Here is a 56,845-nt window from a genome sequence, read left to right as displayed (position 1 = left end):
GAGGGCCGGCAGGGCAGCCGCCCAACTGGGGGCGGCTGCGACGGGGGTGGCGGTGCTACACATGAGAAAAGCGGGCTACCCGGCGGGCACGGGCACGGCAGGCGAAACCGGGACGGGCCAGAGCGCGCACCCCGCACAGGGCGGCGGCGGCGCGAGCAAGGGCAGCCCGAGCGTGGCGGCGGCAGACCGGAACGCCGGCGGCGGCGGCCTGGGCTACGGCGGTGGCAATGGCGGCGAACGGGCAAGGGCTGAGCTGCAGGTAGCATGCCCCACCGAGGTGATAGGAGATGCTAAACCGGGCAACCGCGTGGCCGCACGGCGTGACGTTGTAACTGATGGCGGCGACGTGGCCGGCAGCGGGGCCAGACCAGGCGGCGGCGGCGAGCTGCGAGAATTGCAAAGCAGTGAACATGGCTGTAGAGGTTAGCCGTAGGGTGCGCGGCCGGGGGCCCGCCGGGGTGCGCGTGGCGTCCGGGCCTTTCCCGAACTACTACCTAAATATACGAAATTACATTGAAATATATACTATGAAATAGGAAAATAATGAACAAATAAACACACCAAAACAGGAAAATATTGCGTATATTGTTATATGATTAAAACACAATACACAGTAGGCGTAACCGGCAGCCGCAGCCTGCAGGCCTGCGCCCCACTGCTGGCCCGGCTGGAGCAGTTGCAGGCAGCCGGCCAGCTGGGCCGGGTGGTATGCGGCGGCGCGGCCGGGGTGGACAGCCTGGCAGCCGACTGGTGCCGGGCCCACGGGGTGCCGCTGCTGGAGTTGCGCCCCGACTACGCCAACCACGGCCCGGCCGCGCCCCACGTGCGCAACGCCGAAATAGTGCGCGGGGCCGACCTGGTGCTGGTGTGCTGGGACGGGCAGAGCCGGGGTACGCTGAGCGCGGCCCGTGCCGCCACGCGCCTGGGCCGCCGCTGCGAGTGGCTGGCTCACCCTGCCCCCGGCGCGGTACCGGTGGCCGGCGGCCTAGGCCTGTAGCCCGCGGGGCCTTGCCGGCCACTGCTACCCGACCGAGAACAAACCCTTGAATGCTCTTGGCCAGGGGGTTGGGGGCCGGCCTTGAGGCCCCCGATAATACCCGCCCGAAGGGCACCTTATGAGGCGCAGCCGAGGTGATGTAGAGCGAAGCGGAGCATGCTGCGGGGGGTGTGGGGGGACTCCCCCACTTAAACACGCGCCGCAGGCACCTATTCGGTGCGGGGGCTAGGCGGGCCGACCAGCGGGAGGGCGGCCGGGGCGGTGGGTTGGTGGTAGCGGAGGCTGGCCGCCCGGCGCGGAGCAGAGGGTGGTGGGCCGGAGCGTGGAACGAGCGGTAAGCGGGGCGGGCGGCGGCGCTTTTTGGGGCGCGGCCGGCTGGCTCGCGTGGGGGTTGGCAGCCGACTGCCGGGGCCCGATTTTCAGGGCCTGGGCGGGCGGCGTGGCCCGATAGGCAACAGTAGCCACTACATCGTGGCGGGAGGATGCGCAAGATACTGTGATGAAAAGCAACCCTATGGGTCACTTTTTTTAGATTAGCGCTTCCAAAGGAGCGCCTGTGGGTGCATCCTGCGTAGCCTCGGCACCTACGGGCGTCGGGGCTACTTTTTGGGCCGGGTGATACGCCGGGTCATACGCTTGGTCGTTTTTCCAGAGCGAATAGGTCAGCAGCAGTAATTTGCGCATCACGGCAATCACGCCCACCTTGCCATTGGGAGAACGAGCCCGCAGGCGGGCGTAAAACGCTTTCTGCTGCTCGTTATAGCGCAAGCTGCTCACGGCGGGCAAGTAGAGGGCCGTGCGCAGGCGGGCGTTGCCGCGCTTGGAAATGGCCGTGGGGCGGGCCAGGTTGCCGCTTTGCCGCTGCACCACGTCCAGGCCCGCATACGAAGCCAACTGCCGCTCATTTTCCACCAGCGCGAAGCCGCTGGTTTCGGCCACAATCGTGACGGCTGTTAGCAACCCTACCCCCGGTATACTGGTCAACTGAGCCAGCTTGCGAGCTAATTCTGGGGTAGCTTCCACGAGGGCCGCCGTTTGCACATCAATAGCGTGCATCTGTTCCTCAAATAAGGCCTGCCGCTGCTGCAAGCGAAGTAGCGCCAGTGGGTCGGGCTCGTAGCTATGGGCGTAGGCATGGGCGCGGTTCTTGGTCTGCGCAGCCTGGGTACGCAAGGCAGCCCGTTCACGGCTGAGCGAGCGAAGCTGGCGCATGGCGGGGGTAAGTGGCTGCCAGGCCGGTAGCTGACGCTCCAGCCCCAGACGGCAGAGCAGGCGGGCATCCAGCGCATCGGTTTTGCTTTTCTGCTCCGTACTGCGGGCAAAGTGCTTGACCTTGTTGGGCAAAAGCACACTCAGCGCCTGCTGGCGGGCACTCAGGGAATAGGCGAGCTCCTCGTAATACACGCCCGTGGCTTCGACCACATACCAGAGCGGACAGGCTGGCTCCTTCTGCCCGGCCGCGACCCAGCGCTGCAGGGCCTCGAAGCCGGCGGCATCGTTGGCAAACACGGCCACTTTGCCCAGGCGCAGGTGCTGGGTGGTATCGATGCTGCCCAGACAGGCAGCAAACGTGGCCTTGGCAATGTCGATACCGACGACGTATTTCAACAATACGGGTGGGGAGGAAGTGGGCATACGCATGCAAAAAAGGTGGAACAAGAGCTACCTGCCGGGTTTTCACCGCAGCTTTCCTCGTAACATGCGGGATGCCGCCACACCGGGGCTCCCTCTATACTGTACAGTCTTCAGGCGAAAACAGAAGGCGGGGCACGGTTTCTAACGCTCAGCATCACAGCTGGCCAGCCGCGTGCTTAAGGATGGGTGGTGCCCCCGCCTTCCTTGCCGGTAGCGCCGATAAAATACGACGACACAATCATACGAGGGATGGGAAGGGGGGCGACGCAGGAGCCCGTGCGCAGCACCGCAGCGAAGCGGAGCCCTGGACAGCCCGACCCGCAGGGATGCGCCCAAATAATACAATTTACGGATTACTCCGTGGGGGCGCTTCTACCGAAACAATATTCTATTTTATTGTATATTTTTACCTCATGATAGACAAACTTATTGTGCCATGATGATTCGGGTGGAAAATGTTGCGAGGCTGCGGGTGGTTGGGTTGACTGTGGCCCAACTGCAGCGGCAGGCGGTAAGGCTGGAGCAGGCGGCACCGGTGCTGGCAGCGGCTTATTCGCAGGCACTGGGGCGGTGGCTGGGTGACCCGGTATTGCGGGCGGTGGGCCGGCCTATCATTACGGAATGTTACCGCAGTGCCGAGCGGCAGAATGAACTGTACGCGCAGGGCCGCAGCAAGCCGGGGCCTATTGTGACCTACAAGCGGGGTGGCGAATCCAACCATAACTACGGGCCGCCGACACCGGCGCTGGACGTGGCGTTTCAGTTGGCGGACGGGTCGGTGTCGTGGTCGGGGCTGCTGCTGAGCAAGTTTGCCCGGCTGATGAAGTACGCCGATGCCCGGGTGGTGTGGGGCGGCGACTGGCCCAAGTGGAAAGACCGGCCGCACTTCGAGCTGCTGAGCGCGCAGAAAGGAGGGCCGGGTCGTGAATAGCGTGTTCGAGCACTGGGGCGTGATTACGTCGGTGGTGGTGGGGGCCGTGTCGGTGCTGCTCTACTTCGTCAAGAACTGGCGGGCGGTGGAGGAGCTGAAGGCTACTTGCGTGGCCAATCAGCAGAAGGCCGAGGCGCTGGCCGTGCGGGTGGACGACTACCACGTGTCGGCGGTGGCGCGGGAGGAGAAGCTGCGGCTGGAAATGGGCAAGCAGGCGGAGGCCATCCGCACCGAGGCGCTGCAGCAGCGCACGGAACTGCGCCGCGAGATGGTGGAGCTGGTGATGAAGCTGGGCGAAAAGCTGGCCAACATCGACAAGACGATGGCTTTGGTGGAGGAGCGCACGAAGGTGCTCACCGACTTCACCAAAGACCAGCAGAAGCGCAACGAGTGGGCCGACCGGATTCTGGCCCGCCTGGATAAGGATTGAGCTGTCAGGGGGTGGTTGTCAGTTGTCAGTGGCCACTTCCTGCATGCACCAACAACTGACAACTACTCACTAACACCTACTACCATGTCACAGAAACTCAGTATTACCGACCGGCTGACGTTGCCCACGCCCCGGTTCTTTCGTAAGGTGCGGTCTATCTCGGTGGCCGTGGGGGCGGTAGGCGCTATTCTGGTGGCGGCCCCTACCCTGCTGCCGGCGGCGCTGGTTACGCTGGGGGGCTACCTGGTGCTAGCGGGCTCTATCGGGGCGGCCGTATCGAGTACGGCAGTGAAGCCGGGCGAGCAGCTGGACGAGGCGCAGAGCCGTCAGGAACGGATGGGCGGGTCGTCGGCCGAGACGTTGTAGGGCCGCTCACATTCAGATTGCAAAACAGCCCTGGCCGGTAAGGTCAGGGCTGTTTTTATTTGTGTGTAAGGGCGCACCGGGCGGAAATGGGTGGTATTTTAGCGTTCAAGTGCTATTGTAACCTATCATTGCGGATGCCTGAATTACCTGTTGCCCCTGAGTTGCCTATCCCCTCTGCTACGGGGCTCGTGGCCGCGCAATCGACTTTTGGCCTGAGCAAGCGCACGGAAGGCACTATTTCGCTGCTGCGGACGGTGGTGCAGGAGAGTTCGGCTACGTTCTGGTATGAGAAGGGCAAAGCTCACTCCGAGCAGCAGGAGTGGCAGGAGGCGGTACATGCTTTCCGGCAGTGTACGGACCGAGACGCAAGGCATTGGCGAGGGGCGATTCAACTAGCCCTGGCATTGGCTCAGCAGCAATGGGCTGGAGCAGAAATAGCGTTGCGACAGGCTTATGAAATGCCTCACACATGCTGGCAAGACTTCGTGATGCAACTCACTATGAAGCAGTGGTATGTACTGCAGTATGCATTAGAGGCGCGAAAGGAAACAGTATTAGATGGGTTTGACCTTTTTTTTGCTTTGGCACTGGTTTATAGAGCAATAAACGACAAGAAGCGGGCCCGTCAGACACTGGAAGTAATGGAGTTTCTGTATGGATTGCGGGTGGAGAAGTCAGCCTTGTGGTTTCGGTTGTCAGGCGCACTGTGGAGCGACCAAATCGAGCCCCAAAAAGCATTGGCTCACTATAACAGGGCAATCGAACAAGATCCAAGGCAGGCAGCAATCTACTTCGACCGTGGCTACACAAAATACAACCTACAGGATTACAACGGGGCGCAGGTGGATTACATTCTCTGCTTAGAAATAGACCCCATACAGGATCAGACCTACCTTTATCGAAACCGTATTCAAGGACAGTTGGCCTATTTTCAGCAAGATTTAATTCTCTGTGACCAAGCCATTTTGTGTGACTCCACCGATCTTGAGTCGGTCAACAGGCGCTCCATTATCAGAAAGGATCTAAAAGATATAATGGGAGAACTGACGGATTTAATGCGTTGCGTTGAACTAGATCCTAAGGACAATGTATCCTATTACCATCTTGGCGTAATAAAGTTGTGCTTGAGAGATTATGTAGGAGGCATGGCTGATATAGATAAATCCTGTACACTAGATAAAATTGGATTGGCTTACTTGCCTTACCTCTTTTCCATAGAAAAAAACACATGTCTTTCTCATGAATTGCCCACGGAAATGGACAGGCATCTGGCGTTAAATCCGATTGATCAGAGGATGTATCGTTACCGTGGCCTTGTCAGATACGCATTTAAGGACTTCACGGGAGCCATTGCTGATTTGCAGCAATACATTGAATTCAATCCAACTGATACAACTACCCACCATTACTGCGGTTGGATCAAGCATGAAATGGGAGACTACACTGGAGCAATTGCCAGCTTCGATCAATTTGTAGAGTTAGCTCCAACTGATCCAATAGCATACCTCAAGCGGGGGTATAATAAACACTATGCGAAGGATTATGAGGGTGCGCTAGTCGATTTGAACTATTGCCTTAAACTGGATTCCACAATCGGATTGGGATATGCAACAAGAGCACGGGTTAAGGAACAATTAGATGACTTTATCGGACAGGAGTCCGATCGTAAAATGGCAATGCAACTTGGGCAGCGCCTGTAAAAGTGAATAGTAAAAGGCGGTATTTTTTCGGCTATTCTTCATCATAATTTGATGCAAACTGAAGCTTTCTTTACCGGCATTCAGCAAGTACTTGTACGGGAAATTGGCTTGGCCCGGCAGTCGGTACACGTGGCGGTGGCCTGGTTTACCGACCGGCGGCTGTTCGCGGCGCTGCTGGAGCGGCAGCGGGCGGGGGTGCCGGTGATGCTGTGCCTAACGCGGGACGAGAAGAACATCAACTTCCAGCCGGGGGGCATCAACTTCGATGAGCTGGAAGCGGCGGGCGGGCGCGTGTGGGTGATAGAAGACCGGCTGATGCACCATAAGTTCTGCGTGCTGGACGGGCGCGACGTGCTGACCGGCTCCTACAACTGGACGAACAAGGCCGCGCAGAGCAACCAGGAGAATATCGTGCTGACGACCGGCGACCCGGAGCTGGCGCACCATTTCCTGCGGGAGTTCCGGCGGCTGACGGGGCAGCCCGAGGCGGCGGCCGGCGACCCCAAGGTGGAACGGGCCCTCAAGCGGCTGGGCGTTATTAAGACCCTGCTGGCCCTGCACGAAACCGAGGACTTGCCCAAGCACGTGGAGCGGCTGGAGGCCGAGGGCGTAGTGGACAGTCGGCTGGCGGCGCTGGTGGCGGCACTGCGGAGCGGGCGCTACGCGGAGGCGACCGAGCTGTTGGAGGCCTTTGTGGCGGCTTACTCACAGGTGCGGGTGTGGGAAGACCCGGTGTTGCCGGCGTTGCAGCTGGAGGTGCGGCTGCTGGAAGCGGAACTGCTGGCCCTGGAGCTGGAACAGACGGAGGCCTACCGGCTGCTGCTGAATTTCGAGCTGTGGCACCAGAAAGAGTTGGGGGAGCTGCTGCAGCAAGTGCTGGAGCTGCGCCGCGACGTGGCCCGCTACCACCGCACGGAATCGGCGTACTCGGAAAAGGAGTACCAGCAGGCCAAGGAACGCTACCAGCAGCAGACCCAAGACCGGGAAGCGGCTGCGCAAACGGCGGCGCAGACGTTCGACCTGGATGAGGCGGGCCAGGGGGCATTGAAAAAACTGTATCGGGAAGCCGCGCAGCTCTGCCACCCCGACCGGGTCAGTGCCGAGTACCAAAGCGCCGCCACCACGGTATTTCAGCAGGTGCAGCAGGCCTATCAGCGGCAGGATGTGGCCGGGCTGCAGGGGCACCTGCTTAACCTGCGGCGGGGCCTGTTTACGGCCGCAACGAACGCGCTGACCTCGGTGCAGGTGCTGCGGGTGCGGCGGGATGCGTTGGCCAGCCGGCACGCGCAACTGCTGCGGGAGCTTGCGGATATGCGGGAGGCGGAGGCTTTTGCGCTGGCGCAGGCGGACGAAATCGTTCGGGAGGACTACCTGACCACCAACCGGGCCGCCCTGGAGGCCGAGCGGGAGCAGCTAGCCGTTCGGCTGGAGGCATTGCAGGGACAGACAGCGGAGTAGGCTTCTCCCCTACTGTAAAGACAGAAAGCCCGCGGCATCAGAAGCGCTGCACGTAGCGGGCGGCGGCCACGTCGTCGATGAAGTGGGTGGCGTGGTGGGCCAGCTGGGCGGGAAAGGATGGGCCGGGTTGCAGACCGGTGAAGCGCAGGGCCACATCCTCGTGCATGACCTTATGGAGCGCGGCGGACTGCTGGTAGGTGGCGTAGGCCTGGGCCAGCAGGGGCTCGGCGGCGGTGAGGCGCTGGGCCGTGGGCACCCGGTCGCGCTTGGTGTGCTGGTTGAACTGGCGGTCGACGGGCAGCAGGTTCCAGAGCTCGTTGACGGGGTAAATGCTGAGCGGCAGCAGGTGGTCGAGGTCGTAGTGCTGGGGCTGGGTGAGCGGCTTCTGCGTCCAGGGACAGGTGAAGCGCACGTTTTCGTGGAGCAGGATATCGACCTGGTTGCGCTCCCACGTGAGCGGGCGGCGGTTGTCGGGCCGGGCCGTGAGCAGGGTGTAGACCTGACCACGGGTGACGGGCTGGCCGGCGGGCTGGGTGACGGTTTCGGTGAACAGGCTCCACTCGTGCAGGCAGAGGGCCTCGACGTAAAGCGACAGGCGGTGGAAGGCTTCCCACAAGGTGGCGGGCACGAGCAGGCAGGTATCCTGGGGACGGGTGCCGGGAAGCGTCTGGGCTTGCGCCGGGAGTTGGTCGAGTCGGGCGGGTTTGTCGAAGACCGTCCACTCGCCGGGGCCGGCGTAGCGAATGGGCATAAGCAGGGCCTTGGCGGCGGCGGCCACGGCCTGGGCGTGGGCCTGCTGCAGCGCGGGCGCGTAGGTGGCGTGGCGGCGTGGGATACGCATCTCAGTGAGCAGGAAGAAGCCGTCGGCGGGCTGGGCGGCCAGCTGGCCGCTGGCCTGCCACTGCCGGCGCAACTCGGTCAGGGCCGGGCGGAAGGCCATGTCGTTGCGCAGCTGGCCGGCCACCAGGGCGCGGGCGCCCTGGTAAATGGGCTGGTCGGGGGCGGTGAAGGGCCAGTAGTAGGCCGTCCAGAGCTCGGCTAGGCGGGTGAGCGGCACGGCGACGGGCTGGCCGGCGGTGGCAAGGCCGGGATAGAGCAGGGCCACGTCGTTGAGGGCCCGCAGCAGCGCTATCTTGTAGCTGGTGGTTTTGTTGTCGTGCTTTAGGATGGTGGCAATGGTGTGGTCGCCGGATATGGGGGACATTAGTTGCGGTAGTCAGCTTTGAATGCCTGCGTGGCCCGCAGGAAGTAAGCCACCTCGGAAAGCAGCACTTCTTTCTCGATGTAGGGGAGCTCATCGAACTGAGTGGCTGACATCCTGGACCTGCGGACAGCCTCCACTTGGTCATAGTATCCTTTGGCACCCCTCCTAATCATGTAATCGTAGGCGCCCATCTTGTAATGAGACGCCGACTTCCGGGCAAAGCGGTCAGCCTCGCTAACCGATACAACTCCACGCAATATCAACTGGCTGGTGGCACCTTGGGCATTATCCAGCAGCACCGAGAAGGTGTTGCCCACCGCCCGAATGGTCATGAAGTCACCGTCACCTTCGATAGTGCACCTACGGTCGACCTGGGCTGATAAGTAGTCAGCCAGGACCTGACCGAAAGGCTGCCGTTGAAATCTGATTTCTTCCTCGGATAGCGGCCGGTCCGGTGCCTTTGCTTTGGGTGCTATTGCCTTCGACTCGACAGCGGCCGGCTTGACCGGCGTGACAGGCCTTCCGATTTCATGGGGCGTGATGAAGTTTTCGATGAACAAGCGTAACTCCTCAATCTCGGCCGGCGTTTCGAGCTGCCCCCCAATTTCGATGGAATTGCCAATGGAGCTGCTCAGCAGGTTGAGGGAGGCAATGATGCCGGTGGACTCGTTGAAGTAGAACTTGGCGTGCAGGTTGGGAATCAGGCGGGGGGTGATGCCCATATCATGCACTTGCTGCTTGCTGACCTTGCTGTCGGTGTTGGAATCCTCCCGGATGTAGAAGTCGATTTTAACTCCCTTTTGCCGGGCCGCTACAATAGCGGCGGATACCTGCTTGGTGTAGGCCAGGTTCACGTAGGGGGAAACCAGAACCAGCTCCTTCTTAGCCGTTAGAATGACGTTCATCAACTTGCTTTGAACGTCGTGCGACTGAATGATTTTCATATAGAGCAGCGGTTAGGATGGGCAAACTTAATAGCACTTTCGGCAGGCCCGCTTGCCCTGCTGCTGCGCGGCACTGGTTGACATGCGGCGCACCTCGTGGGTGCAGCGGGAAAGCCCCGCGCACCGGCTGGAAGCGTGGTAGGCTACGGATGCTTTACTGATGCAGACGTAGACGGCGGCGGCAGCTGGGGCGTGGCGGGTGGCCGGCGCGGTAGCGGACAGGGATGCGGTGAAGCTGCCAATGAGCAGCGAACTGGCGACGAGTAGAGTTTTTAGCATAGCAGAAAGGTCGGCAGTGGCAACGTCGGGGCGCTATTGCGTGGGCCCCTTATCCACGCTGGCTTCCAGAACCTGCTGCACGGCAACGGGTACGGCTGAGAGCAGGTCGAGGCCGGTAGCGGCTTCGATGGCATCGACGCTGACGCGGTACTGGCTCCAATCGGTATTGATGGTGTTGTCGTTGGGCGTGTCGATGGCGATGACGCGGGTGCTGGTGGTGAGGCGGGTGGCGTCGTTGTCGCCGGTGGGCAGGACGACAACCACCTTCCAGAGGCGGGCGGGTACGGTAACGCGGCCCTGGTCGAGGGTGGTTTGGAAGCCGTTAGAGCCGGTGCCGCCCTTGCCGTAGGCGCCGCAGATTATGTAGACCTCGTTGCCGGTGCTGAGGAAGGTGCGGGTGTAGTTTTCGAGGTTAGCCCAGGTCTGCTGGTTGTTGCGCGGGGCCTGCGGAATCATGTTGCTCATCAGGAAGGTGGCCGAGTTATCGGCTACGGTGTTGGTGCGGTCGGCCGAGGGGCATTGGTGGCCGCGGTCGAAACCGGAGCCGGTGTAGCTGCTGGACTGAACCTGGTACCAGCCAGCCGGTAATGTGTTGTCGGCGCGGAAGTCGTCCTGGCGGGGGGCGCTGCCGCGCCAGCTGGCGTCGAGGTGCCAGCTGACCCAGGTGGGGATGCCCCGGTCGCGGTGGTAGCTGAGCGCGTACTGGGGCTTGCTGAGCAGGTAGTTGGTAGGCTGGCTGACGTCGGTAGTGGCGCCGCTGGGGTTGCCGAGGGTTAGGTGCTCGGTAAGTGGCGTTACCGGGGCGGGGTCGTTGGTGGTGGAACAGGCGGCGGTCAGCAGCAGCAGGGACAGTATAGCTGGCAGTTGAGATTTATTCATTGCTAAGAAGTAGACCGGTAAGCTTGGTAAAAGCGGGTTCAGGGTGGGGCTAATTAACTGCAAAGAAACGCCACTTATCGGCATAAGTGGCGTTTCTTTGCGCTGCAGGGGGACGCTATTTAGCTTTGTGGGCGGCTTGCCTGAGGAGCAGGATTTACTCAGACGTTGGCCCCGGGTTGGGGCGCCCTCGGGCAATTATTCAAGCAGATGCTATACTTCCTGTTATTCGGCACGCTCCTGGTCGTGTTTGTTGTCTTTTTTCAGCAAGCCAAGCAGGCCAAGCGTCAGCGCAATACGACGCAACTGCGCCTTCTGCTGGTCGAAATCGAGCAGGCTGAAAGAGCCTTTAGCAGCTATATCTCGCCCGAGGCCGGCTACTTCGCCAACCATACACGCCAGGTGTGGCAGGCACAATATGAGGCGCTGGGCCAGAGCGTAGCGGCTTACCAGTACCAGAATAGTGAGCTGTCGGGGCTGGAGAAAAGCAGGGTCGGGAGCTTTCTGGACTACCACCAGCGAGGGGAAGCTATCCGGACAGACTTCAACCAGGCTTTCATTCCGCAGGAGTTGGCGCGCTATGATGCCCTGTTTAGCCAGGTGGAAGGTAGGAGCCTGGACGTGCAGCAGCGGACGGCTATCGTCAGTGATGAGGACAACAACCTGGTCGTGGCCGGGGCGGGTTCGGGGAAGACGACGACCATTGTGGGGAAGGTACAGTACGTGCTGGATCGGTACCGAATTGCGCCCGAGAGTATTCTGCTTATTTCGTTTACCAACCAGTCGGCGACGACGCTGGCCGAGCGCATTGGCATTGCGGGCATTCAACCCCGCACCTTCCACAAGTTCGGTAAGGACATTATCGGAACGGTGGAACGGCAGCAGCCGTCGCTCTATGATGAAAGCCAGCTCGACGGGTTTCTAACGGGGGCCCTGCAGGAGCTGATGCAGCAGCCGGCCTATACAGAGCTGCTGGTTGATTTCTTCCTGTACGAGCTAAAGCCGCGCAAGCCCGACGAGGAGTTCCGCCACCAGGGGGAATACATCCAGCACCTGCAGGACTTTAATTTCCGGTCGTACAAAACAGTGAGCCGGCAAAGCAACGGCAAAACCACCTACAAACGGGAGATAGTGAAGAGCGTGCAGGAATGTCAGATTGCTAATTTCCTGCTGCTACACAATGTCGAGTATCAGTACGAGGCACCTTACGAGTACCGCACGGCGACGGCTCAGCATGCGCAATGGAAGCCCGATTTTACGATTGTGCAGGATGGCCGGCGCATCTACCTGGAACATTTTGGGGTAGACCGGGCGGGGAATGTGCCGGCCTTCTTTGCCAAGGAAGGCCAGAGCGTGGCCGAGGCGCGCGCCCGCTACCAGGAGAAAATGGAATGGGCCCGGCAGACCAGTCGGGCCCACGGTACACTACTGCTGGAAACTTACAGTTATCAAGCACACGAAGATCCATTGCTCGGGTTTCTGCGCGAGCTGCTCGTGCAACACGGCATTCGGCTGCAGCCCAAAACCGCGGCCGAAACCTGGGCTATCATTTCGGCGGTGGCGGCGGACGAGGTCATTAGTTTCCAGACGCTGCTGCGCACGTTTATCAGCCACCTGAAATCGAGCAATTACTCTGTTGAACGGGTGCGGCAGATTAATGAGCGGGGCACCGATATCGTCCAGATGAAGCGCAACCGGCAGTTTTTGCAGGTGGTGGAGCCCCTATTTGAATGTTATGCCAGGGAGCTGGCGCGCCGGCAGGAAATAGATTTCAATGACCTTATCAACCGGGCCGCGGGCTACGTGCGAAGCGGGGAATACGACCGGCAATTCGACTATATCATTATCGATGAGTTTCAGGATATATCGCAAGGGCGCTACCAGCTTATTCGGGCGCTGACAGAGCGGCATCCGGCCACCAAGCTGTTCTGCGTGGGGGATGACTGGCAATCGATTTACCGTTTTGCGGGCAGTGACCTGTCGCTTTTCAAGAACTTCTCTGAGAAGTTCGGTTATAGCTTGCTGTCGAAGATTGAAACGACATACCGTTTTCACGAGCCCCTGATAAGCGACTCCAGCACCTTCATCACCCGAAACCCGAACCAGACGCCCAAGCAGCTGCGGAGTGGTAGTCCGGGCAAGAAGACGGCGTATCGAGTGGTGTACACTGCAGCGGGCCAGCAAGATGATACGAACGCGCTGCGCGAACTGCTGGATGAGTTGATTGCTACGGTTCCGGACCTGCACCAAAAGGAGCTCAAGCTGCTGGGGCGCTACTCGTTCGACCTGAAACGGCTGAAGAACACGACGCGCTCGTTTGCTATTGATGCCAACCACCGCACCGTGCAGTATCCATATATAGATGGCGCTGGTGAGCCCCAAACGTTGCATCTGCCCTTTCTGACAGTGCATAAATCGAAGGGCCTGGAGGCGAATATCATTATCGTACTGAACTGCAATTCCGGCCGACTGGGCTTTCCGTCGGAAATGGCGGACGATCCGGCGCTGAACTTGGTGCTGAGCGCGGCCGACCAGTTTGCGAACGGGGAAGAACGGCGGTTGTTTTACGTTGCGCTGACGCGGGCCAAAGAGCAGGTTTTTCTGGTGGCAGACCCTGCCTTTAGGTCGAAGTTTGTCCGGGAGCTGGAGGCAAAAAACGGCGGTGCACCGGGACAGCAACTGGGTCGGCAATGCCCGGAATGTCGAGCGGCTGAATTGGTAAAAAGGGAAGGAATAAGCGCTAAGGGTACTCCCTGGGCATTTTACGGTTGTCCGAATTTCGCTTACGGGTGCGATTATAAGGAATGGGTGAAGGCATCGGCGGTGAATACGCAACCGAAATAGGCAACATAAACTCAGGCCAGCAGCTATCAACTGGAGTAGCTGCGTAAGCACAACGCAGCTGCCTTTTGAGCTCAGCTCACCACCAGCAGGTCTTCGAGGCGGGTGGTGTAGGCGGGGCTGCGGTGTTCGGCGCGGCCTAGCCAGGGGGCGGCGGACTGGCCTGCGGCAGACGGTGGGGCTACGCTGGCGGCGGGGCGCACGGTGTTGCGGCCAAACTGGCGGTTTAAAGAATCGAGGCTGTGCATGAGCTGCCGGGCGCGGGCGTCGGATTCGGGGGTGGCGGCGGGCCGGCCGGTTGTCGGAGCGGCCGGGGCGAACAGGCTGAGCTGCTGGCCCTGACCGGGCGGTTCGAGGCCGTCGAGCACGACGCCGGCTTTGACGTAGCGGCGGCCGGGCTCGTAGAGTTTCTCCAGCATCCGGCGGGCGTAGGCCAGCAGGCAGAGCGTGTCGGCGGTGGGGCCGGCGGGCAGCGTGAGCGTGGCCGAACGGGTGTAGGGGGGCGGCACGCGGGTATCGTAGCGGTCCTGGCTGAGGAAGACGGTGAGAATGTGGGCCTGGTCGTGCTGGGCGCGGAGCTTCTCGGCGGCCCGGCTCAGGTAGGTGCTCACGGCCCCCCATAAGTCATCGAAGCAAGTCAGGCGCTGGCCAAAGGAGCGGGAGCAGCTGATGCTTTGGCGGGCCAGCGTGCCGTCTTCGGACGGATGCAGACCCTGGCAGGGCTGGCCGCGCAGCTCCTGGATGAGACGCCAGCCGACGACGCCACCGAGGTGCTGGCGGGCCCACCCCTCTCCTACCTGACTGAGTTGCCACGCCGTGCTGATGCCTTGGGCCTGGAGCTTGGCGGCATACTGGCGGCCTACGCCCCACACGTCGGCGGCGGGCAGGGCCCGCAGCGCCCGCTCACGGCGGGCTTCGGTATCGAGGCGCAGGATGCCCTGCAGCTCGGGGAATTTCTTGGCCAGGCGGTTGGCAACCTTGGCCAGCGTTTTGGTGGGTGCCAGCCCCACGCAGGTGGGAATGCCGGTGCAATCGAGCACGTCGCGGCGGATGGCGCGGGCGCGGGCGTTGAGCGGGCCGCACCAAGTGGTGAGGCCGTTGAGGTCGAGGAAGGCCTCGTCGATGCTGTAGACTTCGACGGCGGGCGCGTGCTCGGCCAGGCGGGCCATTACCCGGCGGGACATGTCGCCGTAGAGCGGGTAGTTGGAGCTCAGGGCCTGGCCCTGGTGGCGGGCCAGTAGCTCGCGCACCTGGAAGAAGGGCGCACCCATCACGATGCCGAGTTGCTTGGCCTCGGGGGAGCGGCTGACCACGTTGCCATCGTTGTTGCTGAGCACGACTACGGGCCGGCCGTCGAGGCGAGGCTGGAAAACCCGCTCGCAGGAGACGTAGAAGTTGTTGCCGTCGACGAGGCCGTACATTCTGTTTTGGGCTTTTAGCTGTTAGCTGATGGCTGTTAGCTCTCGTTCTGGATACTCTGCCGAGGAGCTAATGGGTATCCGCTTCCATTCTGGGCCGCTGGCCGGTAAGCTATCAGCTAACAGCTAATGGCTAACAGCTCCAAAGAGCCTAGTCGCGGCTGCGGATGAGGGCAGTGAGGCGGCCGGGAATGAGCTCGTGGACGACGTGGGTGACGACGCCCCAAATGCGCAGGTTATCGGGCTCGGTGATGGGGTAATCGGGGTAGGCCGGGTTTTCGGCCTGCAGCCACCAAGCGGTACCGCGGCGCACGAGGCGCTTGACGGTGCACTCGCCCTCGACTACAGCCACCACGATGTGGTTGTGGTCGGCTTCGAGGTGCTTGTCGACGGCCAGTAGGTCGCCGCTGTGGATTTCGGCCCCCTGCATGCTCTCGCCCGACACGCGCACTAAGTAGGTGGCCTCGGGGTGGCGGAAGAGCAGGCGGTTGAGGTCAAAAAGCTCTTCGAGCTCATCCGTGGCCGGCGAGGGAAAGCCGCAGGGCACGAGGCTGGCGAACAGCGGCAGCCAGAGCGTGGTGGTGGGCGTGCCCACATCGATGAGTTCAACAGTAGTCATGGCAGGAAACTGGCTAAGCCAGCTTTGCAATACTACTAATTTATTTAGTATAATTGGGCGTCTTTAATGCCCTGACCAAAATCCAGCTTGTGATATTTACCGCTACGTGGTGATGAGCGGGCATTTTACGAAGGGCAACTCCCCTATCCTACCGGGCGAAAGGTGGGCTAAAATAAATAGCAAAAACACTATGCCTTACTATTTGCCGGACGCGGAATCGTTAGAGGAAATCTTTGGGGAGTATATGAACCGGGGGCTGCGGTTTGACTTGACACCAGTGAAGCAATTTGGCTGCTACGGGCTGCGGGTGCGCTTGGGCCTGCCAAGCAATGTGGCCCCATTATTTGGGTTGTGGCCAGACAAGATGGAAACGCCGGAACAGGCACAGCAGTGGCTGGAAGAGGTGCGCGATACGCAGCTGCCGGAGTTTTATCGGCTGCGGTGAGGGCTATTGTTGCCCGGTACCCTGAGTCTTGATTTCCCGCATTCTGGAACAGCGTAGATGGCTTCTAGTATGGGTCGGCGAAGTTGTCGGCGGCTTCCTTGGTGATTTGCTGATTCAGGTGACTTATTCGGTTGAGGGCATGGCGTTGGTAGTCCATTAGCTCGAAGGTTTGCGTGGGCTGGCGCTTGATGGTTTCGAGGACTTGCTCCCACACTGCCTTATCGGCTTCAAAGACGGGAATCCAGCTGCTGCCGGCGGTGCGAGATGAAGGAATAAGACTGAGATGCTGGAACAGCTGGTCGGGATTTTCGGGGTAGGCTTGAAAAATCAGTTCTAGCGTGGGCATGAGTTGGTCGGACAGGCTTTCGCGGACAGCCTTGACCAGCAGCTTTGTTACCTCTACGTCGGGCTTGGATTCGATGGTCCGTTTGATGAAATCAATCATTCGGAGTTTTTCTTCCTGGCCCGCTCCTTCTGGGAATATGGTTTTCACTAGTCTGCTTCGGGACAGTAGGCGAGTTTGTTGAGCTGAAGCCGATAAGAGCTCGCTAATTTGTTCTTCATAGCTGTCATCCTGCCAAAGAAAAGTGAGAGGACGCCGCTCGTAATAACGGTAGCTATTTGCGGGGTCGTTTTCAAAATTGAATACCTCAAGTAAAAAGCCAGGCTCACGGCGGACAAGTACAGCTAGTTCTTCGCACCCCCAATCATACTGACTTTCCTTGCTGTTCCACCACTGATAATAGCGCTTAAGAAGAGGAAGCTGCTGGTCGGTGAAATGATGCCCGAACCGCTCGATAACTGCGTAGCAGATATGTACTTTTGGGTTACGCACGGCCGTCTCTAAGCTGATGGCTAGTAGGTCAGGGTATAGTGTTGGAGCAATGGATTCGAAATGGGTTAGGTCGTAGAAGTTGAAATGTTCGATTCCGCTTTGGTGAACGTGCATCAGTTCTTCGAGCCAGTGAGGGGCAACTTGGTTGGGGGGAAGATGCTTGAGAAATAATAACTGCCAAGTCTCTTTCGCCCGGTACTCTGCTTGCGTAATAAGCGAATAGCTGGCTTTGGGATTGGGCTGCTGAGCTAAGGCCCGAATCGTTTTCCAAGGAGTTAAACCAGTCGAATTTCCCTGTTCGTGCAGGTAGCTGACTACTCTGCTGGCAATGATGGGGGCACGCTCAATTAGCTCGTGCAGGAGTTCGGCAATTGAGTTGTTGATTTGGCTAATTTCTGGGGGATGGTGAGCCGGTAAGGCCGCCAGTTGCTCGTGCAACTGGAAGTATTGGTCGAACAGGCGCGTATAAGGTGGGTAAGTTTTGTACTGTAGTGCCTGGGTAAGCGTGCGGATGTGAGCGGAGAGCTTTTCTCCATTGTAGATGATATCAATTTTGCGCTCGGAATGCCTTCTGTAGGGTTGGTCGTAGGTCAGGGCTTTGTAGAGGCGGAATAGCTCGGAGTTGAATTGCTGACGGAGTAGGGTAAGGCCGGGGTGGGAAATGCGGCCTTCGAGCCAATTGCTGTAGTGGTTGACGAGGCGACAGTGGGCGAAGCTAGTGGAGTCGAAGTTGGTGGAGAGGAAAGGGATGAGGCGGTCGGCATCCCACTTGCGCCACTTGTTGGTGCTGGCTTCGTTGTGCCGCTGCTTGAGGTAGGTGCTGATGCCTTCGACTACTAAATTAGGGTGCTCGGGGCAAAGGCTGAATAGCAGCTGCCAGAGAGAATCTCGCCACACTTCGAGGGCTTTGCCCTTTTTGGGCAGTTCGTCGTTAGATATGATGATGGCGTTGGGCTTGTGACTCGGCCGCGTACCGTGTACTACCGTAGCCAGGGACGGGGGCACTATATGGCTGATTAGCCACTGGTAGAAGGCAGCGCATAGGGCAGAACGGGCCCCGATAGATAGTACCTTGACTACTGCCTCCTGCACATAGAGGCCCTGATGCCGGTACTGGTGGGCGTCAAAACTCGCAATGGAGCGGAGAAATTCCAGGCCTTTGAGAAAGTGGTCGGGGTGCTTGGCTAGGAACTCGATGAAGAGGCGAAGCGCATCGGACAGCTCGGGGGTTGCGTTCTCGCAAATGCGTTTGAGAACCGTGTAGAGTGGGTTTTCCCGTAGGTAGGCGTGGTTTTGACGCTCGGGGACGGGGTAGTTGCCCGCCTCGAAAACGGGCCAGGGCTGGGCACTCAACTGAGCGGCGGCTTCGGGTAGCACCTGACTGGTGAGAAAGGGCCAGAATACCTGGTAGAAGTTCCAACGGTTTTCGGCGGATAGGTCGGGTTGGGCCAGCCACTGCTTTACCGGCTGCTGAATCCGGGGGCGGATGGTATCGATGCCGAAGTCGTTAATGCAACCGTAGAGTGTATCGCGGATACGGTTGTGCTGCTGAGGAAAGAAGTGGGTCAGCAGTTTTGCGTAGGATAGCGTGGCCGGCTCGGATAGGAAGATGCGGTAGAAGACGAAACTGCCGAGAATCTGGTCGGCGGCTTTAACGATGCGGCCCTCGTGTAAATCGACTAGCTCGGCTTCGTGCAGGGTGTACACGGCCTGCCAGAACTGCTCATGGGAGATGCCAAAGGCGGCTTCTACTGACTGGGCCAGCTCGGCGTAGTCGTCGTGTACTACGCGGAAGAAATGGACCAGGGCCAGTACCGGGCCGAGCAGACGATTTTGGTGGGTCGCCAGCTCGTCGAGGATGGGTCCGAAGTAGCCGGCGTAGATATCGTGGATGTTGTGCAGGCGGTAGATACTTTGAGTTTCGCGGGCAGCCGTGGCCGCCATGATGGCCAGGCGGGGGTGACCGTTGCTTAGCTGCAGGATGCGTTGCACATAATCGCCGTTGCGGATGGTGTAGGGCTCGGCGGCTATCAGGGCCTGGATGGCTTCGTCGGCTAGGGGCTGGACTTCGAGCGTGTGGTAGGGCGTTTTGTTCGCGGCCTTGGCGACACTGTTGCGGGCGTAGTCGCGGACGGTAGCGATGATTTTGAGGGTACCGGCGGGACGCGCTAGCTGTTCGGCTAGTAGTGTGTCGAAGTAAGGGCCGACGCGGTTAGCATCGTCGGCCACTACCACTAGCTGCTGGCCGGGGCGAAGGGCGAGTTGCAGCTCTTGGATGAAGTCGGGAGACTTTTTATCGAAAACGAAATAGAGCTGGCGCTGTTCGGGCAACTGGGCGCAATAGGCCTGCGCGACGGTGAGTACGAGCTGGGTTTTGCCGACGCCAGCGGGGCCCGTAACCAGCACTAAATCGGAGCTGGTGAGCTTGGTGAGTAAATCGGCCTGCTCAGTGTCGCGGCCGAACAGGGTTTGGGTGAAGTGAGTGGTACCAACCTGGCGCTCGTGGATGCTGATAAAGTCGGGGGCATGGATTAGCTGGCCGCTGCCGAGGTCGAGGTTAATTAGCTCGGCTGCTAACGATGGGTAGTCCAGGATGTAATGGGCCAACTCGTCGACGCCAATAAGCTCCAGCTGGTAGCCGGCTAGGCGGGCCAGCTCGTGAAGCGTGGCATCGGTTTTGGGGGAGCAGCGGCGGTTGAAGACCAGGCAAATGCGCTCGACTTGTGCAGCGGTGATGGTGGCTTTGGTGCGGTTGATACAGTCCTCCAGGTCCTTGCGGAGTTTGGCGGGCAGGTCTTTGTCGGCGGTGGTGTAGGCTAAGAAGATGTAACGGTCGTCGGGAAGCCGGCACCAGGAATCGGGGACGCCGGTGCGGTCTTTATCAGCCCCAACCATGGTGCCCCACGACTGGATGCGCCAGCTGCGGAAGCTGGCTAAGTAGGCGTCGCCGAGCTTTTGAAAGTTGGCAGGGCTGAGAGTGGACAGTTCGGCTTCGATGCGGGCCAGTTTGGACATAGTGTGAGGCTGCTGACGCACTCCGCCCCTGCTCTGGCGGTTTAGTTGGAACTGAGGCGAGGGTTATGGGAGATGATGAATTGACAAATGTGTCAGAAAGATTAGGCCTATAATAATCCATTCATTTGCAACTGGATCTGAGTTGACTCCTTCTTGTTATCATACTTTATTAAGAGTTCATCCTCAAATCCAAATACTTTGAGTACAATTTTGATTCTATCGAATTTTCCCACATTATCTATATTTGATTCTATGAAATAGGAATCGTTAATCTTGACAGGTTGTCGCAAATTGTCTGCGTTAGGATCTTTACTTAATTTTATTTTAGCTGAAATTTCAGGCGCAAAAAAAGTTCCTGGCTGTAATTCGAACAACCGTTTAATCACCTCGATGTAAAGCTTAGAGACTTGAGTAACATTTAATTTTTCATCAAAGAAAATGGCATATTCAAGTTTTTTATTCTTAGGCTCTTCAGCATCAAAAATGTTTATTTCACCGTTATCATCATCTGAATCTATCTTAACCTGAGGTAATGCCCATACTTTCAAAAATCTATTGCTGATTGTGTCACAACGTTCATGTATTTCTTTCTTTCCCCAGGCCTTATAATCCTTCAAATCACGATTTAACCACAACCTACTGAATTTGTAACCTTGCTCTTTACCTTCAAAGTTCATTTCCCTCTTTTCTATAAATGTCTTATTTCCTAATTTCCCATTATTACCTGACAAAGTAAGATTACCGATTGTATTCAAAAGACTTTCTTTTATAAAAGAATATTCAATTGAACCTAAAATTGATTTCCATTTTGATTCTGGATTTTGGGGAAATATATGCTCAACAGTCAACGATGAATCTTCAACTGAAATATATTCCTTATTATTATAATTTTCTAGCTTTTCAAATAAGTATGTTCTATTTTTTGTCTTAATATTGTATAAATCTTTTTCCTTTAAAGCATTAACAACTTCTATATCTTTTGGAAATCTTTGATTCCCCGATCTTTGAAGTAATGATTTTTGGAATGATATTAAATAATTTTCCTTATCAATCTTATCATATAAAGTCATAAATATCTTATTCAAAGCATTAGTCGTAAGGCCTAATAAAAAACGCCTAAACACGAAAGACTGAATTGTTAACAATAATGATACAAAAGAATCTTTATCAATTACGCCCTGTGAATAGTCTTCATATACTTTCATTAAAAAGGGATAGGCTACATTTATTTCTAATCTATTTATGTATTCGAGCTGTATTCTTATATCATTGTCAGCTTCATGTTTAGGGTTATTTAATTTATTATAATACTTAACAAGGGACCTTAATTCTATTAGGGTCTCTTCCAAGTATTCAATAGTACCTGTAGGAAATTTATTTTTGAATTTTAAATAAACATCCCCTTTATTAGGTATCTCTTTATTCTTAAGAGTCAAATAATCTCTGATAAATTCCGAAACCTTACTACTATTTGTTTTTTCATCCTTGGCATTATATTCTATAACATCCCAATATTTCTTATACACCTTATCTTGATCTACTCTATTTAGCCCCATTAATATATAATTTCTAATTAAATCAGCTTGCGAAAGTTCTAACCCAGTAGAATTGAGGCTTTCAAAAATTCGCTGAGGGTTATCTTTTTGTCTATCTAACGAAATATCTATAAATATAAGCTTAGATAGCCCCTTTTGAATTATTTCAAAATTCAAATTATCAATTGTTGACTTAAAGTATATGAAGTTATCAACTAGTCTAGAATAACCTTTAAACTCGACATCATCACTGTACCCTAAAATATATTTTAAGGCCGCCTGATTATTATCGGTAGGCTTTAGTTTTAGCTTCTCTTCATCTGGAGCATATTCATTTATCAAATATGTTTTGTATATCCTATTCGCCAATTTATCATTTCCTATACTTTTAGCATATGAATACATTGCTACATAAATCAATGTAATTGTTGTAAGTCTTTGTTGTCCATCTATTATCGTTAATTCTGTAAGACCTGATGCAACATAAACATCGTCGTGAACATATACAATGCTACCGATAAAATGCGCGCTAATTTTATCACTGCCACCCGCTTCTAAAATATCGAGTAGTAATTGCTTACATTGTACTAGAGACCAATCATAATTTCTTTGATAAACAGGTATCGTAAATGTAGTTTCATTGGTCGCTAGAAACTTGTCAATTTTGGTTTCGTTGGCTTTCATAATCCTTCTGAATGGTGAAACAAATAAAAAACTAAATTCTAGCTGCCACTATTTGTACGCTGGTCAGTATAAAGTTTAGCAGCAGTAAGATTGAACTGCACGTCGATGGCGGTGTCGGAGAGGCGGATTTCGTAGCGACGCTCGGTGGGGCCGTAGACGTTGACGATTTGGTGGCCAGCGCTGAAGGAATGGTCGGTGAGGTAGTCGGCACGGCCAAAGAGGGCGCGTTCGACGTCGTCGGCGTGGTAGTTGAGCAGTTGGCCGCCCTGAGCCGGGACGTGGGTTTCGGCCAGGCTCAATAGCATGTTTAGCTCGGTTAGGGCGTCGTGGTTGCGGGTTTTTTCGTCGGGGACGAGGACAACCAGACGGTCCTTAGCGCGGCTGATGGCGACGTTGAGGATGTATTGGCGTTCGAGCATGGGGATGCCCCGGCGGCGGGCGACGGTGGCGATGTACTCGGGGGGGCTGAAAAGGGCAAAGACTAGGTCGCACTCGTCGCCCTGGAATCCGTGGATGGTACCGACGTTTTCGTTGGGGTCGATGACTTCGGCGGGCAGCTGCATCTGCTTGAGGATTTCGCGCACCAGTGCGGCCTGTGCGGTGTAAGGCGAAATGACGCCGATGCGGAAGGGGCGCTCGGGGGTGGGCAGCGGGTTGAGGTGGTGGGCGACGTGGCGGACGATTTCGGCGGCGAGAATACCGCTGTAAGGATGGTACTGGCTGCCCTGCTGCAGGCGGCGGGCTTGCAGGATGCTTTCGCCGGGCTGGACGGGGAAACGGATGATGGTGACGTCGGCGAGGGTGAGCTTGCCGAAAGTGGCATCTTGGCGGCCCTGAAAAAGCATGCCAGGCTGATTGGACACTGGAATAGTGCCGGTTAGGGGCCGGGCATGCTGGAGCAGGCCCTTATATGTATAGTGGCTGAAGAGGGCCCCGAGTGGGGGCGTGGCGCGGTACTGGGTTTCGAGGGGCACTACCTCGTACTGGTGGGGCTCGGTGCGGCGGGTCTGGAAGTCGTTGAGCTGAACGAGGGAGTAGATGTTTTCTTCGGCCAGCTGCGGGGCCAGCACGACGGGGGGAATCTGGAGCGGGTCGCCGCCGATGATGAACTCGCGGCAGCGGCTGGCGCACTGGTAGATGACGTTGAGGGTCGCCACGAGAGGAATCATGGATGCCTCGTCGAGAATGATGTAGTCCCAATGCGCGGCGGCCAGCTTTTGGGGGGGCAGGGTACCGTAGGTAGCATAGGGAAAGCGGGCCACGGTGGTGATGACCGTGCACCGGTCGAGGGCATCGAGGTCGGCTACCTGCGGTCCTTGAACGAGATTGGGAATCAGGTCGAGGTCGGGGTCGGCGGTGGTGCCGTAGCGCACGAGCCAGTCGGGGGCGACTTTAACGCGGGGGTTCTGGCGGCTGGGTTCGAGCAGGCGCCGGGTGAGCACGTCGGCGGCTTTATTAGTGGGCGTGAGCACCAGGATGCGGGCGTCGCTGTCGCGGGCGTACATGAGGCGGCGGATTTCCTTGTCGGCTAGGTGCTGGGTTTTACCGGTGCCGGGGGGGCCAAAGATGAACCGGATTTGGGGGGGCGCGGGCAGGTCGGCTTTGAGGTCTTTATCGGGGGCAAAGTCGTGGCGGGTGCCGAGCTCGTTGAAGTGGCGGCGGAGTTCCTCAGCAAGGAAGGCGGGTGACTGCACGCGGATGGTGAAGCGACGCACCTGGTCCAGGTCGATGCCAGCATCAGTGAGGGCCGTGGTTTTGGCCAGCTTGACACGGAGCGTGAAGTCTTTGACGCTGGCCACGTCGATGAGGATGCTTTTGGTGGTGCCGTTGAGCAGGGTGAGCTCCAACTCCAGGTTGGGCCGGTCTTCGATGTTGCGGGGAATGTAGGTGGCCGGCTCGCGGAGAATCAGGGTGCGGTGCTGGCGGTCGACGGGGTCGAGCTGGCCCTTACCGAAGGTGATTTTTAGCTCGGTGGTGGCTTGGTGCTGCTCGCCGCTGAGCAGGGATTCCAGCTCCAGGGCTTTCTGACACCACTCGTAGCAGTAGCGGGGCAGCGTATCGAGGGCCTGCTCCAACTCGGTGCGGCGGAGAATAGCTTCGGTGCGCTCTTCGGCCAGCTGCTGCTCGCGGGCGTGGACCTTGGCGTCGCGGATAGCGGCGGCGGCAGTTGGGTCGTCGTCGGGTTGCTCCTCTCCTGCTGACTCGGACGTGGGCTGCTGATTTTTTTGCAGGGCTTCGAGGCGGGCGGTTTCCTGACGGGCGCGGATTTCGCGGGCGGCATCGAAGGACTTGCGGCGCTGCTCGAGGTAGCTATCGGGCGTGGGCGCGACGGGCGTGGGGGGCGGCGGAACGTCGTCGATACCGGTGATGGATGGGTTTAAGTGCAGCCCGGGGCTGGTGCCTGGCGTTGGAGTAGGTGGCTGGACAGCGGGGCGTAGGGCTTGTAGGACGTCGTCGATGGAGCCGCCACGAGCCAGGTGCTGGGTTAGCAGGTCGAAGGCCTGCTGCTGGCGGGGGTCGGTGAAGGTTTGGCCGGTGCGAAGACCGATGGCAGCAAGCAATTCACTGGCAGCGGTGCTGCTGTCGTTGTAGCTGGGATGCAGGTGAAGGTTTTGGGTGCGTAGCTGCTCGACCGTGTAGCACTGGCCGTCGGCAGCAAACAGCCAAGGGTAATCGATAAGGTTATCAACCAGTGTAGAGGTTACGGGCTTGACGTGCCGGGTATAACGGTTCCAGAAGTAGCTGTGCGTACTGGAAAGAATATCAGCCTTACGATTGACAGATTCTACTAGAAAATCGAATAGGTTGACTGACCAGGCCAGGGATTGGGGGGTGCATATTAGGTCTGGCAGTTTTTCGAGCTGATAGTCGATGACTTCTTCATCGGAGACGCTCCGGTGACCGGTTTCTTCATACCGATACTCCTGGGTAGCCCACGGGACGTCGGAGCCAGTGGTAACAACCTGCTTGATGCGGGGAGAATCAGAAATGCCAATAGACAGCCAGAGCTGGTACACCTGGTCGCCGTACTCCGCCTCAAGCGGGGCATATAGCGAGCGGTCGAGAAACGGCACTTTGGCGGTGGTGCCCAAAAATACGGTTAGCGTGTCGCTGGGTAGGTAGCAGCGGCCAGGGCGGTGCCAGCGGGCGAGGCCCGTGTAGTGTTCGGCAAGTAGGCAAGGCACTTTGGCCAGGGCTTTACAGAGCCGTTCGCGCCGGCTCTTGTCGGGAGCGGTCTGAATGAAGCACTCCACGATGGTACGGCAGTGGGCCAAATGTTCCTGGTCGGATACGCTGGCGAGGTTGTCGGACTTGTAGCGGGGCAGAATCTGGCCCTCGATAACGGCCAGCAAATCGGGAGCACCGAGGCCGATAAGGGAGATAAAGCTAGCCAGGGATGCATCGTTGGCCAGGGTTGGGTGCAGCACCTTTACGCCGGGAACTGGGGTGACGGCGGGCAGGAAAACCTGGAATGTGTTGTCGTCGTGCCAAGCCGATGCATGACTGGGGGCGCTATCGGAGCTGGTTGGTTCGAGTCGGAGAAACGGCTTGTTGCGCAAGGGCCGCTCGCCGGTAATAAGCAGGGAGCGACCGGGGCCGGTATCGAGAAAACGGTAGAAGGCGGCAAACCACTCGGTGGACTGCGCGGCGGCAAACCCGTGGTTGAACAAACGAACGAGCTTGGGGGCGGTAAACTGCTGGCGGGCCTGGCCACCGGGTAGCAGCGTCAGGACATAATCGACCAGCTCGGAGCGGCTTTTGTTGAGGCTGGCGAATACCCACGCGGCGGCGGGGTTATCGGTGAGCTGGGCCAGTTGCGGCTGGGCGAAAGTGAGCAGCAACTCTTCGGACTCGGACAGATAGGCATTGGCGGCCGTGACGTGGCCACCGGTGCTGGTGGGCAGCAGGCGTTGGGTGCGTAAGGCCTTGGTTACGGCTATAAACAGAGGCAGAAACGATACGCCGCTACGCTTAGAGGCGGATTCGAGCGGGGCCCGGTCGAGGGGCAACAGCCGAAGCAAGCTGTCGGTAAGCAGGGAGCTTGGGCGGGGAGTATCTTCCAGAGAATTCTGCTGCGCGGGGAACGGGGGCAGGTCGCGGAAGACGGGTAAGGCAGCCGCCAGCAAGTCGGCAACCTGATCGATTAGGACTTTATTCCAGGGGTCGGAGCCCCGGAGCAGTTCGCGGCTGTCGCCGAGCGACCAAGGGGCCTGCACGATGAAGCGCAAGTCGTGGGCTTCCTTGGTGCTGAAGTAGCAGAACACTTCGAACAGCTGGTCGGCGTCGAGGGTGCCGTTGGGGCGGATGGCAAAAGCTAGCTCCGTTTTGAGGTCGGGCCGGCCCTTAGGAGCCTGGCTAACGAGTAGGAAGCGGAACGTAGTAGACTTAATGCCTGATTCGGTAGCAAGTGAGCCAGTAACTTCCTGTAGCAGGCTGGTGAGCTGCACGGTGGCACCAGGCAACTCAACGGGAACCTGGGTCAGGGGCTCGTCTTCGCGTAGGTAGGTACCGCGGGAAGTAGGTTTCTGGTCGGGGACGTGGCTGGGCTGATCGTACACCTGCCAGGCGATGCCCCGAAGGTTAGGCAGAAACAGTAGCGGGTAACGTAGGCCAGCCAGAGCGGCGGCAATATCGTGGTAGGCTTTCGTGGTCCAGTTTTGGTCGCCTTTGTTGAAAGGAATCCAGAACATAGTCGGATGCAGGGTGGCATCCCACGGGAAATGCGGCTTGGCTTGCTCGTTGCGGAGCAGGTTGGGGACGATCAGGTCGCTGATGGAAAATGCGAACTGCTGGTCGTAAATGTGGGGCGTGTTGGTGAAGATGAAAACCGACTTGAAGCCGGTGCCGAACTTGCCGATGGTGTTGCCCTGCTGGGGCTGCTGGTCGGGGTTTTCGGACTTTGAGCCGTGACCAATACTGGTAATGGCGTTGACGTGGCCGGGCCGGGCAGCACGGTTGGTGGTAGCCAGGTCGGGGTCGGTAATGGTGAAGGGGGCGCCTTGGTTACGGATGGCGTCGTGATAGAAGGCCAGGCCGTCGGGGTAGAGGGCGAAGCAGGCTTCGAGGGCCTGGGCGTCGTTCGCGTTCTGGAGCAGCTCGTAGAGAAAGTGGGTATCGTTCTGGTGGCGGTGCGACACCATGCGCTTGACGCCGGCAAAATCAGGGTGGTTGAGGAAGGCGGCTTGCTCGCGGCGTTGCTGCGTCAGCTTCTCGAATAGAGCGACGTGGGGCATAGTTGCAAAAAAAATTAGGATACGAACAGGTTAGCAGATAAGGCACTAGCAAAGGCGTATATCCGGCACTACAAGGAGCAATTTGCACGGCCAAATTGATTATTGCAACTTAGGGCGGGGCTTATTAGGCCCGGACTTGAAACTACTTGCTTTATGGAATCGACTACTGCCCCTACCCTACTTGAGAATGAGGCGACGCGCCTAGATGGCCAGAGCCTGGACGTGGCTGCGGAGAAGCTGGCCCAATTGAAACAGCTAATGCCCGAGGTGTTTGCTGAGGGCAAGCTTGACGTGGATAAGCTGCGGCTCGTACTGGGTGAGGATGTGTATGTAGGTGAGGAGCGGTACGGGCTGAACTGGCCGGGTAAGGCGGAAGCCTACAAAGAGATTCAGAAGCGGACCACAGCGACGCTGGTGCCCGACCGAGAGGGCAGCGTGGACTTTGACACAGCTGAAAATGTGTTTATCGAGGGGGAGAATCTGGAAGTGCTCCGAGTGCTGCAGAAGTCGTATTTCGGGAAGGTGAAGATGATTTACATAGACCCACCCTATAATACTGGTAATGACTCATTTGTATATCCTGATGACTACACTGAGCGGCGGGAAGAATTTGAGAAGCGAGCGGGCTTAGTGGACCAGGAGGGGTATATCAATAAGCAGGACTTATGGCGTAGTAATAGCAAGGAAAATGGCCAATACCATTCTGTTTGGCTGAGTATGATGCTTCCCCGCTTGTTTCTTTCCCGGAATTTACTTTGTGAGGATGGCGTAATTTTCGTATCAATTGATGACAACGAAGTGTTCAATTTAAAGCTGTTAATGGATGAAATTTTCGGTCAAGAAAATTTTTACTGTTGCTTTGTTTGGCAACGACGTAGCGGAGCAATGGATAGCGTAGATAACGTTAGCACTGACCACGAGTATGTACTGTGTTATGGCAAAAGCAAAACTAAGTTAAAAGGGCTTGAGCGCACATTCGACCGATATACAAATCCAGATGATGATTCTCGGGGCCCTTGGATTGCAGATAACTTAAGTGCTGGCAAAGCAGGTGGTGATACTCTCTACCCTATCAAAGACCCTCTAACCGGCATCGAGTACATGCCGCCAAAGGGCCGTTACTGGCCCTACAATCGGCGAACGATGCAGCAGAAAATTGATGAGGGTAGGGTAATTTTCCCTAAGAAAGGGAAGGATGGTTCTCCTCTTCTTAAGCGCTTTCAGAATGAGGCCAAGTTTTCGACCGTTCCAGTATCCACTTGGATGCGCAATGAATCAGCAAAAGGGGTAGGCAACTCACTTCGTGCTGGCTTTAACACGGAGGGCACGAAACAGCTTCAAGAGCTATTTGGAGATAAAGTATTTTCTCATCCTAAGCCAACTGTACTAATAAAGTCCTTTGCTTCACAATGCTTGGGTACAGATGACATTGTTATGGATTTCTTTGCTGGCTCCGCTAGTACGGCTCAGGCTATCATTGAACTTAACCAAGAGTCTGGTGGAAACAGAAAGTTTATTTGTATCCAGATGCCTGAAAGCATTGAAACAGATGCACCAGCCTACTCAAAGGGGTACCGCAAGATCTCCGAAATTTCACGGGATAGAATTCGTAAGGTCTTGAATAAGCACACTCAGAATAACCAAATCAACTTCGCAGCACCAGGAATAAAAGGGTTTAAGTCATTCATACTTGAGTCATCAAACTTCAAAATATGGCGTGAAGATGCTTCGGCAAAGTCAATGAGTGACCAATTAAATCTATTTCAAAACCAATTTTCTAACACTGAAATAGATAAAGAGAGTGTTGTTTATGAATTAATGCTTAAACATGGTCTTTTGCTCTCAGCTGCTATTGAATATAGGGATGGTGTTTATTATGTTGATAATAATCGAATATGCATTATCCTAGAAAAAATCAGCAGCGAAAAACTAGCTAAAGTGGCAGAAAAACAACCCAAACGAGTTGTGATTCAAGAAAGCATTTTTGGCATTTCTGACCATGCCCTTACAAATGTTGCATTGGAACTTGAAGAGGCTAACATAAGCTTCGAACTTATTTAACCTATACTTGCAATGGATGATAACTTTTGGAAAGATGCCTATAGCGCATCTTGGAAGCAAGCGAGTGAGAAGGAGAATTGGATAAAGGCCACAATTGAAAAAGAAACTGGCTTAGCAGTTGAAGTTATTGGGCTCGGTGCAGGTTCAACTGACTATATATCGGGAAGTGCGGCTTTAAATGATAAAGAAAAAGGAGGTGCAGACCTCTACTTGCCGGAGCGAGACATATATGTGGAAGTAACAGGCCCAAACATCAATGTATCGGCCGATGATGATTTATGGATTAGACCTGATAAGGCAGAAAACGCATTCAACAAGATTGCATCGGAGATTGGAAAAATGCATGTAGTTGTGCATTTAGCCACGATAAAGCCAACTGGCGATAAGCTTGCCCGGGTTATATTAATGACCGCTAAGCTTCAAGAAGACATAAGAAATAGCAAAATACCTCTCATTACGCCACGGATAAGGGGGAATCAAGAGCGCTATTATTCTATCCCTGCTAATTATGTGCTTGTTAGGCCATATGAAAAATTTATTAATTTTTTGAAGTCTATTCCGTCTGTATAATGAAATTACAATTTGACAGTTCACAGAACTATCAGCTTGAGGCAGTGCAAGCAGTAATTGATGCGTTTGAAGGGCAGCCACTGGGTGAGGGAGGCTTTGGCACGTCGTTCAGACAAGAAGGGAGCTCATTGGAATTTACTGAGCGCGGGATTGGCAACAAGCTTGTCCTTAACGCGGAGCAATTATTAGAAAACATTCAGAAAGTGCAGGTACGGTACGGTCTGGGTCGGTCAACAGAGTTAGCGCATACCACGGTTGCTAGGGATAGTAAATCAGCATCGGTGGATCTAAATCTGACTGTAGAAATGGAGACAGGCACTGGCAAGACTTATACCTATTTGCGCACGATATATGAGTTGCACCGACAGTATGGTTTTCGCAAGTTTGTAATTGTCGTACCAAGCATAGCCATTCGCGAGGGCGCACTGAAAAATCTGGAAGTGACCCACGAGCATTTCCAGACGCTGTATGGACACGTGCCCATTAACTTTAGCGTTTATGACAGTGCCCGATTAGGCGCGTTACGCAACTATGCAACCAGCGATGCGCTACAAGTACTGGTAATGAATATTGACGCTTTCACGAAGGACGCCAACGTAATCAACACAAAACGCGAGAGTGGGGTCAAGCCGATTGAGTACATTCAAGGAGTGCGTCCGATAGTGATAGTGGATGAGCCGCAGAATATGGAGACAGATGTACGGCGGGCGGCACTAGCCAACTTACACCCACTTTGTCTTTTGCGTTACTCAGCAACGCACCGTCATTTGTATAACTTGGTTTATAGCCTAAACCCCGTGCAGGCCTATGACCAGGGCTTAGTGAAGCAAATTGTTGTTGATGGCATAACAGGCGGGGCAAATTACAATGCAGCATTTGCAGAGTTGCGCTCGGTAGTGCATGGCAAGCGAGCATTGGGAGCCAAGATTTCGTTCTTCCAAAATGGGAAAACAGGAGTTTCCAAAGTGGAGAAGACAGTGAAGCTAGGCGATGACCTATTTGACTTGTCGGGGGGGCGCGATGCCTACAAAAATGGATTTATTCTGGAGAGCATCAATGCTGCGGATGGGCTTGTAGAATTCAGCGGGGGCTTGATACTGCGCGAGGGAGAATCGAAAGGGGGCCAGACTGAGGACGTGATGAAGTTTCAGGTGGAGCAGACGGTTCTGCACCACTTCCGGCGGGTGAAGCAGCTGCAGCCCCGAGGCATTAAGGTGCTGTCGTTGTTTTTTATTGATCGGGTAGCCAACTACCGCGGTAAGGACACCGAGGGAAACCCAATGCTGGGCAAGCTGGGCATATGGTTTGAGGATGCTTTCCGGGCCCTCGCTGCCAAGTCCGAGTATGAGGATCTGATACCTTATGAGGCCGGCCAGGTGCACGCCGGTTATTTCTCGCAGGATAAGAAAGGTCTGAAGGATACCAACGGCTCGACAAAGGTTGACGATGACACCTACAATCTGATCATGAAGGATAAGGAGCGGCTGCTGGGCCGCTCGGAACCGGTGCAGTTTATCTTCTCCCACTCGGCCCTGCGCGAAGGGTGGGATAACCCGAATGTGTTTCAGATTTGCACATTAAATGAGGCCAAGACCACACTGCGCAAGCGCCAGGAAATTGGACGCGGGCTACGATTGCCAGTAAATGCCATGGGGCAGCGGGTATTAGATAAAGGTTTGAATGTACTGACGGTAATAGCTAACGAGAGCTATGAAAGCTTTGCGAAGGCGCTGCAGCAGGAGATTGAGGATGAAACGAGCGTATCGTTTGAAGGACGGATCAAGAACGCGCGTGACGTGGCTATGGTACAACGCACGAAACAGCTGACAGAAGAGAACTGTCCGCTGTTTTTTGAAATATGGGATAGAATCAAACACAAGACGCGTTACCGGGTAAATTACTCCTCGGCAGACCTGATCAGATTAGCAGTAGAGGAACTGGCAGATGTTAGGCGGGTGCCAGTGACTGTGCGTCCTAAGTTGCTGAGTGAAGTGGCCCGGTTGGGCATAAGCCAGCAAGATGGTGTAACGGCTACTCTAACTAATTCATCATCGGCCAAAACTGAAGCCGTGCGCTACCCAGTACCGGATGTATATGCCTACATTCAGCAGCGGGTAAACATCACCCGACGAACAATATTCGAGATTTTGAGTCAGTCGGGCCGAAATGGGGAGTTGGAAGTAAACCCGCAGCTATTTTTGGACAACGTGGTGGGTGTGGTTCAGCGGACGCTGAATAAGCTCCTAGTCGACGGGGTGATTTATGAACGCCTAGCCGGAGAGCAGTATGAGATGAAGCTGTTCGACAACGAGGAAATCCAGACGTTTCTGAGTAACCTATTTGCTGTGACGGAACATCCGGAGAAGACTTTGTACAATTACGTACCGGTGGATTCTGATACGGAGCGAAGCTTTGCTCGAGACCTGGAAGCAGATGAAGCGGTGAAGTTCTTCTTTAAGCTGCCTCGTGGCTTTAAGGTGCCGACGCCGATTGGCAACTACGTGCCCGACTGGGCGGTGGTGCTGGAAGCTGACAAGCGGGTGTACTTCGTAGCTGAAACCAAGTCTACGCTGGATGAGCAACTCCGTCGAGACGTGGAGAACCTGAAAATTAAGTGTGGACAGAAGCACTTCGCGTTGCTAACCAGCGAAGGAGTGAAATATAGTGTGGTAACGAATGTACGGGGGATGATAGGAATAGCGGAAGACATGATGACGGTAGCAGTTGGTCAATTACCTCCCATTCGAGGGAGTGTTGAGGCAGCTTAAGATATAGTAGGTTTCAATTTAATCGCCCCACAGCAAAAAACATGAACAACTTTTTTGAAATAGCAGGTTACCTCGCCAATCCGGCCCGTCAGGTTCTTATCGAAGTAGAGGTTCCTGCAGGTCAAATTTCATCATTTGAAGGGCAATATAAGGTCGATACCAAAGGGCACTCGCTACCTACTCCAGGACAAGGTCCATACTATCTACAGGAAAATAAATGGGGTGTTGAAAGAAGATTATACTACGTCGATAATGGAAATGCACCTGTCGATTTGGTTGCCGAAGTATATAATAACACACGCCCCGGATATATCACGATATTCAACCGCCGATGCGACCAAGGCAGGGAATTAATCAATCCGCTTTTTCAACATGGCTTTGTTTTAGGCTCGCCTCAGGATGAAGCAAGAAGAAGGGCCACTATTCCAGCGAGTGAAATTGCAGATTTCAACAGAGGATATTCTCGTTAGCAGATTTAATAGGGTGGGATGGTCCAGTGAAAATTGATAGCAAGCCAAGGTTGGTTGGTTGTCAGGTTCTGTTCGGATTTATGAGGCAAGCGGCAGCCGAGGGCGGCGGTCAAGATTGTGAGCACCCTGTGCTAATTAACAGTCTAGATTAGCTGCGGATAGGATAACTACCAACTGCACAATAGCAGGCGCGGAATTATTCAGGCGGCGGAGTTGGGACGGTAGCGGTCGGCGAGGCGGCGGTCTTCGGCGCGGTGGCGGCGGTCGATTTCCTTTTGGGCTTCGGGGCTGGGCTGCCAGTCGGGGCGGGGGTTGCGCTGGGTGAGTAGTTGCAGTTGGTGGCGTTGGTGCTCGGCTTCGGCAGGCGGGAGCAGGCCGCGTTTTTGGCGCTGGTTGATGAGGGTGAGCCGCTGGCGCAGGTGCTCGGCGTTGGGGTGGTCGGATGGGATACGGCGGCCGATGGCGGCTACCAACTGGGGGGCGGTTTGTTGGAGCTGGGTGAGGGTGGCGGTGGCCTCGCCGGCGGCCTGGGCTTTGCGGTCGAGGTGCTGGGTTTCGAGGTAGGTGGCTTTGCGCTGGAAGTACTCGGCCAGCAGGGCGTAGATGCGGGAAACGTCGAGCGAGGCGAAGAACTTGCTACCGCGGGTGCGGGCTTCTTTCAGGGCCAGGATGATATCCTTGACGCTCTCGTGGGTGTAGGTGTGGGTGAGCGTGTCGGCCAGCTCCAGGACATCGGCCGCGTCGGGCTTGTCGGGTACGCGCAGCGAGTCGAGGAAGGCGCGCAGGATAATGATGAGCAGCTTGACGAGCACGATTTCGCCGAGCTGGCGGCGTAGCTGAAACAGCTTGGGCGCGGCGGCGGCCTGGGCCATCGTGAGGCCCACCGACAGCTCGGCCAGCAGGGCGCGGGCCTCGGGGTTGGGCGTGGCGGCCAGTTCACGCATCGTACTTGGAGCGGAAGCCAGTGCGAGCAAAGAGTGCTCCGGGGCCGGTGGCATTGTTGGCGTGAGGGCCGGGGGCGAGTTTGAGGCGGTTATCGTGCGCATCGTTGAGCATGAATTGGGTGGCGGTGGCTTTCCAGTCGCGGCGGCGGGGCGGCTCGCCGTTTTTGCGCCAGTTGGTGACCTGGGCGTGGTAGAAGCGCAGGTCGGCTAGTTCGTAATCGGTGCCGGCGAAGGCGGCGGCAAAGTTCTCGTAGGTGGCCAGCGCGGACTCGGCGAAGGGGACTTCGGGGCGGTGGGGCCGGCCGCGTTTGGGGGGCGGGTTGGCATCGGCAGTCTGGGCTTGGGCGGCGTGCCGGATGGGGCTCGCTCCTACCCCTTTTTTCTTTGGCGCAACTTTCTTTTTTGAGGCTGGAGCCACGCTGTTTGGCGGCTTGGGCTCGTCGAGCAATTCCACACTTGAAAGCCCTTCGCCTTCGCCACCCTCCCACTTTTTTTTGGGTGCGCCACCGCCGTTTACTACTACACTGTTTAAACCTTTTGTTTTACCATATAAGGTGTCTTCGGGCACTTCTGCCCCCGATGAAGCCCGCATCGGGGGCACTTGTGCCTGAAGTGCTGGGGGCAGAACTGCCCCCGATGCGCCTTTTTCATGTAGGGCACTTGTGCCCCCGGTGGGCAGGTGCATGGGGGGCACTTGTGCCTGTGATGGTTGGGCGGCATCGGGGGCAGAAGTGCCCGCGGTGCCGGGATTTACCGGGGGGACTTTCGAGTCCGGTACGACTGGTTCATCAGGGGCACTTCTGCCCCCGATGGCGGGCGGTTGGGACAAGTCGGTGAGGAAGCAGCGGCTGCGGCCGTAGCGCGACTGACTGGGCTGGTAGGCCAGCAGCTGCCAGGTGTCGAGGTCGTAGAGGGCGGCGCGGTAGGTGCGCTCGTTGCCGATGCGGGCGGCCCGCATGGTGGCGGGGTGGTCGAGGTCGAGGCCGGCGGGGAAGCGGGCAGCATTCCACTCAAAGAACAGGGCCCAATACAGGCTGACATGGTGGGGCCGGGCCTGGGCTTGTTGGCTCAGGTGCTCGTGGGCGGCGCGGGTGTGGGCCACGTAGTTCATGCATGCGCCGGCATAGGAATCAGCGGAACGAAGGGCTCGTCGGGGGCCGTAAAGGGCGCGGGCGGCTCGAACAGGCCGAGCTGGCGGCACTCGGTGCACTTGCCGCGCAGGGCGGCTTCCACTTCGAGCAGCGCGGTTTGGACGGTGGCTTCGAGCAAGCCGGCATAGGCGTAGGGTTCGAGCTCGTGGTCGAAGGCTACGTAGGGGCTGGTCAGATTGAGCAGCTTGCCACCGGCGAGCTGGCGCTGGCCGATGAGCGTGACTCCGCTCCCACTGCCGCCGAGGGTGAAGCCGGTGACGGTGAAGGCGGCGAAGTGGTCGGGGAGCGTGCCGGTCTCGTCGTCGGGCCAGAAGTCGGGCGTCTCAGATAGTTGCTCGCACAGCAGGCACAGGTGGGGCACGAGTTGCTCAAACCAGTGAAGCAGGTCGGGGTGCACGAGCTCCTGGCAGGTGAGGGCGAAGGTGCGGGGAGGGGCCTGGTCGGTGCGCTGCTCGGTGAATTCGCACTGCAGCTGCTGGTGCTTGACGCGGGCTTTCTGGATGCGCAGGATGGAACGCGGGGCAGGCTCGTCGGCGGCCGGGCCGACCAGCGCGTGGTGGGGAGTTGGCATGGGATAAGGGAATTGGGGCCGGAAGTGGACTAAATGGAATAGTTGAAAGGGGAAGGACGGTGGTAGCGGAGCGGGTAGGCGTCGAGTACGGAGCGGCGGTAGCCCCAATCCTTCTCGTTGAGGCGGACGCCCTGGATGCGGCCAATGCGTCGGGCGCGACGGAGCGATTCGGCGCACAAACCGATGTAGGCGGCGGCCTGCTCAGTGGGCAGGATTTGGTCGGGCGCGGCCGGGGCCGGCTGCAGGAGTTGGGCGTGTTGTTCGGACAGCTGGGCTACTTCGGCGCGCAGCGCCAGCCACTCGGATTCGGGGATGAGCAGAAACGGTTGCATGGAGATGGGGATGAAAAGTGAAACCATCTTCGGCTTACGTTCAAGGGGCCCACAAGAGCATGCGGCTCAGGCTGCTTGCCGTTCAGTGGTGGCTGGGTAGCGGTTGTAGCGGTTCTGATAGCGGGTGAGCTCAGCGGGCCGGAAGCCCCACTCCTTCTCGTTGAGGCGCACGCCCTGGATGCGGCCGGCCCGGCGGGCCTTGCGCAGGCCGTCGGGCTTCATGCCAAGGTGGGCGGCGGCCTGGCGCACGTTGAGGAACTGGCCGGCGGGTTCAGCGGCTGGCGCGGTGGCCCGGGCGGCCTGCTCCAGCTGGTCGAGGCGGTGGACGATTTGCCGCCACTCGGGTTCGGGGATGAGGACGACGGTTTGCATCAGTCCTCATCGATTAACTGGCGGGCCCGCTCGTCGACCTGGCGGCGGCGCTCGAACTCTTCCTCGGCCACTTCCAGAAATACCTCGACCACTTCCTGGCGGTGGGTGCGGCCGGCAATGGCCTGGTAAAGGGCCGACTTGCTGGTTTTGATGCCCCGGCCCTGCAGTCGTTCGAGCGTATCGCGCATGATGGACGTCTTGCCCCCAAGTTTTTGCAGCACGAGTTGCAACGCGGTGGGCTTTTTCCCGTTATTTTCCATGTTGTTTCCTGTTTAGTATGTATATTGCCACTGAAATGTAATTGCTTTTTGTCGCATTTCTAAGGCTATCCAGGAACAAATGTTGCAACAAAACAGGAAATAGCATGAAATGCGCTGATACACAGACTAAAAAGATACCGGCGGTGGTGCAGCGGGTCCAGCAACTGTTTGAGCATTACAACCTGAACGCCAGCAGTGCTACGAAAGCACTGGGGTACAGCACAACCAGCAAGCTGTACAGCATCCTGGGGGGAGCGGAGCCCAGCTATCCTACTCTGGTAGACTTTTTAACGCAGTGGCCGAATATATCGGCGGACTGGCTGATGCTGGGCGTGGGCCCGATGTTGCGCTCGGCCACGGCCACTGACGCACCGGCCCCCAAACCCACCCTGAACCTGACCAAGGCAGCCAGCCAAAAGGGGGTATCGGGGTTCGACCGGATTCTGACCATCACGGTGGACGAAGAGGGCAAGGAGACGATTCCCTTCGTGCCGGTTCTGGCGCAGGCCGGCTACGTGCGGCAGTACAATGAGCCCGTATATAAAAAGCAGCTGCGCTACTACCGTCTGCCGGGCTTTGAGTTCGGGACGTTCTGCGCATTTGAAGTCTTCGGTGACAGCATGGAGCCCACCATCAACCACCGGGACATCGTTATCGTGTCGCCGGTTGAGCGCCTGGACCTGCTCACGCCGGGCGACATCTACGTGGTGGTGACGGAGGAGAGCGTGATGCTCAAGCGCATCCGGGAGCGGATAATGGACCGTAGCGAGATGGTGCGCCTGTACTCGGATAATCCGGCGGTGCTGCCCTACGAGTTGCCGGCCGCCGACATCGGCCAGCTCTGGCGGGTGCGGGGCTACTTGTCGACCCTGATTCCAAGCTTTCCGGAAATTACGGCCGAGCGCATATTTCAGGTGATTGAGACGCTGGGCTTCGACCGGGCCGAGGTACGGCGGCATTTGGAGGAACAGGTCCCAGAATAAGCCACAGTAAAAAGCCGGCCAAGCGAGCCGGCTTTACAAGCAATTGAAATTGTGCGACTTACAAGGCACTGAGATTGAATAATTGAGCCCCGACAGGAGGCTCATTTTAGCACCCCCGGAACGCCCGGAAACTTGCTTCTCGCACCGCGAAGGCATGTTTCCGGGTTTTTTGCGTTCGGGGGAAATGGCACTCCTGGGCGCGAAACTTTCACTTAACGGCGGAAGCGACGCTACCCTACACGCTACCCTCTTATGGTAACCCAATTCACGCTGCGCAGGCAGAAGCAAAACAAGGCGGGAGAATGTCCCGTGTACCTGATGGTGTACTTCGACGGGGCACGGCTGGCCTGCTCGACGGGTGAGAAATGCCGGCCGGCCGACTGGAACGAGGACCGGCAGCAGTTTCGCCGCTCCTACCCCCTCTTCGAGGATGCCAACGCCCTGCTGGCGCGCATGGCCACCGACGTGCTAACCTGGTGGCGGGCAGTAAGGGCAGCGGGCGACCCGCCCACGGTGGCCGGGCTGAAATCCGCGCTACGTCCGGCGGAAGCCGCCCCGGCCCCGGCCGAGCTGCTGGTGGTCGAGGAATTGATGAAGTTTCGGGAGGTGATGCGCGGGCGGGGGCTGATGTGGAACACGTTGCGCCACTACCTGGTGGTGGGCAACTGGCTGCGCGACTATCAGAATCTGGCGGGCCAGCCGCTCACGGTGGCGACGTATGACCTGGCTACCCACGATTCGGTGGTGGCCTATTTGCGGACGGTGCGGGGGCTGGCGCCCAACTCGCTTTACACGGTGGGCAAGGATTTGCGCCGGCTGTTTGGCTACTTGAGCGACGAGCGGGGTTGCACGCTGGCGGTGGAGCCGCACAAGCTGCGGATTTCGAGTGAGGAAACCGACAAGGTGTACCTGACGGCCGGCGAACTGGAGCAGCTGCGGGTGGCCGTGCTGCCCTCGACGCTGGTGCCGGTGCGGGACGTGTTCCTGTTCTGCTGCTACACGGGCCTGCGCTACTCCGATGTGCTGCAGCTGCACGGCGGCAACGTGGAGGCGCTGCCCGACGGCAGCGGGCAGGTACTGCGTCTGATTCAGACCAAGACCCGCACCCGGGTGAGCGTGTACCTAACGCGGGTGGCCGGGGCCCTGCTGGCCAAGTATGCCGGGGCGGAACGCTCGGGCAAGGGGGCGCGGCTGCTGCCGGTGTATCAGAACCAGGTGATGAACCGCTATTTGAAGCGGATTTGCCGGCTGGCCGGCCTGGAGCGGGAGGTGGAACAGTCGGCAGTAGTGAGCGGGCTGGTGTGCAAGCGGCCAGTGAGCCTCCATGAGCTGGTGACCATGCACACAGCCCGGCACACCTTCGCCACGCAGAGCCTGCTGCGGGGTATGCCGGTGGAAGTGCTACAAAAGGTGATGGGCCATGCCAACATCAAAACGACGCTGATTTACGCCAAGGTGGTGGAAGACTTCCAACACCAGACGATGCGGCGGATTTGGGATGGCGCAGAACATGATACTGGGCCGGAAACAATCGGCAGCATCTGCGCGGTGGAGCCGGCGGCCTGATGGCATTTTGGCCTACTTGACGGATGAGGGGTAATAGTGGTATTTAAGCAGGCTATGTCCATTCCCTAAAAGGAAACTGAAGGGGGAAACCACAGCTGAAAGGCGCTGCCGGCCCCTTCCACGGAATGAACCTGAATGCTGCCTTGGTGCAACTGCATGATTTGCTTGGCCAGGCTCAACCCAATCCCGGAGCCGTTGGGGCGGGTGGTGAAAAAAGGAACGAAGATGCTGTCCAGCACGTCGGCGGGAATACCGGTTCCGTTGTCTTTCACCTCCACAACCACCCGCTGCTCTTCATCAGGCCAGGCCAGCAGTCTGATGCGCGGGTTGGGCGTTTGCGCAACCGCCTGCGCCGCATTAAGCACCAGATTGATGAGCACCTGCTCCAGCAGGTGGCCGTCGGCGTGCAGGGTGAGGTGGGCGGGCCGGACGCTGAGGGTGACCTCGATACCCTGCGCAGCCAGCTGCTGCGCCAATAGCTGCCGGGTGGCCTGGAGCAATTCCTGTATGTACAGGGTCGTGCGCTGCGGCGCGGCCAGGGTGCTAAAATCCCGGTACACCTGAGCGAAGCGCAGCAGCCCTTCGCTGCGCTGCTGGATGATGTGAATGCCAGTCCCCACGTCGTCGAGCAACTCATCCGAAGCTGCCTGCTGCCGGGCAGCCTGCACGTGGCGGCCCAGCGAATCGGCCAGCGAGGCAATGGGGGCCACGGAGTTCATGATTTCGTGCGTCATCACTCGGAGCAGCTGCTGCCAGGCGGCCGTTTCGGTATCCGCCAGGGCCTGGCTCACGTTCTTGAAGGCCAGAAGGGTAAACGCTTCCCCGCGGAGCGTAAACTGGGTGGCCGACACGAGCAGCTGCACCGTTTGGGGACCCACTGTCAGTTTCACCACCTCAGGCTGGCCGGGCACTGCCCGGCTGATGGCCTCGTAGAGCACCGGCTGCCGAACGTGCAGCGCTCGGATATTTTTCAGGTACGGCAGGTGCAGCGTCTGCTTGAACGCCTCGTTTACCCAGCCTACGGTACCCGCCGCGTCGTAGGACACAATGCCGGTATCGAGCAGGGCCAGGATAGTTTGCAAGTACTGGAACTGCCCTTCCTGCTCGGCCCGCAACTCCCCAAACGTGGCGTTGGCCTGGTTGAAGGCCTCGTGCAGGGGCCGCAGCGACGCCGGGCCGGACTGTGCCGGGTAATGCCGCGTAAAGTCGCGGTATTGCAGGGCCAGCGTGAAATCGGCTAGGGCCTGCTGGCCGCGCGTCAGGTAGCGGGCCAGCTCTAGCACCAGCACTACCAGCAGCAGCAGGCTCCCCAGGGCCAGACCGTAGGCGTGGTGCAGCGCGGCGTACCCGCCCCCGGCCAGCGCGGCCACCAGTAGCACCAACCGCCCCAGCAGGCGCACGTCCAGGCGGTTAAATAGCATGCTTGTCGAGCCGGCGGTAGAGGGCGGTGCGGGTGATTCCCAGCTCCTTGGCCGCTTTGGTGAGGTTGCCCTGGTGGCGCGCAATGGCCTGCTGAATGGTGTTCTTTTCCACTTCCAGCAACGGCAGTGGCTGCTCCGCCCCAGTAGTCGCCGCCGCAGAAGCCGCCGCCGATTCGGGGTTCCGAAACGAGAAATCGGCCGGCAGCAGCACCGGGCCGGCCCCTAGAATAACGGCCCGTTCCACGGCGTGCTGCAGTTCCCGCACGTTGCCGGGCCAGGGGTGCTCCTGGAGCTTGCGCAGGGCGGCGGCACTGAATTCCGGTACGGGTTGCCCGTTGCGGGTGGCGTACAGCTGCGCGAAGTGCCGAGCCAATAGTTGCACGTCGTCGGCCCGTTCGCGCAGGGGCGGCAGCGTGATTTCGACCGTATTGAGGCGGTACATCAAGTCCTGGCGGAAGGTGCCGCGGGCTACCAGGGCGTGCAGCGGGGCGTTGGTGGCCGACAGCAGCCGGATATCCACCGGCACGGGGGCGTTGCTGCCCACGGGCACCACCTGGCGGTTTTGCAGGGCCGTGAGCAGCTTGGCTTGCTGGGGCAGGCCAATGTTGCCAATCTCGTCCAGAAACAACGTGCCGCCAGTGGCCGCCTCGAACCGGCCCACGCGGCTGGCCTGGGCATCGGTAAACGCGCCCTTGAGGTGCCCGAACAGTTCGCTTTCAAACAACCCCTCGCTGAGCGCGGCCACGTCGGCGGCCACGAAGGGCCGGGCGGCGCGGCGCGACTGCTCGTGCAGGGATTTGGCGACCAATTCTTTGCCGGTTCCGTTCTCGCCGAGCAGCAGCACGTTGGCTTCGGTCGGGGCGACCTTTTCAATAATGGCGCGCACTTCCTGCATGGCGGCTGACTCGCCCAGCAAAGCGGTAGTAGTGGCCGGCCTGGCTGGTTTTTTCGGGCTGCTGCCTGTTTTGTTGCCGGTTTTAGGTTGGAGCGCGGCGGCCAGCGTTTGCAGCAGCTGGTCGTTGTGCCAGGGCTTGAGCAGAAAGTCGGTGGCACCGGCTTTAAGGGCGCGCACTGCCGTGCGCACGTCGCCGTAGGCCGTGAGCAGGATAACGGCCGTGGTGGGGGTGTGCTCCCGGATGCGGTCCAGCCAGTAGAAGCCCTCGTTGCCCGTCGTCTGGCCGCTGCGGTAGTTCATGTCGAGCAGCACGGCGTCGAAGGGCTGCTGGCGGAGCAGCGAGAGCAGCCGTTCCGGGTTTTTCTCCGTCACGACTTCCCGCACCTCCGTTTTGAGCAGCAGCTTGAGGGCGAACAGCACATCGGGCTCGTCGTCAACTAACAGGATGCGGGCTTGCTTAAGAAGCATGAAAAAAGGCTGGGTAAAACGTAAAAGTCGGGGTTATCTGGCACCCGTACCAGGCCAGGCCCCAGGCCAGGCCCCAGGCCAGGCCCCAGGCCACTTAGTTCTTCGCGGTGTATTCTTCTCTGATCCAGCGAATGGCTCGCGGCACTACTTCTGCTGGCCTGAGCGGCTCGTCAGGGGCTAGTGAGTGGCCATACCGTATCAGACGGCGGTCGGCAAACACGGCGGTTGTCAGCAAGAGAACGGATCCATCAGACAAGTAAAAGCGGCCTCTGCCGGTCGATACCCCACATGTGCCCGACCCAAAGCTTCGGGTATGCTTTCTGGCTTTGAAGCAGACGGCAACGGCCTCGCCCGAACTGGCCGTTAGCGTATCGGTCAGCACGGCCACTATTGGGTTGGCAGACACAAGCGTATAATAATTAGCTGTTTCTGCCTCTATGTCGCCGTCCGACAATGCCTTGCCTTTTTCGTATCGCCATGCGGTTTTGGTGTCATTCGCGTCAATACAATAGCCAAGCGTATCTTCTCCCAAAATCGGCCCTGCCCCCACGAGCATCGGCCACATATTCCCGCCCATATTCCCTCTCAAATCCACAATCCAGCCTTTTAATGCTGGCTTATCCCGCGCCTTGATGTGGGCTTGCACTTGGGTCATATACTCGGCCAGCTTTTCCTGACTGCCGACAACCCACGGAATTCTGATGTAGCCGATGTCTTCAGCAACCGGCTCGTCGGGGTATAGCGGGGGCTGCTTGGCAGGGAGTAGTTCGGGGCCTTTCACCGGGCGGGCACCATAAAACTGAGTGTGCTTATCGCCGAGGGCCACGAGGGCAAATTCAACCGCTGGATAGGCCTGCTCAATTGTTTTGGCGCCGCTTGCTTGCGCTAGCATGTTCCTCTTGAACGCTACCCAGTCTATGGTCGCCCGATGAATAAAATTGGCTTGCATAATACGGACTACCTCCTCCAAATACTCCTGCACAGCGGGCGAAGGGGGCGTACGTTCTGCACTATCTGCACTACAGGAAGCAAAGACGAAGAATAAAAGACAGAGCTTGACCCTCATGTTTGCGTGGCATAGTAAAACAACGCTCAATATGCGAAGCTCATTCTAGAAAAACACTGCATTTAACCAGCGAGACGACGCTAGCCCAAACCCACCACTTGTCCCAGAGTTGGGTATTGTTAAACTGCTAGCATAAAACCTCCGAGTTAAAGGCTTTGACTCGACACCTAGCCCTGGCAGCCCCCTTTAGCCCGCAACGTGCGCTACTTTCCGTATTCTGAGAGGACCTCATAAATCATGCAGGCTTCCAAAAACACTGGCTTTCAATTGGCTAGACCGTTTTCCGCCCGTCAACCGATTTAAATTGTATCAGAATCGAACACTCCGCTGTATCAAAACCGGACGTTTAGTGGCAGCTAGCGCCCAAGTCTCAAAACATACTACTGAGTAGCAGTAATTTGCGACACAGGCACCGTTCTTGGCACTTTCGGGCAGTAGCTCATTCCTGTTATTGTCTGCGCCGAACCGAATGGATGTCCTGATACCGAAGAAAAAGTGGTCGTTTGTTGCCCGCTGGTGGTGGCTGGCGGCCCTGGTGCTAATGGGCACGGGAGTGGCCGGCCTCTACTGGCCCCGGCCGGGCCAGCGGCTGCACGTGGCGGCCAGCCGGCTGACCATCAACCCCGTTACGCGGGGTAATTTTCAGGAATTTACGGCCATCGACGGAGTGGTGCAGCCGCTGCTTACTGTGTATCTGGACGCGGCGGAGGCCGGCACGGTGCAGCAGGTATTGGTGGAAGAAGGCGCGACCCTGACGGCCGGCCAACCCCTGCTGCAACTGGCCAACCCCGACCTGCAGCTGGAAATGGTGAACCGCGAAACGGCCGTGTACGAGCTGATGAACAACCTGCGCAACACCCGCAACCAATTGCTGCAAAACCGCATCCTGCGCCAGAATCAGCTGGCCGAAATCGACTTTCAGCTGGCCGAGGCCCGGCGGGTATTCGACACCAACCAACAGCTCTACGACCAGCAGGTGATTGCGCGGCAGGAGTACCTGCAAAGCCAGAACGCCTACCGCTACCAGCTGCGCCGGCGCCAGCTCACCCAGCAGACCCTGCGCCAGGACTCCATTGCCATGCAGCAGCAGCTGGGTACCCTGCGGGAATCGGTGCAGCGCATGAGTAGCAACCTGAACCTGATGCGGCGCAAGCTGGACGACCTGTTGGTGCGGGCCCCGGTCGGCGGGCAACTCAGCGCGCTGGCGGCGGAAGTGGGCGCGGCCAAGACGCGGGGCCAGCGCCTGGGGCAGATTGATGCGCTGGCGGGCGTGAAACTACACGCCGCGGTGGACGAGTTTTATATTGCCCGCATTGCAGCCGGTCAGGTGGGCGAAGTGGTGGTGGAGGGCCAGGCGTATGCCCTGCGCGTGACCAAAATCTTCGCCCAGGTGGCCAAAGGCCTGCAAATCGACCTGGCCTTTACCGGTACCCAGCCACCGGGCCTGCGGCGGGGCCAGACGCTGCCCATTCGGTTGGCGCTGAGTGCCAAGGCCCCGGCGGTGCTGCTGCCCAAGGGCGGCTTTTACCAGCAAACCGTGGGCAACTGGGCGTTCAAGCTGGGGGCCGACGGCACCCGGGCCCAACGGGTGCCCATCCGGCTAGGGCGGCAGAACCCCGACTACTACGAAGTGCTGGCGGGCCTGCAACCCGGCGACCGGGTCGTGACCTCCAGCTACGAAGGCTACGCTGACCAGCAGGAGCTGGTGCTGGATGAAGCACAGCCCTAGGCATCTTACAAACTACCTGACCCTAGAATACGCATGATTAAGACCGAAAACCTGGAAAAGGTGTACCGCACTGAAGAGGTGCAAACCAAGGCGCTGAACCACGTCTCGCTGAGCGTGGAGCAGGGGGAGTTTGTGGCCATCATGGGGCCCTCGGGTTGCGGCAAATCGACGCTGCTCAACCTGCTGGGTTTGCTCGACAAGCCCGACGGCGGCAGCCTGCAGCTGCTGGGCACCGAAACCAGCCGCTACTCCGAGCGGCAGCGGGCCGAGCTGCGCAAGCGCAGCCTGGGCTTCGTGTTTCAGAGCTTCAACCTGATTGATGAGCTGACAGTGTTTGAGAACGTGGAGCTGCCCCTGCGCTACCTCAGCGTAGGGGCCGCCGAGCGGCGGCAGCGGGTGGAACAGGTGCTGGAGAAAATGCAGCTGCTGCACCGGCGCAACCACTTTCCACTGCAACTCTCGGGCGGCCAGCAGCAGCGCGTAGCCGTGGCCCGGGCCGTGGTGAACGCCCCGCCGCTGCTGCTCTGCGACGAGCCCACCGGCAACCTCGACTCGGCCAGTGGCCACGACGTGCTGGGCCTGCTGACCGAGCTGAATGAGGCGGGTACTACCGTGCTCATGGTCACGCACTCCGAGCACGATGCCCGCTACGCCCGGCGCGTCATCCGCCTGCTCGACGGGCAGGTGGTGCTGGAAAACAGCCGCCCCTAGTTCTAACCGATTCCTCTTCCTGCGGCCATGCTTCCCTACCCTTTGCTGCTTATTTACCGCAACTTCAAGCGGTTCAAAGGCACGTTTTTCCTCAACCTGATTGGCCTCTCCACCGGCCTGGCCGGCGCGCTGCTCATCTACCTCTGGGTAAGCGACGAACGCAGCTTCGACCGCTACCACGCCCTGGACGGCCGGCTCTACCAGGTGCTGGAAAACCGCCGCACGGCCGCCGGCATCGAGACCCAAACCGGCACCGTGCCGCTGCTGGCCGAGGCCCTGCGGCGGGAAATGCCGGAGATTGAGTTCGTGGCCACCACCACGCCGGTCCCGTTCTTCCCCGCCTTCACGTTGGCGGCGGGCGGCCGGCACCTTACTGCCGTTCCCAAATACGCGGACCCGGCCTTCTTCCAGCTGTTTTCTTACCCTTTGCTGGTGGGCACCCCTGCCACGGTGCTGCAGGATAAACACGCCATTGTGCTCTCCGAAGCTTTGGCCACCAAGCTCTTTCAGACGCCGCAGAACAGCCTGGGCAAAGCCGTGGAATGGCAAATGGCTGACAGCAAGCAGACCTGCCTGGTGGCCGGGGTGTTTGCCGGGGTGCCGCGCAACTCGTCCGAGCAGTTTGACTGCGTGCTGCCATTTGCCTCATTCAAGGACCAGATGCAGATGGGCGAGACCATCAAGTGGGACGACGACGGCCCCTTCAACACCTATCTGGCCTTGAAGCAGGGGGCCGACCCCGCGCAGTTTCAGGCCAAGCTGGCCGGGCTACTGAAAACCAAAAGCGCGCAGGCCCAAGCCCAGGGGCGCACGCTGCTGGTGCGGCCGTTCGCGGCGGGGTACCTGCACGGCACCTATGAAAACGGCGTCGCCACCGGGGGACGCATTGCTTACGTGCGGCTGCTGGCCCTGATTGCCGGGCTCATTCTGGTGATTGCCAGCATCAATTTCATGAACCTGTTCACCGCCAAGGCTTCGCGGCGGGTCAAGGAAGTAGGCATCCGCAAGGCCCTGGGGGCGAGCCGCGCCGCGCTGGTGGGACAATACCTGACCGAATCCGTGGTGATGGCCCTGCTGGCGCTGGTGGTGGCCGTGGGGCTGGTGCAGCTCGTGCTGCCGCAGTTCAGCGAGCTGACGGGCAAGCCCCTGACCTTGTGCTGGGAGCCCCAATTAGTGGGGGCCAGCTTGGCCCTGGCACTGGGTACGGGGCTGCTGGCGGGCAGCTACCCAGCGTTCTACCTGTCGGGGTTCCAGCCGGCGGCCGTGCTCAAAGGCAAGCTGCCGACCCGGGCCGGTGAGGTGTGGACGCGGCAGGGCCTGGTCGTGCTGCAGTTCACGCTCTCGGTGCTGTTCATTGTGGCCGTGGTGGTCGTCAACGCGCAGATGGCGTTTGTGCAGCGCCAGCCGCTGGGCTACGACAAGGCGCACGTGCTCCGCTTTGATACGGGCGGCAAGGCGGCGCGTGAGCAGACGGCCTTTCTGGCCGAGGTGAAGAAACTGCCCGGCGTCGGGCAGGCGTCCAGCGTGCTGGGCGGCTTTCTGGGCGGGCGCTACGTCGCCGAGATGAGCTGGCAGGGCAAGCGCCTGCCCGTAGCGACGATGCTGGTGGGCTATGACCTGGTGGAAACGATGGGCCTGCACCTGGTAGCCGGCCGCAGTTTTGCGCCACAGTTCCGCGCCGACAGCGCCGCCATCCTCGTCAACCAAGCCTTGGTGGCCGGCCTGGGGATGCCCGACCCCGTGGGCCAACAGCTCGACGGCGCCCGCATCGTGGGCGTGGTCGGCGACTTCCACTACGAGTCGTTGCACGAAAAAATCAAACCCCTGCTTCTCAAGCTCGACCCCCAGATTAACACGGTGCTGGTGAAGCTCCAGCCGGGCGCAGAGCAGGCCACGATTGCGCGGCTTCAGCAACTGTACGCGGCCTATAACCCCGGCTTTACGCTCGACTACACGTTTCTGGATGCCGACTACCAGGCCCAGTACGTGGCCGAACGGCGGGTGGCGGTGCTCGCCCGCTACTTCGCCGGGCTGGCCATCCTCATTTCCGCCCTGGGTCTGCTGGGCCTGGCGGCCTTCACCGCTGAGCGGCGGCGCAAGGAAATCGGTATCCGCAAGGCCTTGGGCGCCAGCGAGCTGAGCATTGTGTGGCTATTGACCAGCAGCATGACCTGGCTGGTGGTCGTGGCCATCGTCCTGGCGCTGCCGCTGAGCTACCTGCTCCTGCAACGGTGGTTGGAGGGCTTTGCCTACCGCGTGGCGTGGCAGTGGTGGTACTTCGCGGCGGCCGGTATGGGCGCCCTGCTCATCGCCTGGCTCACCGTGAGCGTGCAGGCCTGGCGGGCCGCCCGCCGCAACCCCGTGCTGAGCCTGCGGGCCGAGTAACAAGCAAGCAGGCTGTCCGCTCGGAATACCAAAGGACATCCGGTTCCTGGTCAACTATTGCCGTTCCTGCGCCCAGTTCGGGTACGCCGTACGGCTGTTTACCCTGCGGTTTTTGTCCGTGCCCAAGCAGTTACTGGCTGTCGTGGTGCAGACCCTAGCCCAGCAGCTGCACTTGCCCACCGAGGCCTTACACGAATTGGCTTAGCGGTAACCTCTGCTCCTATACCCCCATGAGAACAACCCGTCCTATTGAATAGGACGGGTTGTTTTTTGTGGTCGGCAGTAAATCCAGCTGGCTATACTTTACCGAAATACATATTACACAATTATTGACAAATGATATAAAACTTTACTATGTTTGTTCCTATGAGATACCCCTCCCTCCTACTTATGCTCTGCTGCTCAACGCTAATTCCGGCGGAGGGGCAGACGGTGCGGGCCTCGCGGGCTTTGCGGCCGGGTGGGGCTGCTGCGGTGGTTTTGGGGCCGACTGGTTTCTGGCAGCTGATGCGGGTGCGGCGGGTGGTGGATGCTGATACCTACGAGGTGGATTCGCCGGCGGGGACGGTGGCCCGCGTGCGGCTGCTGGGGGTGGATGCGCCTGAGAGCAGCCAGCCCTACGGCCGGCAGGCCACGGAGCAGGTGGCGGCGCTGGTGCAGGGCCGGCTGGTGTGGGTTCGGGTGCTGGGCGGGGATACCTACGGGCGCAACCTGGTGGCCGTGAAGCTGCGGCCCGCAGCTTTCGATAGGCGACCGGCCGTGGCGCTGGATAGCCTGCTGGTGGTACGGGGCTGGGCCTGGGCCTACGACCCCGGCCATGTGGTGGCAGGGCGGGCCACCGAGCAGCAGCAGGCCCAGGCGGCCCGGCGCGGGCTCTGGAAGTGCGGCCTAGCGGCCCCGGTTCGGCCGGGGGTATGGCGGGCCTTCAATAAACAAGAAAAAGCGCGGGCCTGGGTTGGCTGCCCTGGGTTTTAGCGCGATTAGTCAGCCGGTTTTTTTCTCTCACTCTTTTTTCTCTTTTCACTTATGGCACGAATTCGCAGTCTTCTTGGCGACATTGAAGGGTCGGCAGGACAAATCACGTTCACCAAGCAAAACGGGGTGAACATTCTTCGGCAGAAAGTGGGCCCTAACAGCAGCAACACGCCGGCTCAGCAGAACACGCGCAGCCGCTTCAAGCGGCTGGCCGAACTGTTCCGGGCGCTGAGCATTCCGGTGCGCAAGGGCCTCAAGCCCCAGGGCGGGGTATCGGCCTACAACCGCTTCGTGCAGCAGAACTTCGCCAACACGCAGGCCGACGCGCTGGGCGTGGCCTCGGTGGATTATTCGAAACTGGTGCTTTCGGGTGGGGGCGTGGAGCCGCTGGCCCGTGTGACGGCCGCGCTGGACGCGGTGGCGGGCAAGGTAACGGTGAGCTTCCTCGACAATAGCAACGGCAACGTGGCCCTGGACACCGACGGGGTGAAGGCTTTGGTGGTGAACAAGACTACCGGCCGGGTGGTATCGACCGCCGATGAGGACGCAACCCGGGCCGATGGCAGCATCGACATCGAGGACGACGCGCTGCTGGGCGTGCCGGCCGCCGATTTGATGGTGCTGGCCTTCGCCTACCGGGCGGACGGTACCGATGCCTCGTCTACTACGCAGGCTCAGGTTGCTTAATGGCAGCCGTGCAACGCCGCCCCGGTCTGCTTCTGTCTGGCCGGGGCGGTTTTGCATTTAGGCCAGTCGGGGGCGGTGGGAGCTAGCAAGGAGCTTCCTAGGAGCAACCTACCAGGAGCCCCGGTCGCCTGGCGCTAGCAGTTTATTGCATTTTTCCACGTCAACTTCTCCTATTATGCCTGCCAAAACCGCTTATCAGAAACAAGCCGACAAGCGCACAAAGGATGCATTGCGGCTGCGGGCGCGCTATGATGCGCGGGCCCGCAAATACGCCGGATACCTGATGGCCGCACTTGTTGGGGCCGATGACGCCCGCGCCCGGCTGGACCGGGTGAATCTGCTCTACGGCGTGGATATTTCGACCGAAACTATCCTCATCCACGACCTGCGCACGGCCGATACAGTCGGCCTGCTCGGCGGGCTGCTGGGCCAGAGTGTGCCAGGCGAGGAGGTGCAGCTGCCTGGCCCGACAGTGGACGGAAACGGGGGGCTGGCGCTGGGGGCTGAATTGCTGTTTGGCGAAATCGGGGGTAGTGTGCCGGTTTCACCCACTCCTACGCTCCCGCCTACCCCACCACCTACACCTACCCCACCGCCTCCCCCCGCACCGTCCCCGATTGAGGTTACGGAGCTACGCGTTGAACTATCGGAAGGCAGCTGGTCGCTGTGGGTTGGGGCTAACTCGCCTTCGGGCTCTACCCTTGTTGAGCACCCGGTGTATGCCGGCGAGTTTATCACCTGCTACAACGGCCGCAGCAGGTTTATCGGGCTCGGGGCGAAGTCGGCCGGCGACGAGCTGGTGGTGAAGTTCGCCGACGCGGCCGATTCGACCATCACCACGACGCGCACCATCACGCTGGAGGCCTGAGTGCTCACCCAACGAAAAGCCCCGTACCGGATTGGTACGGGGCTTTTTTGACTTATTGGGGCTGGTCGTGCCAGCCGGGGTGACATGAGCGGGCCCCTAGTAGCGGGCGGGCGTCCAGTGGATGAGCTGCCCGTCGAAGACGGGACCGTAGTGGTCCTGGAACCATTGCAGCAGCGTCTGGGCGTCGGGGAATCCATCGTGGCGGGCCAACTGCTCCAGCTCGGCCCCGCGGATGGGCCGCTCGTCGATGAGCAGGTGCTGACCGTCGAGGATGCGCAGGTGCTGGATGCTGTGCACCGGGGCATCGGGGTGAAAGGTTTGGCCGGTGGCCTGGTCGGCGTTCAGGCAGAAGTGGATGAGCTGGCCGGCCTGCCAGCGGTGGCCCCGGCGGATGGTGTGAATCTTGGTGCCGGCCTGAATCGAGGGCACGAAGGCGGAGTCGAAACCGAGTATCATACAAGTGGGTGATGGTGGCCGCCCGTGGCGCTCTGGCTGCTTCAATAACCGTTTTGGAAAGCGCCTTCCTCTTAAGTACTGACTTGAAACCTACTGTGGAGATGCCTTTTTACTACCCCGTGTTGAATCGAGCGGAGCCCAGGCAAAAGTCAGCGTATGTTGGTGCTTACCGACCGGCTCATACCATATCCACAGGGCCAGATGCAGGCACTGCGTGGAAACTGCGACTACCTCGAAATAGAAAGACTGTTGGTGCACCTCTCGCCCTGCGTCGGCAAGAGTGTTTGGGCGTAGCAGCGCCTGGCCACTCGTTTCATCCAACCAGAAGGCTGGTGGTGACAATCCTCCTGGCGTGGTGCGTAAGCCCGTTAAGTCCAAGGGCCCAATATCCTCCGCGCTCCAGTAGCCAAATAAGTCGGGGCCGGGCTGCACGGAATCAAAAGTCCATTCTCGGGCTAGTAGCATGGTAAAAACGATGCGAAAGATGTTGGACTAGCTATTGAGACCAATAGTAGGAAAACATATCGATGACTGACACTGAACCTAGCGCAATTTACGAAAGGCGGCCATTGTCTCTGTAGGGGGAGATAATGGCCGCCTTTTGCGAGTGTCTGCAGGAGCCATTGCTCAGGCAGCTACCGGCAGTTGGTGCTGAGCGTAGGCGCGGAGCAGGCGCTGGTACTTCTTGCGGCCCTGGGCCATGGTGTCGGCGTCGGCCGAGAGTTCGACCAGCCAGATTTCGTTGGGGGCTTTCTTCTGGACGCCGATGATGAGAAAGCGCTCGGCCTGGAGCACGTCGGCGTAGAAGGCGGCCTGGCGGTCGTAGTCATACTGCTCGACGGTGGCCAGGAAGTGGGCGTAGTCGCGGCAGCTGGTGGTTTTGAAGTCGACCAGCACCCGGCGGCCGAGGCGCGGGGTGGTGAGCAGCAGGTCAGGGCGCACTTTGACGGTGAGGCCCGTGGGCTCGTGGGTGGCGGTGTGGGTGAGCTCGGGCGTGCCGCGGTAAAGCAGGTCGCGGCAGTAGCGGTGGCGGCGCACGGCGGCGGCCAGCGTATCGAGCAGCCGGCGCTGGGCTGGGGCCAGCGTGGCGGGCGGCGCGTAGCGGTCAGGCTCCAGCACGGCCTCGTGGAAGGCGGTGCCGAATACGAAGGCCTGGGGGTTGGCGCTCCGGGTCTGGCCGAGCAGGTCGGCCTTGAGGGTGGACAGGTCGGTGTTGCTGACGTGGGGCAAAGCGCGGTGCTGGGCCTGAGTCAGCTGAGAATGGGCAGTGAGGTTGGTGAACATGGCAGCGTTTTTTGAGCTATTAATTGAGGAGAATTACAGAATGACGGCCAGCTGGCTCTTCTCATCGGCGCGGTGAAGCCAGATATGGGCTCCACCGCACCCCACTTCGTAGGCTGGGGGCGGGAACAGCACGCGCACGGCCGGGGCTAGGTCGCGCACGTCGGACAGTGGCGGGCTGGTGGCCACGAGCTGGGCCAGCTGGGTGAGGCGGGCGGCCTCGGCCTCGTCGGCGGGGGCTTGGCGGCAAACCAATTCCGGGAGTTGAGGCGGGTATAACTCGGGGTCGGGGGCGCGGGAAGTCAGGGGCATAGTGGTAGAGGTCTTGGGGGTGGCGTTTGCATTCTGGCTGTTTGGGCCGCCGGGTGGCCCTCTCCCCTGCTGGTGGCGGTGGGAAGAGGGCCGGGCGGTACTATGCGGCGGGTTCGGCCAGGGCGGCGGTGAAGGCCTCTTCGAGCCGGGCGGGCGTGGTGGCCGGCGGGGGGCTGTAGGCGTGGCTGGTGCGCATTTCGGCCGCGCCGGTGTGGGTTTCCTCGCGCCAGATGGGAAAGTCCTGGGCGAAGTCGCGGCGGGCCACTATCTCGGCCAGCTCGGCGGGCTCGTAGCTGAACTCGGCGATATAGTAGGTGGCCTTCTTGCCGTCCTTGGTCGTCTCCTTCTTCACGGCCTGCACCGTTACCACGACGTCGGCCAGCGTGAGCTCGTCGTAGAACAGCGGCTCGATGAGGCGGTAGAGGTTTTCAACGCTGTAGCCGTGGAAGAGCACGGCGCAAATCGCGCCACGCTCGTCGGCGTAGAACAGTTCAGCCCACAGCTTGCGGCCCATGTTGAGAATGTCATCGGAGAAGATGCGCCAGGCCAGCGGAATGAAGCTGAGCGAGCTGCCTACCTGGGTCATGCCATTGATGTTGAACTGGCCGGCCTTAGCATCGAAGCGAATCTGGCGGGGGTGGCCGGGCAGGTAACGGAAGCGGCTGGTTTCGGTCAGCTCGCCGCTGGCCTCGTCCAGGGTGGCCGTCAGGTAGGCCCGGCGGGGGGCGTGGACAGCAACGGCGGCAGCGGTGGCGGCCGATGCGGCGGGGGTTTTGGGGGTCTTGGTGGCAGTAGCCATGACGAAAAGAGGTAAGAGGGTGAAAAAAGCGGGGCCCGTTAGCGGCCGGCCCCGTCGCCGGTGTGGGGATTATTTAAATTGCTTGTCGTGGCAAAGCAGGGCGCGGCCGACGATGGAATCCTGGCCGCGGGCGGCGGGCTGGTGCTGGTACCAGAGGTAGGTGGCCAGCAGATTCAGGTAAGCTGGCTGGCGGAACTTGCCTTCGTCGTCGATTATCAGAATCAAGTCAGCGGAGAGGCGCACTACGTCGACGGTCTGGCAATCGAGGAGCCGGTATAGCTCGGCCAGCTTGAAGCTGCGGCCGTTTTCGGGGCTGACGGGTTGGGGCTGGGCGCTGTGCGGGTCGAGTAGCTGGGGCTGGTAAGTGGTAGCGGTGGCGGGCATACTGTGGGGGTTTGGTGGCCCGCGCCGCCGTGCAGGGCGCGGGCCGGTGGTTACTGGACTGGGGCGGGGGTGATAATGAGGCGGCTGGCCTGCACCTCGACCTGGGCGACGGTGCCGGGGGCAAAGCCGGCGGCCTCCAGCCAGCGGCCCGAAAGCAGCAGCTTGGCCGTGGCGGCGTAGCCGTACACGCGGCGGCGGTGGCGGTGCTCTATTTTGATGTGGCGTTGCATAGCGGAGCGGCTAACAGGCGGCGGATGCGGCGGCGCGGTCAAGGGCAGCGCGGGGGCTGGCGTGGTACACGCGGGCGGCGGTGGAGAGCATGGCGCGGGCGGCCTGGCGTAGGAGCTTGGCGCAATGCTTATGGCCGGTACACTGCTGGCGGTGGTGCAGGTGCTGGTCGCGGGCGTCGGCGTGGACTGCCTGGGCGCGAGCGAGGAGCCACAGGGCCGGCAGGGCAGCCGCCCACGTGGGGGCGGCTGCTACGGTGGCGGGGGCGCTACGCATGAGAAAAGCGGGCTACACGGCGGGCACGGGCACGGCAGGCAAAACCGGGGCGGCCAAGGCTGCGAACCCCACAGAGGGCGGCGGCGGCGCGGGCAATGGTGCGCTGGGCGTGGTGGCGGCAAACCGGAACACCGGCGGCAGCGGCGGCGGCCACGCCTGCGGATATGGCCTCGAACGGGCAAGCAGCCGACTTGTAAAAAGTAGCTTGGCCGACGTGGTAGGCTACCCAATACTCGGTAGCGGAGTACCCGCCGGGGGCCTGGTAGTGGCTGGTGGCAGCGTGGTGACTTGCGGCGGGACCTGACCAGGCGGCAGCGGCGAGCTGCGAGAATTGCAAAGCAGTGAACATGGCTGTAGAGGTTAGCCGTAGGGTGCGCGGCCGGGGGCCCGCCGGGGTGCGCGTGGCGTCCGGGCCTTTCCCGAACTACTACCTAAATATACGCTATTTATTTGAATATAATACATTATTAGGTAATAATATTTATCTAGTCTTTACATTTAAATACGCTAATAATTTGTATATTGTAGTATGATTAGGATGCAAAAAATAGTAGCTGTGACAGGAAGCCGCGACCTGGCGCACTGCCCGGCGCTGCTGGCCCGCCTGGATGCGCTGCACGGAGCCGGCGAGGTGGCGGCAGTGGTAAGCGGTGGAGCGCGGGGCGTGGATGAGCTGGCGGCCGACTGGGCCAGACGCAACCGGGTGCCGCTGACCGAGTACCGGCCCGACTACCGCGCCCACGGGCCGGCCGCGCCGCTGGTGCGCAATGGGCAGCTAGTGGCGGCGGCTGACCTGGTGCTGGTGTGCTGGGATGGAGTGAGCCGGGGCACGCTGGACGCAGCGCGCCGAGCGGCGCGCCTGGGCAAGCCGATGGAGTGGCTGACCGCGCCCGCGCCCGGTGCGGGGCCGGTAGCCGGCGGGCTGGGGCTGTGAGGCTGGCCGCTGGGGCCGCTACCAGCGCGGTACTGGACGCCTAACCGCCGACCCCGCCCCGCAAGCGCCGCCCCCTGCCAGGAGCCTGACACGGCCCCGCTGACGTTGTGGCGGGTTGCTGACCGGCCGCCCAACCACCTAAGCCTTGAATGATAGGGGGTCTGGGGGCCGCCCCCAGAAAAACTACGCGCGAAGCGCACCTTGAACCTAGATGCTGGGCGAAGCCTGAGCATGAAAGCGCCGCCAGGAATCGGCAAGTGGCTGTGGGGGCTTTAGGGGCAGTGGCTGCGGGCGGTGCGGAGCTTGCAGCGGTTAACACCTGAGTAGCCCCTGTTGCCAGACTATTGGGTGCGCCACTGGTGCCGCTTCTGAGCCGCTTCGAGCTGCAATCTTATGTAACCGCCATGTAATTTCACCCCTGTATTTGTGCCTGTATTGGCTGGAATCGGGGGTTTCTTATGTGACTGGAATCCGGCTGGCGGGGCGCGGGAGCCGGCCGACCAGCGGGAGGCGGGCGGTGGGGCGTATCGGGGGGCTGGTGGCTGACCAGCGGGAAGCGGCCGGCACCCGGAACTGGAAAGACTGAGGCAGGTGCGGTGGAAAGAGGGCGGCCGAGTGGAGCGACGCAGGAGCGCAAGGAGGCGGGCCGGGGTGGTGGGTTTCGGTAGCGGAGGTTGGGGGCCTTTTCGGGGGCCCCGGACCGGAGCGCGGAACGGCATCGGAGCAGTAGAATCAACTGAAATTGGCGGGATGCGCTAGGGATGGTAAGGGAGCGACGCGGAGCGGGAGCTGTGCGTAGCACCGTAGCGAAGCGGAGCCCTGGACAGCCCGGGCCGAAGGCAGCGCCCACATAAGAATAAGTCAATAACTGCAATAATAATTTCTGCGTACCCTATTAGATAGTAGTGTAAATTTTGCATCTTTACTTTACCTATTATACCAGCATCTGACGTATGCGCCACGTAGTTTCTTCCCGCCCTACTCAACCGCCACTGCTGTCGGTGAAGCAGACGACTCTTCAGGCTAAGCGCCTGGGCGAGGCAGTACCTTGTCTGCAGGCAGCTTATGGGCAAGCTTTGGGGAGGTGGCTGGGCGACCCGGTGCTGCGGCTGGTGGGGCGGCCGATTATCACGGAGTGCTACCGGAGTGCGGAGCGGCAGAACGAGCTGTACCGGCAAGGGCGAAGTGAGGTGGTCTAGCTAAGCTGGACAGAGTTGGGACGTTGTTTGGAGTTGTGTTTCGAAGTGGTTTGGCGACTGGTAATTGAGGGCGGAATGCCGGCGTTCCGCGTTGTAATAGGCAATGTGGTGGCTGATTTCGAGCCGGGCTTCGGCTAGGCCAGGGAAGGAGCCGCCGTCGAGCAGTTCGGCTTTGAAGCGGCTCCAAAATGATTCGGCGTGGGCGTTGTCGTAGCAGTTGCCGCGCCGGCTCATGCTTTGCAGGGCGCCCTGTTGGGCCACCAGGTCTTTGAAGCGA

Annotated in this window: 51 protein-coding genes (1 of these 51 cut by a window edge); 21 read left to right on the top strand and 30 right to left on the bottom strand. The window is 59.1% G+C overall.

Annotation, left to right across the window (positions count from 1 at the left end; genetic code table 11):
• A protein-coding gene (locus tag H145_RS0115400) for a hypothetical protein (protein WP_019949053.1) crosses the window boundary here: on the bottom strand, nt 1–63 show its 5' end (the start). It extends 201 nt beyond the left edge of the window; only the first 63 of its 264 coding nucleotides appear in the window; the start codon lies at nt 61–63; its stop codon lies off the left edge, out of view.
• Between the two features lie 529 nt (nt 64–592).
• Between H145_RS0115400 and H145_RS22940 the strand changes: the two genes are divergently transcribed.
• Entirely contained in the window at nt 593–997 is a 405-nt protein-coding gene (locus tag H145_RS22940; protein ID WP_019946740.1) for an SLOG family protein, read from the top strand.
• 225 nt (nt 998–1,222) lie between these two features.
• Here the strand turns inward: H145_RS22940 and H145_RS24225 are convergent, their stop codons facing one another.
• A complete protein-coding gene (locus tag H145_RS24225; RefSeq protein ID WP_157541640.1) occupies nt 1,223–1,462 on the bottom strand; it encodes a hypothetical protein in 240 nt (79 codons plus the stop codon).
• Between the two features lie 63 nt (nt 1,463–1,525).
• The gene (locus H145_RS21570; RefSeq protein ID WP_169513151.1) at nt 1,526–2,632 is read right to left on the bottom strand and encodes an IS110 family RNA-guided transposase; all 1,107 of its coding nucleotides are present in this window, start codon (nt 2,630–2,632) and stop codon (nt 1,526–1,528) included.
• A 487-nt stretch (nt 2,633–3,119) separates the two neighbouring features.
• Between H145_RS21570 and H145_RS22935 the strand changes: the two genes are divergently transcribed.
• From H145_RS22935 to H145_RS22930, 5 genes are all read left to right on the top strand, one after another.
• Entirely contained in the window at nt 3,120–3,563 is a 444-nt protein-coding gene (locus H145_RS22935) for a M15 family metallopeptidase (protein WP_240471710.1), read from the top strand.
• The gene (locus tag H145_RS0115375) at nt 3,556–3,993 is read left to right on the top strand and encodes a hypothetical protein (RefSeq protein ID WP_019949050.1); all 438 of its coding nucleotides are present in this window, start codon (nt 3,556–3,558) and stop codon (nt 3,991–3,993) included. Before H145_RS22935 ends, H145_RS0115375 begins: the two co-directional genes overlap by 8 nt.
• Before the next feature lie 84 nt (nt 3,994–4,077).
• A complete protein-coding gene (locus H145_RS0115370; RefSeq protein WP_019949049.1) occupies nt 4,078–4,359 on the top strand; it encodes a hypothetical protein in 282 nt (93 codons plus the stop codon).
• Between the two features lie 134 nt (nt 4,360–4,493).
• Nucleotides 4,494–6,059 (top strand): tetratricopeptide repeat protein, encoded by a 1,566-nt coding sequence (locus H145_RS0115365; protein WP_019949048.1) that lies wholly within the window; start codon nt 4,494–4,496, stop codon nt 6,057–6,059.
• Between the two features lie 51 nt (nt 6,060–6,110).
• Nucleotides 6,111–7,517, top strand: a complete 1,407-nt coding sequence (locus H145_RS22930; RefSeq protein ID WP_019949047.1) for a phospholipase D-like domain-containing protein — start codon at nt 6,111–6,113, stop codon at nt 7,515–7,517.
• A 37-nt stretch (nt 7,518–7,554) separates the two neighbouring features.
• Here the strand turns inward: H145_RS22930 and H145_RS0115355 are convergent, their stop codons facing one another.
• From H145_RS0115355 to H145_RS0115345, 4 genes are read right to left on the bottom strand one after another with little or no spacing between them, the layout of a single operon-like run.
• Nucleotides 7,555–8,721, bottom strand: coding sequence for an HNH endonuclease domain-containing protein (locus H145_RS0115355; RefSeq protein ID WP_019949046.1), 1,167 nt, complete (start codon nt 8,719–8,721; stop codon nt 7,555–7,557).
• Nucleotides 8,721–9,665, bottom strand: coding sequence for a phospholipase D-like domain-containing protein (locus tag H145_RS22925; RefSeq protein ID WP_019949045.1), 945 nt, complete (start codon nt 9,663–9,665; stop codon nt 8,721–8,723). The genes H145_RS0115355 and H145_RS22925 overlap by 1 nt, the downstream gene beginning before the upstream one ends.
• 27 nt (nt 9,666–9,692) lie before the next feature.
• On the bottom strand, nt 9,693–9,944 hold the full coding sequence (locus H145_RS24220; RefSeq protein ID WP_157541636.1) for a hypothetical protein: 252 nt from the start codon (nt 9,942–9,944) through the stop codon (nt 9,693–9,695).
• Nucleotides 9,945–9,977: 33 nt separating this feature from the next.
• Nucleotides 9,978–10,823, bottom strand: a complete 846-nt coding sequence (locus tag H145_RS0115345) for a DNA/RNA non-specific endonuclease (RefSeq protein ID WP_019949044.1) — start codon at nt 10,821–10,823, stop codon at nt 9,978–9,980.
• A 207-nt stretch (nt 10,824–11,030) separates the two neighbouring features.
• On the opposite strand from H145_RS0115345, the gene H145_RS21550 reads away from it, so the two are divergent.
• The gene (locus tag H145_RS21550) at nt 11,031–13,664 is read left to right on the top strand and encodes a UvrD-helicase domain-containing protein (protein ID WP_157541634.1); all 2,634 of its coding nucleotides are present in this window, start codon (nt 11,031–11,033) and stop codon (nt 13,662–13,664) included.
• 71 nt (nt 13,665–13,735) lie between these two features.
• Here the strand turns inward: H145_RS21550 and H145_RS0115335 are convergent, their stop codons facing one another.
• On the bottom strand, nt 13,736–15,082 hold the full coding sequence (locus tag H145_RS0115335) for a Y-family DNA polymerase (RefSeq protein ID WP_019949042.1): 1,347 nt from the start codon (nt 15,080–15,082) through the stop codon (nt 13,736–13,738).
• A 148-nt stretch (nt 15,083–15,230) separates the two neighbouring features.
• Nucleotides 15,231–15,698, bottom strand: a complete 468-nt coding sequence (locus H145_RS21545) for a LexA family protein (protein WP_019949041.1) — start codon at nt 15,696–15,698, stop codon at nt 15,231–15,233.
• 190 nt (nt 15,699–15,888) lie between these two features.
• Here H145_RS21545 and H145_RS0115325 point away from each other — a divergent pair, with 190 nt between their 5' ends.
• Nucleotides 15,889–16,143 (top strand): hypothetical protein, encoded by a 255-nt coding sequence (locus H145_RS0115325; RefSeq protein ID WP_157541632.1) that lies wholly within the window; start codon nt 15,889–15,891, stop codon nt 16,141–16,143.
• 64 nt (nt 16,144–16,207) lie between these two features.
• Here the strand turns inward: H145_RS0115325 and H145_RS0115320 are convergent, their stop codons facing one another.
• The 3 genes from H145_RS0115320 to H145_RS0115310 form a co-directional block, all read right to left on the bottom strand.
• Nucleotides 16,208–19,993 carry an ATP-binding protein gene (locus H145_RS0115320; RefSeq protein WP_019949039.1) on the bottom strand — a complete coding sequence of 1,262 codons (3,786 nt, stop codon included), beginning with the start codon at nt 19,991–19,993 and terminating at the stop codon, nt 16,208–16,210.
• Nucleotides 19,994–20,100: 107 nt separating this feature from the next.
• A complete protein-coding gene (locus H145_RS21540) occupies nt 20,101–22,212 on the bottom strand; it encodes a DUF262 domain-containing protein (RefSeq protein ID WP_033426319.1) in 2,112 nt (703 codons plus the stop codon).
• A 38-nt stretch (nt 22,213–22,250) separates the two neighbouring features.
• The gene (locus H145_RS0115310) at nt 22,251–27,446 is read right to left on the bottom strand and encodes a DEAD/DEAH box helicase (RefSeq protein WP_019949037.1); all 5,196 of its coding nucleotides are present in this window, start codon (nt 27,444–27,446) and stop codon (nt 22,251–22,253) included.
• 153 nt (nt 27,447–27,599) lie between these two features.
• Between H145_RS0115310 and H145_RS0115305 the strand changes: the two genes are divergently transcribed.
• The 4 genes from H145_RS0115305 to H145_RS24210 are packed head-to-tail and all read left to right on the top strand — an operon-like array spanning nt 27,600 to nt 33,315.
• Nucleotides 27,600–29,507, top strand: coding sequence for a site-specific DNA-methyltransferase (locus tag H145_RS0115305; protein ID WP_019949036.1), 1,908 nt, complete (start codon nt 27,600–27,602; stop codon nt 29,505–29,507).
• Between the two features lie 12 nt (nt 29,508–29,519).
• The gene (locus H145_RS24215; protein WP_071595209.1) at nt 29,520–30,077 is read left to right on the top strand and encodes a hypothetical protein; all 558 of its coding nucleotides are present in this window, start codon (nt 29,520–29,522) and stop codon (nt 30,075–30,077) included.
• Complete coding sequence (locus H145_RS0115300; RefSeq protein ID WP_019949035.1) at nt 30,077–32,845, top strand: restriction endonuclease; 2,769 nt, start codon at nt 30,077–30,079, stop codon at nt 32,843–32,845. The genes H145_RS24215 and H145_RS0115300 overlap by 1 nt, the downstream gene beginning before the upstream one ends.
• 41 nt (nt 32,846–32,886) lie before the next feature.
• Complete coding sequence (locus H145_RS24210) at nt 32,887–33,315, top strand: hypothetical protein (protein ID WP_157541630.1); 429 nt, start codon at nt 32,887–32,889, stop codon at nt 33,313–33,315.
• A 200-nt stretch (nt 33,316–33,515) separates the two neighbouring features.
• Here the strand turns inward: H145_RS24210 and H145_RS0115295 are convergent, their stop codons facing one another.
• From H145_RS0115295 to H145_RS0115270, 6 genes are all read right to left on the bottom strand, one after another.
• Complete coding sequence (locus tag H145_RS0115295) at nt 33,516–34,259, bottom strand: hypothetical protein (RefSeq protein ID WP_019949034.1); 744 nt, start codon at nt 34,257–34,259, stop codon at nt 33,516–33,518.
• Nucleotides 34,252–35,370, bottom strand: a complete 1,119-nt coding sequence (locus tag H145_RS22920; RefSeq protein WP_019949033.1) for a hypothetical protein — start codon at nt 35,368–35,370, stop codon at nt 34,252–34,254. Before H145_RS22920 ends, H145_RS0115295 begins: the two co-directional genes overlap by 8 nt.
• Nucleotides 35,367–35,981 (bottom strand): hypothetical protein, encoded by a 615-nt coding sequence (locus H145_RS0115285; protein WP_019949032.1) that lies wholly within the window; start codon nt 35,979–35,981, stop codon nt 35,367–35,369. Before H145_RS0115285 ends, H145_RS22920 begins: the two co-directional genes overlap by 4 nt.
• A gap of 29 nt (nt 35,982–36,010) precedes the next feature.
• Nucleotides 36,011–36,313, bottom strand: a complete 303-nt coding sequence (locus H145_RS0115280) for a hypothetical protein (protein ID WP_019949031.1) — start codon at nt 36,311–36,313, stop codon at nt 36,011–36,013.
• A 66-nt stretch (nt 36,314–36,379) separates the two neighbouring features.
• On the bottom strand, nt 36,380–36,685 hold the full coding sequence (locus tag H145_RS0115275; RefSeq protein WP_019949030.1) for a MerR family transcriptional regulator: 306 nt from the start codon (nt 36,683–36,685) through the stop codon (nt 36,380–36,382).
• Entirely contained in the window at nt 36,685–36,945 is a 261-nt protein-coding gene (locus H145_RS0115270) for a hypothetical protein (RefSeq protein ID WP_019949029.1), read from the bottom strand. Before H145_RS0115270 ends, H145_RS0115275 begins: the two co-directional genes overlap by 1 nt.
• A gap of 104 nt (nt 36,946–37,049) precedes the next feature.
• Here H145_RS0115270 and H145_RS0115265 point away from each other — a divergent pair, with 104 nt between their 5' ends.
• The gene (locus tag H145_RS0115265; protein WP_083937804.1) at nt 37,050–37,928 is read left to right on the top strand and encodes a S24 family peptidase; all 879 of its coding nucleotides are present in this window, start codon (nt 37,050–37,052) and stop codon (nt 37,926–37,928) included.
• 252 nt (nt 37,929–38,180) lie between these two features.
• On the top strand, nt 38,181–39,494 hold the full coding sequence (locus H145_RS0115260) for a site-specific integrase (RefSeq protein ID WP_019949027.1): 1,314 nt from the start codon (nt 38,181–38,183) through the stop codon (nt 39,492–39,494).
• A gap of 65 nt (nt 39,495–39,559) precedes the next feature.
• Here H145_RS0115260 and H145_RS0115255 read toward each other — a convergent pair whose 3' ends face one another.
• From H145_RS0115255 to H145_RS21530, 3 genes are all read right to left on the bottom strand, one after another.
• Nucleotides 39,560–40,915, bottom strand: coding sequence for a sensor histidine kinase (locus H145_RS0115255; protein ID WP_019949026.1), 1,356 nt, complete (start codon nt 40,913–40,915; stop codon nt 39,560–39,562).
• Nucleotides 40,905–42,278, bottom strand: coding sequence for a sigma-54-dependent transcriptional regulator (locus H145_RS0115250; RefSeq protein ID WP_019949025.1), 1,374 nt, complete (start codon nt 42,276–42,278; stop codon nt 40,905–40,907). Before H145_RS0115250 ends, H145_RS0115255 begins: the two co-directional genes overlap by 11 nt.
• 94 nt (nt 42,279–42,372) lie before the next feature.
• Nucleotides 42,373–43,227: a S41 family peptidase gene (locus H145_RS21530; RefSeq protein ID WP_169513199.1), complete on the bottom strand. Its 855-nt coding sequence runs from the start codon at nt 43,225–43,227 to the stop codon at nt 42,373–42,375.
• A 586-nt stretch (nt 43,228–43,813) separates the two neighbouring features.
• Between H145_RS21530 and H145_RS0115240 the strand changes: the two genes are divergently transcribed.
• The 6 genes from H145_RS0115240 to H145_RS0115210 all read left to right on the top strand — a co-directional run bounded on the left by H145_RS0115240 (nt 43,814) and on the right by H145_RS0115210 (nt 50,699).
• Entirely contained in the window at nt 43,814–45,073 is a 1,260-nt protein-coding gene (locus H145_RS0115240; RefSeq protein WP_019949023.1) for an efflux RND transporter periplasmic adaptor subunit, read from the top strand.
• Between the two features lie 33 nt (nt 45,074–45,106).
• Nucleotides 45,107–45,784 (top strand): ABC transporter ATP-binding protein, encoded by a 678-nt coding sequence (locus tag H145_RS0115235; RefSeq protein WP_019949022.1) that lies wholly within the window; start codon nt 45,107–45,109, stop codon nt 45,782–45,784.
• 27 nt (nt 45,785–45,811) lie between these two features.
• Nucleotides 45,812–48,169 (top strand): FtsX-like permease family protein, encoded by a 2,358-nt coding sequence (locus H145_RS0115230; RefSeq protein ID WP_019949021.1) that lies wholly within the window; start codon nt 45,812–45,814, stop codon nt 48,167–48,169.
• Between the two features lie 390 nt (nt 48,170–48,559).
• A complete protein-coding gene (locus H145_RS24885; RefSeq protein ID WP_262489236.1) occupies nt 48,560–49,144 on the top strand; it encodes a thermonuclease family protein in 585 nt (194 codons plus the stop codon).
• Between the two features lie 51 nt (nt 49,145–49,195).
• Nucleotides 49,196–49,831: a DUF6266 family protein gene (locus H145_RS0115215; protein ID WP_026351546.1), complete on the top strand. Its 636-nt coding sequence runs from the start codon at nt 49,196–49,198 to the stop codon at nt 49,829–49,831.
• A gap of 175 nt (nt 49,832–50,006) precedes the next feature.
• Nucleotides 50,007–50,699 carry a hypothetical protein gene (locus H145_RS0115210; RefSeq protein ID WP_019949018.1) on the top strand — a complete coding sequence of 231 codons (693 nt, stop codon included), beginning with the start codon at nt 50,007–50,009 and terminating at the stop codon, nt 50,697–50,699.
• A 96-nt stretch (nt 50,700–50,795) separates the two neighbouring features.
• On the opposite strand, the gene H145_RS0115205 is transcribed toward H145_RS0115210, so the two are convergent.
• From H145_RS0115205 to H145_RS24205, 8 genes are all read right to left on the bottom strand, one after another.
• On the bottom strand, nt 50,796–51,155 hold the full coding sequence (locus H145_RS0115205; protein WP_019949017.1) for an ASCH domain-containing protein: 360 nt from the start codon (nt 51,153–51,155) through the stop codon (nt 50,796–50,798).
• A gap of 627 nt (nt 51,156–51,782) precedes the next feature.
• Entirely contained in the window at nt 51,783–52,439 is a 657-nt protein-coding gene (locus H145_RS0115200; protein WP_019949016.1) for a PD-(D/E)XK nuclease-like domain-containing protein, read from the bottom strand.
• Nucleotides 52,440–52,472: 33 nt separating this feature from the next.
• Complete coding sequence (locus H145_RS0115195) at nt 52,473–52,748, bottom strand: hypothetical protein (RefSeq protein ID WP_083937803.1); 276 nt, start codon at nt 52,746–52,748, stop codon at nt 52,473–52,475.
• Between the two features lie 100 nt (nt 52,749–52,848).
• Nucleotides 52,849–53,547: a hypothetical protein gene (locus H145_RS0115190; protein ID WP_019949014.1), complete on the bottom strand. Its 699-nt coding sequence runs from the start codon at nt 53,545–53,547 to the stop codon at nt 52,849–52,851.
• Nucleotides 53,548–53,616: 69 nt separating this feature from the next.
• On the bottom strand, nt 53,617–53,931 hold the full coding sequence (locus H145_RS0115185) for a DUF3846 domain-containing protein (protein WP_019949013.1): 315 nt from the start codon (nt 53,929–53,931) through the stop codon (nt 53,617–53,619).
• Nucleotides 53,932–53,981: 50 nt separating this feature from the next.
• A complete protein-coding gene (locus H145_RS21525) occupies nt 53,982–54,161 on the bottom strand; it encodes a SymE family type I addiction module toxin (RefSeq protein ID WP_019949012.1) in 180 nt (59 codons plus the stop codon).
• A gap of 10 nt (nt 54,162–54,171) precedes the next feature.
• Nucleotides 54,172–54,435, bottom strand: a complete 264-nt coding sequence (locus H145_RS0115175; protein WP_019949011.1) for a hypothetical protein — start codon at nt 54,433–54,435, stop codon at nt 54,172–54,174.
• Nucleotides 54,428–54,784, bottom strand: a complete 357-nt coding sequence (locus tag H145_RS24205) for a hypothetical protein (protein ID WP_157541628.1) — start codon at nt 54,782–54,784, stop codon at nt 54,428–54,430. The genes H145_RS0115175 and H145_RS24205 overlap by 8 nt, the downstream gene beginning before the upstream one ends.
• A gap of 189 nt (nt 54,785–54,973) precedes the next feature.
• Between H145_RS24205 and H145_RS22915 the strand changes: the two genes are divergently transcribed.
• Nucleotides 54,974–55,369: a DUF2493 domain-containing protein gene (locus H145_RS22915; RefSeq protein ID WP_019949009.1), complete on the top strand. Its 396-nt coding sequence runs from the start codon at nt 54,974–54,976 to the stop codon at nt 55,367–55,369.
• A 1,199-nt stretch (nt 55,370–56,568) separates the two neighbouring features.
• Here H145_RS22915 and H145_RS0115160 read toward each other — a convergent pair.
• Nucleotides 56,569–56,845, bottom strand: a 277-nt coding sequence (locus H145_RS0115160) for an integrase core domain-containing protein (RefSeq protein ID WP_019946365.1), incomplete at its 5' end; no start/stop codon positions are given.

Source organism: Hymenobacter aerophilus DSM 13606 (assembly GCF_000382225.1).
In the GTDB taxonomy this organism is placed as follows: domain Bacteria; phylum Bacteroidota; class Bacteroidia; order Cytophagales; family Hymenobacteraceae; genus Hymenobacter; species Hymenobacter aerophilus.
Note: the sequence above shows the minus strand (reverse complement) of the source record. Positions and strands in the feature narration are given on the sequence as shown.

What these genes read in the sequence shown, in the direction of transcription:
- H145_RS22940 (WP_019946740.1), top strand. Translation starts at nt 593, where the DNA reads ATGATTAAAACACAATACACAGTAGGCGTAACCGGCAGCCGCAGCCTG.
- H145_RS21570 (WP_169513151.1), bottom strand. Translation starts at nt 2,632, where the DNA reads ATGCCCACTTCCTCCCCACCCGTATTGTTGAAATACGTCGTCGGTATC.
- H145_RS0115370 (WP_019949049.1), top strand. Translation starts at nt 4,078, where the DNA reads ATGTCACAGAAACTCAGTATTACCGACCGGCTGACGTTGCCCACGCCC.
- H145_RS0115365 (WP_019949048.1), top strand. Translation starts at nt 4,494, where the DNA reads ATGCCTGAATTACCTGTTGCCCCTGAGTTGCCTATCCCCTCTGCTACG.
- H145_RS22930 (WP_019949047.1), top strand. Translation starts at nt 6,111, where the DNA reads ATGCAAACTGAAGCTTTCTTTACCGGCATTCAGCAAGTACTTGTACGG.
- H145_RS0115355 (WP_019949046.1), bottom strand. Translation starts at nt 8,721, where the DNA reads ATGTCCCCCATATCCGGCGACCACACCATTGCCACCATCCTAAAGCAC.
- H145_RS22925 (WP_019949045.1), bottom strand. Translation starts at nt 9,665, where the DNA reads ATGAAAATCATTCAGTCGCACGACGTTCAAAGCAAGTTGATGAACGTC.
- H145_RS24220 (WP_157541636.1), bottom strand. Translation starts at nt 9,944, where the DNA reads ATGCTAAAAACTCTACTCGTCGCCAGTTCGCTGCTCATTGGCAGCTTC.
- H145_RS0115345 (WP_019949044.1), bottom strand. Translation starts at nt 10,823, where the DNA reads ATGAATAAATCTCAACTGCCAGCTATACTGTCCCTGCTGCTGCTGACC.
- H145_RS21550 (WP_157541634.1), top strand. Translation starts at nt 11,031, where the DNA reads ATGCTATACTTCCTGTTATTCGGCACGCTCCTGGTCGTGTTTGTTGTC.
- H145_RS0115335 (WP_019949042.1), bottom strand. Translation starts at nt 15,082, where the DNA reads ATGTACGGCCTCGTCGACGGCAACAACTTCTACGTCTCCTGCGAGCGG.
- H145_RS21545 (WP_019949041.1), bottom strand. Translation starts at nt 15,698, where the DNA reads ATGACTACTGTTGAACTCATCGATGTGGGCACGCCCACCACCACGCTC.
- H145_RS0115325 (WP_157541632.1), top strand. Translation starts at nt 15,889, where the DNA reads ATGCCTTACTATTTGCCGGACGCGGAATCGTTAGAGGAAATCTTTGGG.
- H145_RS0115320 (WP_019949039.1), bottom strand. Translation starts at nt 19,993, where the DNA reads ATGTCCAAACTGGCCCGCATCGAAGCCGAACTGTCCACTCTCAGCCCT.
- H145_RS21540 (WP_033426319.1), bottom strand. Translation starts at nt 22,212, where the DNA reads ATGAAAGCCAACGAAACCAAAATTGACAAGTTTCTAGCGACCAATGAA.
- H145_RS0115310 (WP_019949037.1), bottom strand. Translation starts at nt 27,446, where the DNA reads ATGCCCCACGTCGCTCTATTCGAGAAGCTGACGCAGCAACGCCGCGAG.
- H145_RS0115305 (WP_019949036.1), top strand. Translation starts at nt 27,600, where the DNA reads ATGGAATCGACTACTGCCCCTACCCTACTTGAGAATGAGGCGACGCGC.
- H145_RS24215 (WP_071595209.1), top strand. Translation starts at nt 29,520, where the DNA reads ATGGATGATAACTTTTGGAAAGATGCCTATAGCGCATCTTGGAAGCAA.
- H145_RS0115300 (WP_019949035.1), top strand. Translation starts at nt 30,077, where the DNA reads ATGAAATTACAATTTGACAGTTCACAGAACTATCAGCTTGAGGCAGTG.
- H145_RS24210 (WP_157541630.1), top strand. Translation starts at nt 32,887, where the DNA reads ATGAACAACTTTTTTGAAATAGCAGGTTACCTCGCCAATCCGGCCCGT.
- H145_RS0115295 (WP_019949034.1), bottom strand. Translation starts at nt 34,259, where the DNA reads ATGCGTGAACTGGCCGCCACGCCCAACCCCGAGGCCCGCGCCCTGCTG.
- H145_RS22920 (WP_019949033.1), bottom strand. Translation starts at nt 35,370, where the DNA reads ATGAACTACGTGGCCCACACCCGCGCCGCCCACGAGCACCTGAGCCAA.
- H145_RS0115285 (WP_019949032.1), bottom strand. Translation starts at nt 35,981, where the DNA reads ATGCCAACTCCCCACCACGCGCTGGTCGGCCCGGCCGCCGACGAGCCT.
- H145_RS0115280 (WP_019949031.1), bottom strand. Translation starts at nt 36,313, where the DNA reads ATGCAACCGTTTCTGCTCATCCCCGAATCCGAGTGGCTGGCGCTGCGC.
- H145_RS0115275 (WP_019949030.1), bottom strand. Translation starts at nt 36,685, where the DNA reads ATGCAAACCGTCGTCCTCATCCCCGAACCCGAGTGGCGGCAAATCGTC.
- H145_RS0115270 (WP_019949029.1), bottom strand. Translation starts at nt 36,945, where the DNA reads ATGGAAAATAACGGGAAAAAGCCCACCGCGTTGCAACTCGTGCTGCAA.
- H145_RS0115265 (WP_083937804.1), top strand. Translation starts at nt 37,050, where the DNA reads ATGAAATGCGCTGATACACAGACTAAAAAGATACCGGCGGTGGTGCAG.
- H145_RS0115260 (WP_019949027.1), top strand. Translation starts at nt 38,181, where the DNA reads ATGGTAACCCAATTCACGCTGCGCAGGCAGAAGCAAAACAAGGCGGGA.
- H145_RS0115255 (WP_019949026.1), bottom strand. Translation starts at nt 40,915, where the DNA reads ATGCTATTTAACCGCCTGGACGTGCGCCTGCTGGGGCGGTTGGTGCTA.
- H145_RS0115250 (WP_019949025.1), bottom strand. Translation starts at nt 42,278, where the DNA reads ATGCTTCTTAAGCAAGCCCGCATCCTGTTAGTTGACGACGAGCCCGAT.
- H145_RS21530 (WP_169513199.1), bottom strand. Translation starts at nt 43,227, where the DNA reads ATGCAAGCCAATTTTATTCATCGGGCGACCATAGACTGGGTAGCGTTC.
- H145_RS0115240 (WP_019949023.1), top strand. Translation starts at nt 43,814, where the DNA reads ATGGATGTCCTGATACCGAAGAAAAAGTGGTCGTTTGTTGCCCGCTGG.
- H145_RS0115235 (WP_019949022.1), top strand. Translation starts at nt 45,107, where the DNA reads ATGATTAAGACCGAAAACCTGGAAAAGGTGTACCGCACTGAAGAGGTG.
- H145_RS0115230 (WP_019949021.1), top strand. Translation starts at nt 45,812, where the DNA reads ATGCTTCCCTACCCTTTGCTGCTTATTTACCGCAACTTCAAGCGGTTC.
- H145_RS24885 (WP_262489236.1), top strand. Translation starts at nt 48,560, where the DNA reads ATGCTCTGCTGCTCAACGCTAATTCCGGCGGAGGGGCAGACGGTGCGG.
- H145_RS0115215 (WP_026351546.1), top strand. Translation starts at nt 49,196, where the DNA reads ATGGCACGAATTCGCAGTCTTCTTGGCGACATTGAAGGGTCGGCAGGA.
- H145_RS0115210 (WP_019949018.1), top strand. Translation starts at nt 50,007, where the DNA reads ATGCCTGCCAAAACCGCTTATCAGAAACAAGCCGACAAGCGCACAAAG.
- H145_RS0115205 (WP_019949017.1), bottom strand. Translation starts at nt 51,155, where the DNA reads ATGATACTCGGTTTCGACTCCGCCTTCGTGCCCTCGATTCAGGCCGGC.
- H145_RS0115200 (WP_019949016.1), bottom strand. Translation starts at nt 52,439, where the DNA reads ATGTTCACCAACCTCACTGCCCATTCTCAGCTGACTCAGGCCCAGCAC.
- H145_RS0115195 (WP_083937803.1), bottom strand. Translation starts at nt 52,748, where the DNA reads ATGCCCCTGACTTCCCGCGCCCCCGACCCCGAGTTATACCCGCCTCAA.
- H145_RS0115190 (WP_019949014.1), bottom strand. Translation starts at nt 53,547, where the DNA reads ATGGCTACTGCCACCAAGACCCCCAAAACCCCCGCCGCATCGGCCGCC.
- H145_RS0115185 (WP_019949013.1), bottom strand. Translation starts at nt 53,931, where the DNA reads ATGCCCGCCACCGCTACCACTTACCAGCCCCAGCTACTCGACCCGCAC.
- H145_RS21525 (WP_019949012.1), bottom strand. Translation starts at nt 54,161, where the DNA reads ATGCAACGCCACATCAAAATAGAGCACCGCCACCGCCGCCGCGTGTAC.
- H145_RS0115175 (WP_019949011.1), bottom strand. Translation starts at nt 54,435, where the DNA reads ATGCGTAGCGCCCCCGCCACCGTAGCAGCCGCCCCCACGTGGGCGGCT.
- H145_RS24205 (WP_157541628.1), bottom strand. Translation starts at nt 54,784, where the DNA reads ATGTTCACTGCTTTGCAATTCTCGCAGCTCGCCGCTGCCGCCTGGTCA.
- H145_RS22915 (WP_019949009.1), top strand. Translation starts at nt 54,974, where the DNA reads ATGCAAAAAATAGTAGCTGTGACAGGAAGCCGCGACCTGGCGCACTGC.